The following is a 57,671-nucleotide window of genomic DNA, read 5'->3' on the forward strand; positions in this document are numbered from 1 at the left end:
CTGGCAGTTTCTCACCCGCATGGTTGTGGCTAACTTCCTAGTCGTGCCCGGTGTGATGCTGTTGTTCATCATCATCACCGGCATCGGCGCGCCGTACTCGACGGCGCTGATCCTGTTCGCCTGCGCCGCCGGGGCCCCGCTGCTGATCAAGCTAACGCAGGAAAGCGATAACGACATCGCTGCCGGCGCGACCATACAGATGGTACTCATGGTCTCCACCGTCGGCTTTTTGCCTTTCCTGTTGCCCCGCCTTATCGACGGCATCGAGGTCGACGTGTGGCAGATCGCCCAGCCGCTACTTCTGCAGATGATCCTCCCGCTGGCGCTCGGCATGGTCTGCCACGTTGGCGTCGAAAAGCTCGCGGCGACCGTGCAGCCCTGGGTGGCGAAGATTTCTAACCTGGCGCTCTACGGGCTGCTCATCTTCACCATCATTGGCTACCTGCCCGAGATGGCGGACGTTGACCTGTGGATCGCGATCATCATCGGTGTCGTCGTGCTTCTGATCGCCTTCTACATGGGATACGGTACTGGCCAGGGCAACACGAACCACGCTCAGCTCGGTGCATTGGGCACCGCGCAGCGCAACACTGCCGCAGCAATGATCACGGCGCAGAGTTTCGACGACCCGCTGGTGTTTGTCACCATCGCGCTGCTCAACACGTTGATGATGTTTGTGCTGCTCAAGCTCGCTACTCGCTTGGGCAACGACTCCGCCATTGCGTTCTTAGAACCCCTTGAAGCGGACATGCCCGGCGGCATCACCCGCCCCTATGCCCAAAACTAGCCACGTAAAGGTCGATACTATGGGGTGGCATAACACAATCCAACATTCTCATTCTCTGCATGGACCAGTGAGACATGCGCATGGAACTTCCCGACGACGTCGAGCTTCCCGCACTGCAGTCGCTGATGGACAAAGGCGTCACCCTCGATCAACACTATTGCACGGTTCCGCAGTGCACACCGTCTCGTACCGCGATGTGGACCGGCCAGCACGCGAAAACGCTGGGCACGTGGGACAACACGGACTTCGCCTGGATCAAGCCACTGACACCGGACACCCCCACGCTCGGGCACATGATGCGCGAACAGGGCTATTACACCGCGTTCAAGGGCAAGTGGCACCTCTCGGACACCGGCTTTGGCACCTCGGAGGTGCTCGAGAAGTTCAGCTTCTCCGACTACCAGCTCTGGGGTGACAACTGGGGCCGCCCGCTCGAGGGCCAGGTCAAGGACGGCACGGTTGCGGTGGAGACAGTCGATTGGCTGCGATACAAAGCACCGAAGGACCAGCCCTGGCTGCTGATCTCATCCATGGTCAACCCCCACGACATTATGTACTACCTGGCGGATCAGGACGAGCTGGGCCACGAAAATGGCGTGATGCGCCCGAAGCTGCACGGTTTGCCCTCCATGGCGGAGCTCGAGCGCTGGTGGGACCCTGCCCTTCCGGAATCGGTCGACGACGACATGGCGCAGCAACCGCTAGGCCCGCACAACTACAAGGAGTTCGCGCAGCTCAACTACACCGACGTGTCGAAGGGTCGCGCCGATATTTGGAAGCAGCGTCGCAACTACCTGATTAACTGCATGCGCCTTGTCGATGCGGAGTTCGGCAAGATCCTCGACGAGCTCACCGCCCAGGGCCTGTGGGACAACACGGTGGTCATCTTCACGTCCGACCACGGCGAGATGAACGGCGCCCACGGCATGACGCAGAAGGGTGGCATCCACTTCGACGAGGCGACCGTGGTGAATATGACAGCCGTGGTCCCCGGCGGGGCGCAGGGCGTCGAGAGCACCGCTGTCGGTTCGCACATCGATCTCGTGCCCACCGCCCTCGCTTTTGCCGGGCTTGACGACGCCACCCGTACTAAACGCTACCCCGCTCTACCGGGCCGCAACCTCTCCGCAGTGCTGACCAACCCAACCTCGACGGTACCGCCGCGCGGCAGCGCCAGCGAGCCCGGTGACGGTGCGCTGTTGATGTGGGAAGGATTGCACCAACTCGACCCGGCGTGGGCCGTGACCGGCGCACTCGGCGAGTTGGTGGACCTGCCGCTGGACACAGAGTTGCGCGAGGAAACGATGCGCGAGGCGGGTGAGAAGTTCGGCGCGCCCGACTTCACGCGCCGATCCTTCTTCCGCGCGGTCGTCGATGGGCGCTACAAACTGGTGCGTTGGTTCTCACCGGAAGAGTACTGCACCCCGTCCACGGTCGAAGAGCTCTACGCCACCTCGGATGTGTCCCTGCACGATCTGGTGGAGGACCCTAATGAGCTGGAAAACCTGGGCAACCCGGAGCACCCTCGCTACGACGTAGAGCTAGTCGCCACGCTGTTGGCCAAGCTCAACGCACTGATCGAACGTGAGCTTGGCGACGACACGTGCCCGATGGACCTCGACATGTTCGGCACCCGCGACGTGACCTACTAGCGCGGCGCGCTACTCGCAGCGAACGATGGGCTGCGGGTCGTAGACCGTGGTGGAGGTGTTGCGACTGATCTCATTGCCGCTGAGGTCACGCACAATCCGGGTATCGGAGGTGGTAAAGCCCTGCACCCCGCCCGAGGGAATGCAGTCACCACTGGTGACGGTCACGGGCTTCGGCGAGGTGTAGGCCCAGCGCCCTCCATTGATGGACTCCACCTCGACGGTTTTCACACCCATCAGACTCACGGTGACCTCCCCACCGCCGACCTTGGAGGTGATCTTCACCGGATAAGGCGAGTCGTTTCGGAACTGCAGGTCGATCGCGCCCTCGAAGACGGTTGCCTCGCGGCCCGTGGGGTAGCGGGAGATGTAGTAGGAGTGCGGCGTGGAGGCCACGTCGGTCATTCCCGCAAAGTAGGCCGCGTTGTACAAGGTGGTGGCGAACTGGGAGATACCACCGCCGACGGCGGTGCCGGGCCGGCCGTTTTCGATGATCCCGGACGAAACGTAGCCCTGCGCGGTGCCGCGCGGGCCGGTGTAGCCGTTGAGCGAGAACGTCTCGCCTGGGTTGACAATCGCTCCTTCGACCGCGCGTGCCACCACCGCGATGTTGGTGCCCGAGGCCGAGCTGTAGCCGCTGGTGGTAAAGGAGCCGACGACCTGGTCGAAGGTGGCATTGTTGGCCTCTTCAGTGGTGAAGTCGGCCGGGCGGGCCTTATATTGCGCGTCCCAGGTGCGCTCGGCGGAACCGATCAACCGCTCGTCGAAACCGTCCATCGCGGCCTCCCAGTCGATGATGGAGCCGTCGACGGACGGTTCCACCCCGCCGCCGGGCAGCACGCGCGCGTTTTTCATCTGCGTCTCGGTCGCAGCGAGCTGCTCGACCAAGATGCCCTGGGCGTTTTCCACGTTCACCTCGGGGGCGATTTTGCCGTCGACGTTAGGGAATTGGACGACCTCGCCGATGCGCTCTTGGGCAATGACACCGTCGATGCCGTCGCGACCGTGCAGTGTCAACGCTCCGGACAGCGCCGCCTTAACCGGCCCGTCTAAGGCTTCCTTGATGGCCTGGTCGCCGATAGCGGGTTCGATTTCGCGCGGCTCGACCTCTACACCGTCAGGGTTGAGCCAGCCGGTGGTGACACGTTCGAACAGCTCGGTTTTGTCAACCTCCTGGCCCGGCACCGGTTCGGTCACTTTCGCCTCGCCGCCTTCGATGGCGATCGCGCCGTCGGCGGGGTCGAGGTGCAACTCGCCGGCCACGCGCTCAAGCTGCGGGGTGAGAGCGGCCTCGTTCACGGTCGACACAATGTCGACTTCGCGGGTGCGAAACAACCCGGCGAGGCGAGTGAACGGGTTCGCGGACTCTTCGCCCGCGCTTGCTACGGTCGCCTCCCAGTCGATGCCGAGGCCGGACTCGGCGGGCACGAGCTGCGAGCTTTGCGATGCCGCCTTCACCGTCACCGGGTTGCTCGCCGTCTCGCCGAGCTCTGCTTCGAGCTTCGCGGTGGCCTCGTCGTGGCTCATGCCGCCGATCTCGACACCGCCGACGGCGGTGCCACGCGGCACGTTCCCGCGGTTCATTGCGAGGTCGGCGAGGTAGATCGCGAGCAGCACCGCGAGCACGCCGAGAAGCACACCGAGGAGAATCTTCCCGGTGCCGACCCCGCGCCCACCGCGGGCACCTGTTGCATTTACCGTAGTCACTTCTACAAGATTACCTTAGCCTGGATTCACCGATGTGACTCGAATCTAAGCGGCGTGGGAAAAAGAGAAATGCCCTTCTGAACTGGGATAATACGACTTATCTAAGGTCCGTAATCCCTGTCAAGAAAGAGCATCTCTCAGGTGCAAGTATCTCACACTCCCGCGGCACTCTCTATTTCCTTTGATGATCCCACCCTCGTGTCGGCCGCCGGCCTGGCCCCGACCATGCGCCTGGCCGACAACGCTGGCCTGTCGACCCTGGCACAGCACCAGCTGACTGTGGCAGGTGACAAGGGTGCCAACGCCGGGGCGAAGATCACCACCCTGGTCGCCGGCATGGTCGCAGGGGCCGACTCGATCAACGACATGGACCTGCTGCGCCACGGCGGGATGAGCCGACTGTTCGACCGAATCTACGCACCCTCGACCCTGGGATCCTTCCTCCGGGCCTTCACCTTCGGACATGTCCGTCAGTTGGATGCCGTGGCCTCCCGGTTCCTGATCAACCTGGCAGTGCAGGCACCAGCCCTGGTACCCGCCCCGGCTGCCACCAGCGGGTATGTCTTCGTCGATGTTGACGACACCATCATCGAAGTCCACGGCCACCAGAAACAAGGCGCCGGCTTCGGCTACTCCGGTATCCGTGGGCTCAATGCGCTGCTGGCCACGGTCACCACGAGGACTTCCGCCCCGGTGGTCGTGGCCCAGCGCCTGCGCCGCGGGTCCTGTGGCTCCCCGCGTGGGGCGGGCCGGTTGATTGCTGATGCGATCACCACCACCCGGCGGTTACCGGGACTCCAGCACCAGAAGATCCTGGTGCGGGCTGATTCCGCCTTCTACGGCTCCCCCAGCATCCACGCAGCACTCACAGCCGGTGCGGATGTGTCGGTTACCGCGCGGATGACGAGGAATATCCGCCAGGCGATCACCACGATCCCGGATACGTCCTGGGAGACAATTGAGTACACCGACGCACTCTTCGACGAGGACACCCAGACCTGGATCTCCTCAGCAGAAGTCGCGGAAGTCCCCTTCACCGCGTTTGCGTCGAAGCCGGAGGTCGATCAGGTTCCCGGGCGGCTGGTGGTCCGCCGGATCCCGGAACTCAACCCCAAGAAGAATGTGGATCAGCCGGGACTATTTGATCTGCACCGCTTCCACGCGGTGTTCACCACCGCTGACCCCGCACTGCTCGATACCGTGGCCGCGGACAAGACCCACCGGCAGCACGCAATCATTGAACAGGTCAACGCGGATCTGAAGAACAGCGCCCTGGCGCATATGCCGTCAGGGAAGTTCACCGCGAACGCGGCGTGGCTGGTGTGTGCGGTCATGGCCTTCAACCTCACCCGCACCGCCGGGGTCGTTGCTGCGGGGGCGCTGGCCAGGGCTACGACAGCGACGATCCGGCATCAGATCATCGCGGTGGCGGCCCGGGTGGTGCGTCGGTCCCGGCGACTGGTGCTGCACCTGCCGGAGGGCTGGAGGTGGCAAGCCCAGTGGCGGAGACTGTTCGATCACGGTCACTCGCCGCCGGTGGTTGTTTCTTCCTGACCACCTGCGCCGGATTCCTTCGGCCCGAGCTGAACTACCAATTCGTGGAACGACCAGACGACGACGTGATCTGGGGATCACCCCTGCCCGAAATCCTTGGTGGTGCCCGCAGCCGAAATCAACCGATCACCGAAGGACCATCGGCGGATCCAGGCTTAGAGCCCGACGTCGATTAACTGCTGCTGCGTGCGCACCGCGGCGGCGTCGATGCGCTCAGGCGCGATTGTGCCGTCCGTGGCGGCCGAGGTAACCAGGTCGATAATTACCACGAGGTCCTCCCCCGATGACCACAGTGCCTGATCCGCCCCGGCTGCGATCGCATCGCGCACCGCCTCCGGGGTGGGGCGGTAGTCCGTGATGCCGCGCATCCCAGACAGGTCATCGGTGACGATCACCCCGTCGAAGGGCTCGCCGCCCGGGTAGTCGCCCTCGCGCAGGATGCGGTAGGCCTCCGGGTTCAAGGAGCTGGGCACGTCGCCGCCGCCAAGACCCGGCACGATCATGTGGCCCATCATCACCGACGCCGTCGGACGGGAAGGCAGCACCTCTGCGTAAGGCTGCATGTCCGAGCCCTCCAGCACATCGAGGGGAGGTGTCGTGGCCAGCGTCAGGTGCGTGTCCCCCGTGGCGCGGCCGTGGCCGGGGAAGTGTTTGAAGGTGGGGGTCACGCCGGCGTCGATAAGCCCTTGCGAGAACAACCCGCCGACGCGCGCCACGTCGCCCGGCTCCGCGCCGAAGGAGCGATCGCCGATGATGTCGAGGCCGGTGACGTCGAGGTCAAGCAGCGGGGCGTAGTCGACGTTGACGCCGCGCTCGCGCAGCGAGCGGCCGATGTCGTAACCGGAGCCCTGGATCACTTCGTCCGGTTGCCCGGCCAGCGCGCGCGGCGGCATCCACTGCCCGAAGACTTGCGTGTGGCGCTGCACACGCCCGCCCTCGAAATCCACGGCCACGGAAAACGGCCGGTCGTACTCGGCACGCAAGGCGTTGATGTCGCGACCTGGCTCGACAAGCAGCGCCGGGTCCGCCCACGACGGGATAAATAACCCGCCGACGCCCTGATCGAGGGCGAAACGGGCCTGGTCGTAATTGGCTACACCGACGACTATCAGCGAGGCGACCTTCGCGCGCAGGTCGTCCGGGACGCGCTGCGCGGCGCTCGGCGGGGGCGGCGGGGCCGTGCTGGTCTCCGTCTGCGTGGAGGTCACCGTCAGTGTCGTCTCCACCACCTCCGGGGCCGGGGGCGGGGCGCAGGCCGTCAGCGCGATCACCAGCGCCGTTGAGGCCGCAGTGATGCGTGCTCGGCTCATGCGCGGCCTCCTTTCCTCCCGTGACGCGCACTTACTCTACCTGCCGCGCTCTGGCTGCTAAGATGTGTCACCATGTCTAGTGACGTTGCCTTTGACGCCGCCGGGGTCGCCTCCGCTCCCCGCCGCGCCGCCACCAGTGTGCTTGCCAGCGCCGTGGTGGGTATCGTGCTCGGCGCCATCGGCGTGATCGGCATCGCCGCGTTCTCGGGGCAGTCGACCGTCCCGGCGGGTAACGCTGTCACCGCCGACCAGGCCGTGCTGGGTGGTCCGGAGTACGGCTCTCGCCAGTAGGCGCTCCGCGTGCGCGCCCACCTGCAACACCCGCTCGCCGCCCACCTGCTCGGTTGGTTGGCGCTGACGCTCATCTCGTTCGCCCAGCCGCCGGGGCAAGTCGCGGCCGACACCAAGTTCAACCTCACCCACAACCCCGGCGCGTTCCTCGCGGCGGCGACGCGCGCGTGGACGGACCAGTTCACTCTCGGCCAGATCCAGAACCAGGCCTACGGCTACCTATTTCCGCAGGGCCCGTTCTTCCTGCTGCCGTTGCCGGACTGGGTGGTGCAGCGGCTGTGGTGGGCGCTTTTGCTGTGCATCGCGTATTCCGGCACCCTTGCCGTGGCGCGTCGCATGGGCGTGCCAGGGGTTATCCCGGCGCTGCTCTACGCGCTGAGCCCGCGGATCTTGACTACGCTGACGGCAATTTCCTCCGAGGCGTGGCCGGTGGCGTTGGTGCCGTGGACGATTCTGCCGCTGCTCAACCGGCGCCCGCAGGTCGCGCCCGCGCTGGTGGCGGTGGCCCTGATGGGCGCGGTCAACGCAACCGCCACCATCGCGGCGTGCCTGCCGGCATTCGTGCTGCTTGTGTGGCGCCGTGACTTCTCGCGCGCGGCGTTCTACCTCGCGGGCTGCGTCCTGGTCAGCGCCTGGTGGCTCGGGCCGCTGCTGGTGTTGGGGCGCTACTCCCCGCCGTTTACGGAGTTCATCGAGTCGGCCTTCGTCACCTCACACTGGCTCAACCTGGCCGAGGTGCTGCGCGGCACGACGAGCTGGGCGCCGTTTGTGGATACCGAGCGCACTGCCGGGTTCCTGCTGGTCTCCGAGCCGGTCTTCATCCTGGCGACCATGGCCGTCGCCGCGCTCGGCCTGGCCGGTCTCGCGCGCGCGGACATGCCCTGGCGCGGCTTCCTGGTGGTCCTGTTCTCGCTCGGTGTGCTCATCTTGGGCACCGCGCACTTTTTGCCCTCGCTTTACGACGGCCCCCTGGCGCCACTGCGCAACCTGCACAAGTTTGACCCGCTAGTGCGCCTACCGCTGGTGCTGGGCGTAGGTTGGGTTGCCTCTAAGGTGCGCACCCCCGGCATCGTCGCGGTGTCGCTGGTGGTTGCCACCGCCGTGGCCCCGGCGTGGTCGCTGCGGCTGCTGCCGACGGGCACGTGGTCGGAGGTCTCCCCGGACTGGGTTGCCGCGGGCCAGTGGCTTAACCAAAACGCAGCCGGGACCCGCACCGTGGTGATCCCGCCGGCGTCGTTCGCGCGGCAGACGTGGGGGTGGACGCGCGACGAACCGATCCAGGCCGTCACCCGCGCCCCGTTTGCCGTGCGCGACGCGATCCCCCTGGTGGACCCGGAGGCAATCCGCGGCCTCGACGGCCAGATGGAGGCCCTGGATACCGACGCGCTGCGCTCCATCGGCGTCGGCGCGGTGGTCGTGCGCGGCGATCTCGACTCCGGCGCGCGCACCGAGTGGCCGGGTGAGCCGGACGCGACGTTCGGCGAGCTGGAGATCCACCTCATCTCCCCCGAGCGCGGCATGATGGCGACCTCGGATGCGCCCGTGCGTGTCGACGGCGGCGGGGAGGTGCTGGCCCTTCTCTGGCAGCAATACGGCTACTTCCCCGCCGTGTTGGTGGATTCGAGCGCGCAGATAGTCACCGACACCCCGGCCGCGGCAGTGCGCAACTACGGCACCCTCGACTCGCCCGTGTCGGCGCACCTCGCCTCTCCCGAGGAGGGCGCGGACGTGCGCAACCGCCTGCCCGACTACCCGTCCGCCGGCACGCGCGTGGGCGTGGACATGTCGGGCGGCACTGCCTCGGCATCGAGCTCGGCGGCCGACGCCACCGTGTTCGGCGGGGCGAACCCGTCGCGCTCGCTCACGGCCGCCTTCGACGGCCTGGAGGACACCGCCTGGTGGCCCGCGCCGGGTGATCTCGGCTGGATTAGCTCGACGGTCTCCGGCGGGCGCGTCACCATCACCGCCACCGACTCCACCGTGGTGCGCGTGGTATCCGGCTCCGGGACCCGGGACCTGACGTTGGAAGCGGGCGAGCCGCGCACGGTTAGCGTGCCCGGCGACACCGTGCGCATCGAGCTGACCGAGCCGGTCGGGATCGCCGAGCTGGACACCGGGGTGCGCCGCATTGTCGACGTCCCCGGCACCGCCGACACCTACTTTTTCCAGCGCCTGCTGCCCCACACCGACGTGCTGCAGCGCCGGTTCACCACCGCCACCGACGCGACGTGGCGTTTAAGCGCACCCGCCACCATCGACGGCGAGGAGGTTGACGGCGAGGTGTTCCTCCCCGCCGGGGCGCACGAGCTAGTCACCGACGCCGAGACCATCACCATCACGCGCGGCGAGGTGCCCACGGCTCGCGCGGAGGCTTTCGGGGGCGTGGTGGGGGCGTCGACAAGCGAGCAGCTCATCCTCACCGCGCGCGGCTTCAACGAGGGGCTGCGCGCACGCGTCGGCGGTGTCGAGGTCGAGCCCGTGCGTATCGACGCCGGCATGCAGGCGTTTCGCGTGCCAGCGGGCGTGAGCGGGGCGTTTGAGATGCGCTTCGCCGGCGACGCGCTGTACCGGTGGAGCCTTCTGATCGGCGCCGTGGTGTCCCTGCTCACCGTGGCGTTCTGCCTGTGGGTGCGGTGGCCGCGCCTCTCGCGCTTCAACCCGCGTGATGCGTCGACGCCGGTATCGCCGCTGCTCACCGCTTTGGCGGTGGGCCTTGTGCCCGGCGCGGTGGCGGTGGGGCTGGCGTGGGCGGTGCGCCGCTTTACCGCCATCCCGGCGTGGGGCCTAAGCGCCGGCGCCGCCGGGTTCATGGGGCTGTGGCTGGCACGCGCGCCGTGGCCGGGGGAAAACTACGCTGGTTCCTCGGTGCTCGTGCTCGTTGCCGGGTGCGTGGCGGTGGCGGCGCTGGCGTTTCCCGACGACGAGCGCTGACCCTAAACCCGGACGCCTAGGAATGCACAGGTTCCGCCGAAACTCGGGGCACATCGGTGGTGTCCGGGTTTCGGCGGTAGCGGGAGTTGACCCAGCGCGCGCCCGGCACCTCCACCCACTCGTAGGAAACGTACGACACTGCCACGCTCACCGCGACCGTAAACGCCAGCACGGCGACGAAGTGCCCGCCGAAGATCGGCACCCCAAGCAGCGGGAAGGCGAACGCCAGGACCCAGACGTGCCACAAAAAGATCGAGTACGACCACCTCCCGAGCCGCCGCATAGCGCTCGAGGCCAAGAGGCCGTCCTCGCGCGGCGACAGCACGAACGGCGCGACCACCAGAGCGGCGAACGCGGCGCCCAGGATCACGCGCGCGTTGAACTCCGCCGGCGACGGGTGCTGCAACCCAACAGGGCCGACAACGCCCGCGAACCACGCCACGGGCAGCGCCAACAGCGCAAACGGCAGGCGGGGGCCGCGGTAGCCGACGCCGAGGCGTTCCAGCTCAGCCAGGATGAGGCCGACGGCGAACCACAGAACGTAGGAGGGCGGCCAGATCTGCATGTTCACCACCGTGACGCCCGCGATCGCCCACGGCCACGCCAGGGACAGGGGTATGGCGAGGGCGAGGGTGAGCGTGCGAAGGGGCGCCGATAAGCGGAGGTAAAGCGGAAGAACCAGGTAGAAGGCCACTTCGACGCAGAGCGACCACATCTGGGTCAGCCCGGCGACTAGGCCGTCGGGGACGTAGATCTGCACCATGAACACCTGCGCCACAACCTGCCGCAGTGAGATGTGCGTCAGCTCCGGCAGAGTCGCCATAACCACCGCGACGCAGGCGAGATAGGCGGGGGCGAGCCTCGCTAGACGACGCCGGTAGTACCCCGGGCGCTGCCCCCCGCGCGCCAGGAGGAACGCGGAGAGCGCGTAGAACACCGCGACGAAGTAATCGAAGCGCTCCAGCACGGGGTGGTACGTCGCGGTCTGGAACGCGACGTGCGTGACGACGATGCCGAGGGCGGCGACGGCGCGCAGGCCCTCCAATTCGGGAAGTAGAGTGTTAGCGATATGAACAGTGTAAGAGTTAGGCGGACGCTAGCGAAGTGCCTCGTGGTGCTCGTCGCTGGGTTCGTGCTGAACTTGATCTCGCCGGTGGTGATCGCGCAGCAGCGCACGATCCACCCCGGGGAGAGCACCGTGATCACGTACGACGGTCCCGCGGAGCTGGTCACAACGCTGTCGACGGAGAAGGGCCCGAAGTCCGGCCACGTGGTGATCAACGCCGTGACCACGCTCGACGGGACCGAGTTGGCTGATTCCTACACCGTCCACGCCAGCACCGCCCTGCCTGTCGACGGGCGCGTGGGCCTGACCCACGTGTTCCCCTACCGGCCGGAGCGGATCACCTACCCCTACTCGGACCCGTTCGCGCCAGAAACCTTCGATACCCCGGCGCGACTGGACTACCTCGGGCCGGGCAGCGTCGACGGCCTGGACACGTACAAGTACCGCGCGAACATCACCGCGCCGGGCTACGAGGCGCAGCGGACCATCGACTTGCAGATGAGGACCGGCGAGGTCCTCGACGAGACGTGGTCGGTCAACCAGGGCCCAGTCGAGGGGCTGTTCCGCATGTCGGAGCAGTCGCGGGCGCAGGCGCGCGAGCACGCGGCGGGGCAGGTCCGCGTGCTGCGTGCGCTGCAGGTGCTGGCGTGGGTGACGCGGTTCGCGGCCATCGCCGCGCTGGCGTGGGCGGCGGTGACGGTTGCGCGCCGCTAGCGCCCTCGGCGCCTGGGCCGCCGTGCTCGTCGTGGCCGTGACCTGGCCTTTTATGGTCCCGGGCCCCGCGTTCGCGTTGCGCGACATGGTGGTGCTTCCCGACATGGCGCTCACCCACGCCTCGCTCGGCTTCGGCGACTTGCCCGCGCGCAACGTGCCGCAGGACGCGGTGTTGGCGCTTGTGCCGGCGCCGGTGCTGGTCGTGCGGCTCATCGTCATCGGCGCCGCCTGCGCCGCGGCCTACGCGGGTTACCGCATCGGCGCTTCCCCGTTTGGCCGGGCGGCGGCGATGACGGTCGCGGTGTGGAACCCGTTTGTCATCGAGCGTCTTCTCCAGGGCCAGTGGTCGCTGGCTGTTGCGGCGTGGCTGATGCCCCTGATCGCGTGCACGGGCTCGATTGTGGCGATGTGGGTTGCCTCGCTGACCCCGACGGGCGCGCTGGCGGCGGTGAGTCTGGCCACGCGCCGGCGCCACGTCATCGCCGCGGTGCTGATGTGCGCGCCGTGGGTCGTCGCCGGGTTCGTCGCCGCGGGGTCGGGCACCGCCACCGCGTCTTCGGCGGCCGCGTTCGCCCCGCGCGCCGAGAAGTGGGTGGGCACCCTCGGCGCGCTGCTTGGCCTCGGCGGGATCTGGAACGCCGAGGCGGTCCCGCCCTCGCGCTCTGCGGGCTTCGCTGTCTTTGGCGTCGTGCTGTTCGTCCTGCTTTCCTGCGCGTGGCGCGAGGTACCGCGCCGTCTGCTCGTCCTCGCCGCGGTGGGGTTCGGCGTCGCAATCGCGTCGTGGCTGGGAGTTGTGGGGCTCGTCGTCGAGTGGCTGCCGGGCGCGGGCTTGCTTCGCGACGGCCAGAAGTGGGTGATCCTGGCCATCCCCGCGTACGTCTACGCCGCCGGGGCGCTCCGGCCGAGGCTCGCCGCGGCGGCCTGCGTGCTGGCGCTGCTGTCGGTGCCTAACGCACCTGTGGACGTCGCAAAGCTGGCCCCGGTGCAGGTCAGCGTGCCCAACATCGACGACCGCGGCCGAGACGTGTTCTTCGTCGACCGCCCCGCTCTGCTGGCGCGCCAGGACGGCATCCCCGTGGTCGATCCCGCCACCAAGGCAATGAACGTGGTGGAGTCCGGCGAGCTGCGTATCGACGGCCACGTTATCGACGCGCCGTCGTCACGCTGGGCGCAAGCGCAGGAGGCGCGCGACGACCCGGGTGCGCTGGCTGCTCTCGGGATCGGCGTCGTGGTCTACCCGGATGGGCGCGTGGTGGAGACGGGTGCGCCGGCGGCGCCGCGCCCGGCGCTTGGGTTGGCGCTGCTAGCGCTGTGGGGCGCGGTGCCGCTGCTGGCGCTTGTGCCGCGGCGCGGAAAGCTTTTGCCAGGAGTAGCGTAGGTCTAGATGCAGTTCAACCCAGAAGGAGTGCAATAAACATTCAATGTCGTCGTGTTTTCCCAAGGCGAGCCTCGTTATCGCACTGTGGGCTGTTGTTGGGGTGGCGACACTCATCTCCATACTGCTCGGCACTTCCGCGCTGGGCACGTTGAGCCTGATCGGCCCGTGGGCCACGATCGCGTTCGTTGTCACCATCGTGAACATGAGGGATTCCCGGCAGCAGGAGCTCTTGGACTCGTAGTGAGTGCTGCGGACTTCGCGTGTGTTTTTTGGGGTGCTTGTTGGGGAAGATCTCAGCGTCGATCTGGGGCCCGTGATGCCTCGATTTCGCGCTGACATTTTCTCCTAGGCGTTCAGGGGGAAGATCTCAGAGCGAAGTTGATCTCAAAAATACCTCGAAACACGCTGACATCTTCACCTTGACGTGCCGGGAAGATCTCAGCCGCTATGGGAAACCCCGGAACACGTCGATTTCTCGCTGACATCTTAATCCTCACGTTGATCGAGGAGCTCAGCGCAAATCTGGCCTCCAGAACGCCTCATTTTCACGCTGACATCTTCGCTCACGCGTCAGCGAAGATCTCAACACAAAATCGCGCCCAAAAACGCCTCGTAAACAGGCTGACATCTTCTCCTGGGCGCACGGGGTGTTAGGGACGTGCTTTTAGTAGCGCGGTTCTGACGATCGGATAGCGCGGGTATGAGCTTCGGATAGCAGCATCTGGTGGTCTGTGGTGATCTCAGGTCTACACGCAGTAATTCGGCTGCGTGTGGACCTCGAAGAGGAGACACCGTGACTGACTACCGATTGGTGATGTCACTATTGATCCAGAATCTGTCCTACCGACAGATCGAAGCCCTGGCGGGATGCTCACACACCACCATCGCCAAAGCGAAGAGAATCTGCCGGGACCAGGGCTTTACCTCCACCTCCCAGGTGGAAGACCTCACCGCGGAAGAACTCGACGCCTTGTTCACCGACGGGCGCAAGGCGCCCTCGGATGAGTTCGTCGCCTTCGACGTGGCCGCGATGGTCACCAAACGCTCGGGCAAGAAGAAGCTCCCGCTGCGCGTGTTGTGGGCCGGCTACCTCGACACGGACGGCGTCCCTGGCCAGCGGCACTACAGCTATCAGCGGTTCTGCCAGATCATCGGCGAGTACGTCGATGTCAACGACCTGACCATGCGGATCACCCACGTTCCCGGTCACACGATGCAGGTCGACTGGGCGGGCACGAAGATGGCCGTCTTTGACCCCATCACCGGGCGCAAGACCAAGGTGTCGGTATTCGTGGCCTCGTTGCCGTACTCCGGGATGGTCTTCGCCCGCGGTTATCTCGATGAGAAGTCCCCGAACTGGTTGGACGCCCACCAGCAGGCCTTCGAGTTCTTCGGCGGTATCCCGCAGGTCGTCATCCCGGACAACGCCTCCACCGCATCCAACCAGATCGCTCGTGGGGACCGGGCCCGGGACGTCAACCGCGCCTACCGGGATTTCCTCGAGCACCACCGCACCGCTGCGGTACCGACCCGTCCCGTAAAACCACAGGACAAAGGCAATGTCGAAGCCGGGGTCAAGGTCGTGACCAACTGGGTGATCGGCCGGCTCGCGGGCCAGCGATTCGCCAGCCTGGATGACCTCAATACTGCTGTGGCCGACCAGGTCACCGCGATCAACACCAGAACACCGTTCCGCGGACAGCAGATCAGCCGCAAGGATCTGTTCGATGAGTATGAGCGGCCGGAACTGCTTGGGCTGCCGGAGTCCCGCTGGCAGCCGGTGACCTGGCGGAAATCCAAGGTCAACCGTGATTACCACATCGAAATCGCCACGGTGAAGTACTCGGTGCCCCACACCTTCGCCGGACGCCACGTTGATGTGAAGATCACCGGCGACCGTCTGACGGTCATGTGCGACGGGGACATCATCGCCACCCATACCGTCTCCCCGCGCCAGCATGTCTACGTCACCGACCCCGATCATGTCCCCGATCAGCATCAGCAGTCCTCGGACCTGTGGTCCAGGGCGTATTTCCTGCGTCAGGCCCACAAGGTCGGTCCCCACACCGTCGCCGCGATCACCAGCGTGCTCGATGCCCGCCCGATCGAAGCCCAGGGGTATCGCACCTGCCTGAACATCCTCGCCCTGGGCAAGGGCGACAACAAGGCACTGCTGGAACAGGCCTGCCGGCAACTGGTTGACGCTGATTCCCCGCGGGCGGTCAGCTACACCGCGGTCAAGCAACGCCTGGCGGCCTTGCGGGCCCAGGTCCACGCCCGGCCCACCACCACAGATGCTCCGCCGCCGCCGGCCCCACGCATCGACCCGGCCCCGGGCTCACGGGACACCCGCGGTGCGCACCTGGCTGGCCCTGAGCACTTCAGCCTCGACGCTCTACTGGGAAAGACGGATCCTGCCCACGATGAAGGAGGTCAGGCGTGATGGATCGACACCTCACCGACGCCGACATGACGTTGTTCACCCAGCTGCGGATGACCGCCTTCGGGAAAACCGTCATCGACCTGGCCAACGACCCCGCCTGCGATGAGTGGACGTTCTCGCAGAAGATCTTCCACGCCCTGGATAAGGAGATCACGGCCAGGGAGCAACGTCGGACCCAGAAACTACTCAAGGCATCCAGATCGCCAAACCCTGATGCCTGCGTAGAAGAAATCCGCTACCTTCCCGACCGCAACCTCAATCGTGAGCTAATTGCACGGCTGTCCAGCTGTCAATGGATCGATCAGACCCACAACCTGGTCATCCTGGGGAAATCCAGTGTCGGCAAGACCTACCTCGCGTTGGCGCTGCTCAACGCCGCCTGCCGGAAGTTCTACACCGCCCGGTTCTTCAGACTCGATGATCTGGCCAACCAGCTCGCGGTCATGGACCCCGCGTCGCAGAAACGGCTGGACTTCCTCACCGACCTGCACAACTGCGACCTGCTGGTCATCGATGACTTCCTGACCACGCCCATCAACCAGCACACCGCCGCGGAGCTGCTCAACATCCTCGCGGCCCGGGACGGCCGTGGCTCGACCCTGGTCACCTCCCAGTTCGAGCCGCAGGACTGGTACAAATCCCTGCATGACGCGGTGATCGCCGAATCGATCCTCAACCGGATTGTGGCAGGCGCCGAGATCCTCCCACTCGACGGGCCGAACATGCGCCGACACCTCGCCGACGCGCAATAGCCCCGCCGGCACCCGGACCAAGCACCGCTATCCGGTGCTCATCCGGGTGCTATCGGATCGTCAGAACGCTGCTACTGGAAGCACGTCCCAAACACACGGGGAAGATTTCAGAGCAAATCTGATGCCCAGAACGTCCAGCAAAGACGGTGACATCTTCCCCAGCACGCAGACACGTACTCCGCAGCGGCAGAGTCCCAAAGCCCCAAAACCCCCGAAAGACACATTGATTTAACCTTGGGTTAAATCATTTGCGCGGCCCAACCCAACCCCAAAACAACTAGTGTGACAAACGTCACACATCGCCCAGATGCAGTAAAGAAAACCCGCTGACCAGCACTGTTAACTCATTTACTGGGCCACAACCCATAAATGACGAAGACCAATCAACGGGACGGTTGACCCCAAAACCGAAATGACTTATGGTTAACACCAGATGAACAAAAGGTTACACACATGGTGTAGCCCATCGAGACAGAAAGGGTGACAGTAAGCAATGAGCACCGCAATTGCAGAGCAGGTGATCTCGCGACTCCGTCCGGAGCACGCCGAATCCCCTCTCGAAAACAAGTCAGCAAACAAGTCAACAGTCAACACCATCAACCGAGAGGGCACGGCCCGCACCGCAGACCGTGACACCTACGAATCCCCCTCAATCGGACCGCGTGTCCTACGCGGTTTCGCTACTACAGATCCAAGGAGCATAACCATGACTAACAACATCGACTTCAGCATCATCCGCGAGCGCGCCCTGCGCAACATTCGCGAAGACCTCGTCACCGAGTGGGCAAACACCTACCCGGCAGAGGACATCCAGGAGACCTTCGACGCCGTCAAGGCCGAGCACAAGAATAACGCAGTCATCGAAGACTTCGTCCCCGTCCTCGTCGAGGCAGAAATGAAGGAGCGTCTGCGAACCCGCGACCTGGACATCCCCGCGTAAGCGAGTCCATCGTGGCCGCGGTTGACTTCAGCATCATGAGGCGCCGCGCGTTGGAAAACATCCGACACGACCTGATGGTTGCGTGGAGCGGCACTTACCCTGCCGCTCAAGTCAGCACCACGTTCGAAGCTGTGTTACGGCTGCACAACGCTCGAGCAACAGTGCCGGACTTCATCCCCATCCTCGTCGAAGCCGAGATGCTGCACCTTCTGCGCAGCGACCAACTACTAGACGATTCCGACCGGCTGAACTAGCCACGCACGTCAAGCGCCCGCCCCCACAGATCACGGGGACGGGCGCTTGACGTGCGCCAGCACCTCCGCGAACCGGCGGCCCGTCTCCTCCCACGAGAAGCGTTGCGCCCATTCGAGAGCGCCGGCGCCTAATCGGTCGCGCTCGGGGGCGTCGTCAAGCAAATGCTCAATGATCTCCCGGAACTGCTGCCGCGAGCCGGCGAGGCGGCCCGTGACCCCGTCGACGATGGAGTCGCTTAGGCCCCCGGCCTCGACGTAGCCGACGGTGGGCACGCCGTGCTGCGCGGCCTCGATGACCGCGATCCCCCAGCCCTCTTTCACACTCGGCATCAGGTGCAGCGACGCGCGCGAGAGCACGGCGTGCTTGTACTCGTCGCTGACGTGTCCGTGGAAGATCACGCGCCCCTCGAGCCCCGCAGCGTAGGTGCGCAGCTCGTCCTCCCACCAGCCGGAACCAAGCACGTCGAGCACCACGCCGTCGAGCTCGCGCACGACGTCGATCGCCTGCTCAATGCGCTTGTGCGGCACTAGCCGCGACAGGGTGGCCAGGTGCGTTAGCCCGTCATCAGGCAGGTAGGGCACGACCTGCGGCACCGGATCGACCCCGTTGTGCACCACCGCGATGTCGGCGTCGCGCACGCCCAGGGCGATGAGGTCCTCGCGCGAGGCGTCGGACACGGTGACGTACTGCGCGCCGCGGTAAACGCGCGGGGCGACGCGGCGCTCCAGAAACGACCCGAGCCGCCCAATAAAAGGCCCCGCGACTGGCCATTGCCGCAGGTGACTGTGGTGGGTGAGCAGCACCGTCTCCGCCCGCGAGTACAACCGCGCGAAAAACGGGATGCCGTTTTGAGTATCCACAATCACGTCCGGGCGGTGCCGCCACGCCGCCAGCGGCGCGAGCAGGTAAACGCCGTACTTGCCGCCGGAGCGCTCGATGCGCACCCCGTTTTTGACGCTGCGGCGCGGCGCGTCAGTGTACGCGGCCGTGCGCAGCACCACGTCGTGGCCCTGGCGCGCGAGATACTCACCGACGCGCTCGATGTAGGCTTCCGATCCACCCCCCTGAGGGTGGGACATGTCGCGCCAACACAGCAGCAGTATCTTCATACGTGTGTACCGTACCCGCCGCCTCGCCACCTGGAACCGCTCAGTGCGCCTTCTCCGCTCCTTTGTGTACGAGCAGTTCCGGCCAGCCATTTTCTACGGCGGCCTCGCCCGCGACACCGCGCTGCTTATCGACGCCCTCTCCAACGACCTGACCCACTCACCGCTGAAGGCCAAGAACGTCCTCGACGTCGGGGGCGGCCCGGGCTACTTCGCCGCGGAGTTCGCCCGCGTCGGCGCGCACTACGTCGGCCTTGAGCCGGACGTGTCCGAGATGTCGGCGGCGGGCCTCAGCGGCTACGGCGCGGTGCGCGGCGACGGCGCCGCACTGCCCTTTGCCGACGCATCTTTCGACGTGGTGTATTCCTCCAACGTCGCCGAACACATCCCGAACTGGCGCGACATGGCCGATGAGATGATCCGGGTGTGCGCCCCGGGCGGGCTGGTCGTGCTCAGCTACACCGTGTGGCTCGGCCCGTTCGGCGGCCACGAGACCGGCCTGTGGCCGCATTATGTGGGCGGCGAGTACGCGAGGCGTCGTTACGCGCGCAAACATGGCCGCCAGCCGAAGAACGTCTGGGGCATGTCGCTTTTCGACGTCTCCGCGACCGACGGCCTGAGGTGGGCGCGCGAGCAAAACCTTGAGTTCGTGGCGTTCCCGCGCTATCACCCGTCGTGGGCGTGGTGGGTGGCGCGGGTGCCACTGCTGCGCGAGTTCGCGACCTCCAACCTGGTGGTGGCGCTGCGCGTGCCACCCGAAATCGACCGGTGAACTACTTCGCGGCCTTGACGCGGTCGGAGAGCTTGTCCAGCTGGTCGAAGATTTCGCTCGGGACCCGCTCGCCGAGGCGCTCGAAGTAGCGGCGCGAATCCTCGATGTCGCCGGACCACAGCTTCGGGTCGGCGTGGAGGGCTTCCTCCACATCGGCGAGCGGGGTGTCCAGGCCGGTCAGGTCGAGGTCCTCGGCGCGGGCGGTATGGCCCACGACGGTTTCGTCGGCGCCAACCTTGCCCTCGATGCGGTCGATGATCCACTTCAGCACGCGGGAGTTCTCGCCGAAGCCCGGCCACAGGAAGCGACCGTCGTCGCCGCGGCGGAACCAGTTGACCAGGAAGATCTCCGGCATGCGATCTCCGCCGCGGTTGCCCATGTCGATCCAGTGCTGGAAGTAGTCGCCCACCGCGTAACCCATGAACGGCAGCATGGCCATCGGGTCGTGGCGCAGGCTACCGACCTTCGCCTCGGAGGAGGCGGCGGTCTGCCCGGAGGAGAGCATCGCACCGATCATGGTGCCGTGCTCCCAGTCGAGCGCCTGGGTCACCAGCGGCACGGTGTCGGGGCGGCGGCCACCGAAGAGAATGGCATCGATCTTCACACCGTTCGGGTCGTTGAACTCCGGCGCGGCGGTCGGGCACTGCTCGATCGGCACGCAGTAGCGCGAGTTCGGGTGGGCGGCGTCCTGGCCGGAATCCGGGGTCCAGTCGGCACCGCGCCAGTCGATCAGGTGCGCGGGCTCTTCACCGTCCATGCCCTCCCACCAAATATCGCCGTCGTCGGTGAGCGCGACGTTGGTGAACAGGGTGTTGCCCGGCTCCATGGTGCGCATCGCGATCGGGTTGGAGGCGTAGTTGGTGCCCGGCGCGACGCCGAAGAATCCGTTCTCCGGGTTCACCGCGTACAGGCCGTCCTCCTTGAGGTGCATCCAGGCGATATCGTCGCCGACGACCTCGGCGCTCCAACCCTCGAGCGTCGGGGTGATCATCGCGAGGTTGGTCTTGCCGCAAGCCGAGGGGAATGCGCCGGCGATGTGGTAGGTCTTGCCCTCCGGCGAGGTCAGCTTGAGGATGAGCATGTGCTCCGCCATCCAGCCTTCCTCCTTGGCCATAACGGAAGCGATGCGCAGCGCGTAACACTTCTTCGCCAGAATTGCGTTACCGCCGTAGCCGGAGCCGAAGGACCAGATCTCCTTGGTCTCCGGGAACTGGGAAATGTATTTCGTGGAGTTGCAGGGCCACGCCACGTCCCGCTCACCCTCGGCCAGCGGGGCGCCGACGGAGTGGAGGCAGTGCACGAAGTTGTCGCCCTCGATCTTGTCCAGCGCTTCCTGGCCCATGCGGGTCATGATGCGCATGGACAGGACAACGTACTCCGAGTCCGTGAGCTGCACGCCCAGCTTCGGGTCGGGGTCGGTGATGGGGCCCATGCAGAACGGCACGACGTACATGGTGCGCCCCTTCATGGAGCCGCGGAAGTGCTCGCGCATCTCGTCTTTGAGGGCCTCGGGCTTCATCCAATTGTTGGTGGGGCCGGCGTCCGCCTCAGCCTCGGTGGCGATAAAGGTGCGCGACTCGACTCGTGCGACGTCGGACGGGTTGGAGCGCGCCAGGTAGGAGTTCGGGCGCTTTTCCTCGTTGAGCTTGATCAAGGTGCCCTTCTCAACCAGGTCGGCAGCAAAGGCGTCCCACTCCTCTTGGGAACCGTCTACGAAGACCACGCGCTCCGGCTGGAATAGATCCACAGCCTCGTTAACCCAAGCGATGAGGTGTTCGTTGTCGGTGGGCGCTTCCTGCGCCATCCCCTTGATTGCGGTGGTCATGTACTCTCCTGTGCCTTCGTTGTCGTCGGGTTGTCGTGGAGTTTGATCAGCGTGATGCACTTTCACTCGCTCTCCCCGGAAACGTTTCCGCGAAGAACTTTCTTGTAGGCTACTAGCCTATCGAAAACCAGCGTCTACGGGCACTAACGCTACAATTCGCGCCGACATTCCACCGCCGCCCAGTGACCCATAACACGCAAAACCCGCGCCGACATGCCCGTTTGCCACCCCCGTTTTAGGGCGCCCAAAACCCCCGCCCACCCCGCAAAACGGCGCACATCCTGCACAAACGCCACGCGCTACCCAGTCAAACATTTCGACACTCGTCGGTTGACCGATTCCCTACCCCGTTCGGGGGTGGAGAGGTGGCGGGGGGACGGGCGTCGATAAGCAGTGGCGAGAAACTTGCATTTGCGCATGTCATGTGCACAATTGACGTGATGAATAATTCTGATTTTTCCCAAACCGAACGCTCAGGCACGGGTGAACTTCCAGCCGGGCGCCCGCCCCAAACCGAGTTCACCACCGGGCTCGATTACCCGCGCCTCGGTTCCGTCACCTTCCGCCGCGGCACGCTCACCGACAACCAGGAAGCCCTCTTCGACGAGCACTGGCCTCGGCTGGGCCGCCTGCTTGACGACGCCCCCCTCAACGTCGACGAATGGTTCGGCCGCACCGGGCACCCGACGATCGTGGAAATCGGCTCCGGCACCGGCACCTCCACCGCCGCGATGGCGCCGCTTGAGGCGGACACCAACATCGTCGCCGTCGAGCTGTACAAGCCGGGGCTGGCGAAGCTGCTCGGCGCGGTCGTGCGCAATGACATCGACAACGTGCGCATGATCCGCGGCGACGGCGTTGAGGTCCTGGCCCGCATGTTCGAGCCGGAATCGCTCGACGGCGTGCGCATCTTCTTCCCCGACCCGTGGCCGAAGGCGCGCCACCACAAGCGCCGCATCATCCAATCGGGCACACTGAACTTAATCGCGACCCGGCTGAAACCTTCCGGGGTGTTGCACGTGGCCACCGACCACGCCGATTACGCTGAATGGATCGACGAGCTGGTGGACGTCGAGCCAATGCTGGAGTTTAAGGGGTGGCCCTGGCCCGAAGCGCCGCTTCTGACCGACCGCCAAGTGATTACCAAGTTCGAGGGCAAGGGCCTGGACAAGGACCATGTCATCCGCGAGTACCTCTGGGTAAAGAAATAGAACCGGGAAGCAGGACGAGAATGCACGACCTCCACGAGATGACCCACCCGTACACCCCGGGCGCGCAGGCCGGCCCCGACAGCTTCCTGCTGGTCTGGGATGCGCCGAACCTTGACATGGGCCTCGGCGCCATCCTCGGCGGGCGCCCCACCGCCGCCTACCGCCCCCGCTTCGACGCGATCGGCCGCTGGCTCATCTCGCGTGCGGAAGACGCCACAGCCGAAACCGGCGAGCGCGTCGAGCCCGAAGCGACCGTGTTCACCAACATCGCAGCCCAGGGCGCCGACGTCGTGCGGCCCTGGGTCGAGGCGCTGCGCAACGTCGGCTTCGCCGTGTTTGCCAAGCCGAAGAGCGGCGACGACTCTGACGTGGACCAAGACATGCTGGCCCACATTGAGCGCCGCCGCGACGAAGGTGTGCTGCGCGGGCTCGTCGTCGCCTCGGCGGATGGCCAGAACTTCATGTCCACCATCGAGGACCTGCTCAGCGAGGGCGTCCCGGTGACCGTCCTCGGCTTCCACGAGCACGCCTCGTGGGCGGTGATCAACGAGGAGATCGACTTCGTCGACCTCGAGGACATCCCGGGAGTCTTCCGCGAGCCGCTGCCGCGCGTCAACCTGGACCAGCTCCCGGAAGAGGGTGCCTGGCTGCAGCCCTTCCGCCCGCTCACGGCGCTGCTGCACAGCTCGCGCGGCGAGCGTACAGAGCGCAGCAACGCGCACTCGGCCCAGGCGTAAGGAGAAGCACGCGTGTTTTACAACTGGGGCGCTTTCGCGTACCGCCACCGCAAGATCATCCCCGTGGTGATCATCGCGATCATCATCGCGATGCAGGTGCTCTTCGGCTCAAAGCTCGCCGACCGCCTCTCGCAGGAGGGCTGGGAGGACCCGGGCGCCGACTCCACCGCCGCCGCTGTGATCGAGCAGGACACCTTCGGCCGCGACAACTCCGGTGACGTCATCCTCCTGGTGACCTCGCCTAACGGGGTCGCCGAAGGTGAGGTGTTCGACGCCGCGAACCGCCAGATCGAGGCGCTGCGGGACCAGTTCCCGGAGGAAATCGAAAGCATAAGCAGCTACTTCGCCACCCCCAACCCGCAGCAGATCACCGAGGACGGCACCAAGGCGTTCGCAGCGATCGGGCTTGCCGGCGACGGGGAGCAAACCCTGCGCGACTTCCGGACCATTCAACCGGCACTTGAAGCCATTGAGCTTCCCGGCGGCGCGGAGATCGAGATCGCCGGAGCCACCGCGGTCGCCGACGCCCTGGACAAGGGCATGGCCGACGACATCGCCCGCGCCGAGAAGATCGGCCTGATCTTCGTCGCGCTGATCCTCCTGTGGGTCTTCGGCAGCGTCGTCGCCGCGGCGATGCCGCTGATCGTGGGCGTGCTCTCCATCGCCGGGTCGCTGTCGCTTCTGGCTATCCTGGCGCAGTTCCAGCAGGTCAACGTGTTCTCCCAGTCGGTGATCACGCTGCTGGGCCTCGGCCTGGCGATCGACTACGGACTGTTTATGGTCTCGCGCTTCCGCGAGGAGCTGGACAAGGGCCTCGACGTCGACGAGGCGGTCGCGGTCACCACAGCCACCGCCGGCAAAACGGTGTTCTTCTCCGCGCTCATGGTCGGCGTTGCGCTTTCGGGCCTGCTTATGTTCCCGCAGGCGTTTTTGAAGTCGGTCGCCTACGGCGCGATCGCCGCGGTGGTGCTCGCCGCGGTCATCTCCGTCACCGTGCTGCCCTCCCTGTTCGGTCTCCTCGGCCGGCGCATCGACCTGTGGTCGGTGCGCAAAACCGCGCGCGTGGGCCGGCGCATCGAAGACACCGTCTGGTACCGCATCCCGCGGTGGTCAATGCGCCACGCTAAGGGCGTTGTCGTGAGCACCACGGCGCTGCTGATCCTGCTCACCGTGCCGGTGGTCGGCATCACCTTCGGCGGCATCAACGAAACCTACCTGCCTCCGAGCCAGGAAACCCGCCAGGCCCAGGACGATTTCAACACCTCCTTCCCCGCCTTCCGCACCGACCCCGTCAAGCTCGTGGTCACCGGTGCGGATAACCAGCAACTTGTCGACGTCGTCATGCAGGCGCGCCAGATCACCGGCCTGGCAAAACCGCTTGCTCCCTCGCACCCGACGCAGGACGGGACGACGATCCTGTCGGCGCCGCTTGAGGACCGCAACGGTGGGGCGGACGTCGTCAAGCAAATGCGCGCGATTGAAGCCCCGGAGGGCGTTGAGCTGTACGTCTCGGGCACACCCGCGATGGAGGTCGAGTCCATCGAGGCGCTGCTCGCGCGCCTGCCGTGGATGGCGCTTTATATGGTCGCCGCGACGTTTATCCTCATGGCGCTGCTGTTCGGCTCGATGATCCTGCCGGCGAAGGCCGTGATCATGAACCTGCTCGGCATCGGCGCGACCCTGGGCTTCCTCACCCTCGTCTTCGTCGACGGCGTCGGCGCGGGGCTGCTCGACTTCACCCCGGGGCCGTTGATGAGCCCGGTGCTGGTGCTCATCATTGCCATCCTCTACGGCCTGTCCACCGACTACGAGGTCTTCCTGCTCTCGCGCATGGTCGAGGCCCGCCACAACAACGCCTCGACCGACGGCGCGATCGCCTACGGCACAGCGCGCACCGGCGGGATCATCACCGCCGCGGCTGCCATCATGATCGTCGTCGCCGCCGCATTTGCCATGAGCGAGATCGTGATGATGAAGTACATCGCCTTCGGCATGATCTTCTCCCTCGCGCTCGACGCCACCGTGATCCGCCTGCTCCTCGTGCCCGCCGTGATGCACCTGCTGCGCGAGGACAACTGGTGGGCCCCGCGCTGGGTCAAGCGCGTCTACGCACGGATCGGCGAACACTCCGAGCACGTCCCCGCCGGCGCGAACGCCCTTTCCCCGGCCCCCGCGCCCCTCGCGCTTCAGGCCGCGCACACCGAGCTGCACGACGGCGACATCGCAGTCGCCGACACCGTGGTAGACAACCAGCCCGCGCGCGGCGGCAGGTCCGTCGAGGACAACCGCGAGCTCATCCCGTTCCAGGAGCTGATGAAGCGGCTTAACGACGAACACGGCGACGGTCGCTAACCCGTGCGCTCGCAAGTGTGGCGGTGGGTCAGGTGGCTGACCCCGCTCGCGGTGCTCGTGCTCCTCGCGCTGGTGTTCCGCGACGAGCTTTCGTTTATCGGCGAGGCTACCCGCGCGCTTGCCGACGCCCCACTCGCCCCCGTCGCCGCCGCCATCGCGTGCGCGCTACTGTCGATCGTGTGCATGGCCGCCGTCATGCAGTTGCTGATCAACGTGGAGCGGCCCGTCGCACACCTCCCCCAGGCCAGCGCCATCACTTTAGCCTCAAACGCCTGGTCCACCTCCATCCCGGGAGGCCCGGCTGTCTCGGCGTGGCTGACGTTTCGGGTGCAGCGCTCCTGGGGCGCGAGCGCGGGTGTGTGCGGCTGGTTCTTCGTCGTCTCTGGGGCCCTGTCCACGGTCTGGCTCGTCCTCATCGGCATCGCCGCGGTGATTTTCCTCGGGGCCTCTCTCTCGCTGGCGGCGCTAGGAGTCTCACTCGCCGTCGCGGTCGGTACGACGCTGGCCCTCTACTGGGCAACCCGCAACTCCGAGCTTCTAAAAAAGTGGGTGCGCTACGTTCCCGAGCGCGTGCGCGGCAAGCTCATCTCCGTGATCGACGAGGTCTCGCGCATCCGCATGTCCGCCGGGCGCTTCGCTCTGACCGCCCTGCTCTCTCTGCTCAACCGCCTTTTCGACCTCGCGGTGCTGTACTTCTCCGTCTGGGCCACCAGCGGGGAGGTACCGCTGAGCAACCCCGGACTGAACCAAACCACGCTGGCAGGGGTCACCCTCGCATTCGTCATGACCAAACTCGCCGGCGCCGCCCAGGTCACCCCCGGCGGAGTGGGCACCGTCGAAGCAATCGCCGCGGGCACCCTGGTGGCCGGCGGGCTCCCGCTTGTCGACGCCACCGCAGCCACACTCATCTACCGCGGAGTATCCTTCGCCCTGATCACCGCGATCGGGTGGGTGGTTTACCTCGCCACCTACGCCGGGCGCGGGTTCATGATCGGCGCACCGCAGCCCGACGCGGCGCCCCGCGTAAGCTCGTGAGCATGATTCGCAAGAGCTACGCCATCGCAGCAGATTTCGTCGCCATCGCCGCCTTCGCACTCCTGGCCCGCGCCGCCCACCAGACGGAGGAGATGAAGTTCAACTTCGCAAGTTGGCTGGAGACCTTCCTCCCCTTCGCCGTCGGCGTCGCCCTCGCCTGGCTGATCACCCGCGAAAACCGCGGCTGGCTGATCTGGCTGATCACCCTCGTCGTCGGCCTGATCATCTGGGGCTTCTACCGCGATAAGCTCCCCCACTGGTCCTTCGTCATCGTGGCGTCGTCCATGTCGGCGCTGCTCATGCTGGGCTGGCGCGGCGTCGTCGCCCTCGCGCAGAAGCGCCGGTAGGTGTTAGCCCCATTTTTCAGCGCAGCCGATAACGGTGAGGTTCCACACCGCGCTCGCCCCAATGAAACCCAAAGCGGGGCACCAACGGGCGGTAGCCGCCGTCAGTGCCCCGCTTTCGAGGGTCGTAACCTGGCTTACTTGAAGCTGGAGCCCCACGCGTATAGCGGGTCACCCGAGGACAGGCCGGATAGGAACCACACGACGTAGTTGAGAGCTTCGCCGACGATGTCAAGTGCGCTAGAAATCATGATTACCCTTTCGTTTTTCTTTACAGAGGGCTGATTGCGTGCTTCTTGGGTAGGTCAAATACCTGTTTCGAAGCAAGCTGGCGCAACGCCCGTCGGAGAGCAAGTCTAGTCTCCGACGGCTGGATCATGGAATCGATGAACCCGCGTTCGGCGGCGACGTAGGGAGAAGTCATGGTTTCGTCGTAGAAATCCATGAACATCTTCTTCATTGCGGCGCGCTGCGCGGGGTCCTCCACGGCGGCGAGCTGCTTGCCCTGGATCATCACTACCGCGGCCGCGGAACCCATCACCGCGATCTGTGCGGTGGGCCAGGCCAGGTTGATGTCGCCGGTGAGGTTCTTCGACCCCATCACCGCGTAGGCGCCGCCGTAGGCCTTGCGCACGATCAGCGCGACCTTGGGCACGGTGGACCCGGCCACGGCGAAGCCAAACTTGGCGCCGCGGTGGATCAGACCCACCTTCTCCTGCTCCACACCTGGCAGGTAGCCGGGGGTGTCCACCACGAACACGAGCGGAATGTTGTAAGCGTCGCAGATGTGGATAAACCGCGCACCCTTGTCCGCGGCGTCGGCGTCGATGCAGCCGGCGTAGTGCATGGGGTTGTTCGCCACGAAACCGACCGTGCGGCCGTCGATACGCCCGAACGCGCAGATCAGGTTCTCGGCGTAGTTGGCCTGGATCTCCACGACGTCCTCGTCATCGCCGAGCTGGACCAGCAGGTCCATCATGTCGTAGCCGGCGTTGGTGTCGTCCGGCATGAAGGTGTCGAGGTCGGAGTCGTCGAGCTCGTCGTCGGCCGGCGCCCACGCCACCGGGGCCTCGTCGAAAGTTGAGGTGGGCAACAGCGCCAGCAGCTCGCGGACGTAGTCGAAGGCCTCCTCCTCGCTGCCAACGACCGCGGAGACGTTGCCGTTGAGCTCCTGCTGGGAGGCTCCGCCGAGCTCGGCAGAGCTGATGTTTTCCCCCGTGACCTCGCGGATCACGGCGGGGCCCGTGACGTACATCTCGGCCTGGCCCTCGACAGCGACGACGAAGTCGGTGGTCACCGGCGCGTACACGGCGCCCCCGGCGGACTTGCCCAGCATGATCGAGATCTGCGGGGAGCGACCACTCAGCGGGAACTGGCGCCGCGCGATCTCCGAGTACATCGCCAGCGACGTCACCGCGTCCTGGATGCGCGCACCGCCGGAGTCTTGGATACCGATCACCGGGCAGCCGATCTTGATGGCCATGTCCATGATCTCGGTGACTTTGCGTCCGAAGGTGACGCCGACGGAACCGCCGTAGACCGTTTTGTCGTGGGCGTAAATGGCCACGGGGCGGCCGTCGATACGCCCGTAGCCGGTGACCACACCGTCGGAGTAGACGGCGTCCGGGTCGCCGGGGGTGCGGGCGAGCGCGCCGACTTCGACGAAGGTGCCTTCGTCTAAAAGCGCGTTGATGCGCTGGCGCGGCGTGGTTTGGCCAGCGTCGTCGCGCCTCTTGCGTGATTTCTCCGAGCCCGGGTCCTGCGCCTTGTCCAGGCGCGAACGCAGGTCGGCGAGCTTAGCGGCGGTTGACATTATCAATCCAATCGTTCATGTGCTTGCCGACGATCCCCACCGCCGGCTCGTCGACTACCGCGAGGTGGTCACCGGGTAGATGCACGATTTCCAGGTCGTCGACGATGCCCCCCCAGCCACCGTCCTCGTCAATGTGGGCGTAGGCCGGCTCGAGGATGATCGCGCCCTCGTGCATCCGCTCCGCGCGGAACAGCAGCACCGGCACCTTCACCCCAGCCCAGCGGGCGAAGTCGAGGTTGCCCAGGATCTGGTTGTCCACGAACGATGCCCGCTGGTGCTCCAGCACACCGGCAGCCAACCCGTGGGCGGAGGCGTCGGTGGTGGCGAGGAACTCGCCGAGCATGTTCAACACGGCGTCTTCACCCGCGCTGTCGAGCAGGTCGTAGGGCACCGGGAAGTCGAGCCCGTAGGTGTCCTTGGCAAACTGCGCGTAGCGCTCCCAGCGCTTGCGCGTTTCCTCTTTCGTCTTCGGCGCGGGATTGGACGGCCGCGTGGTGTCCAGCAGCGCGATGAAGGCGACCTTGTCGTCGCCGAGCTGGTGGGCGACCTCATAGGCCAAAGCACCGCCGAAGGACCAGCCGGCGAGGACGACCGGGCGGCCGTCGGAAAGCCGCTCGATGTCCTCGACGTAGGCCGCGGCGCGCTCCTCTAACGTGCCCTCGAGGCGCTCAATGCCGTAGACGGGCACGTCCCTGGCCAGCCGGCGCGACAAGGGCTCGTAGACCGAGCTCGATCCCCCGGCCGGGTGGAAGACGAACACGCTTGGCTTATCGACGCCCTGACCACGCTCCCGGAACACCCGCACGTTGCCATCCACGGGCGTCTCTAAGCCCTCGCGCACCTTGTTCGCCAGCGTCTCGAGCGCGTCCGCGCCGCTGACCTCGGCTGCCGTGACCTCGATGCCGGAGCGCTCGGACAGGTGCGCGGCAATCTCGGCGGCGACGGCGTCGTCGATTGCCGGCAGCGGGGAGGTCACACCGGCAGCAGCTGCGCCGGCGTACTTCGCCCAGGCGCCGAACACCATGCGCTCGGAGGCGTCGCGCGGAGCAACGCCCACCCCAGTTGTCCCGGCGGCCTCGGCCTTGGCCACCTCGGAAGCGACGTCGCGGGTCGGCGAGTTGTCGGGGCGCGGCTGCGGGGCGTCGCTGTTGCCGGCGACGGCCTGCTCGACGATGCGGACCACGTCGGCCACGGAGGCGTCGCGAAGCGTCTGCACCTGCAGCGGCGGGATCTGGAAGTCGTTTTCGACGCGGTTTTTAATGCGCATGCCCATGAGCGAATCCAACCCGAGGTCGATCAGCGGCAGCTCGTCGGGCAGGTCATCGGCGTCGTAGCCCATCGTCTCGGAGACGATCGCGCGCAGGCGCTGCGCCACCGTTTCACCCGAGCTCGGGTCCCAGCGCACGGCGTCGACCTCCTCGACGCTGCGCAGCGGTGCTGCCTCGGCGGGCTCGGCGACCTCGGCCACACCCTGCGGCGAGCGCGGGCCCGCCAGATCGAGCGTGGTAGCGAAGCCTTCTACGAGCAGCGTGTCACCGCTGTAGACGGAAACGCTGGTGCCGCCGAGGGAGTGCGCCGCGATCGTGGTCAGCTCGCCGTGCGCGGGCAGGACCCCGTGCTCCTGGGTGGCCACAACGCTCGCGCCCGGGCTGACCTGCTCGGCCACGGCCTCGATGAGCTGGTGCGGGCTGTAGACCTGGTCGGCCTGCACCGCGTATGCCACCTTGCCGTCGGGCAGTGCGACCTTGGTGCCCAACAGCGACGCGCTGCCGGACAGCGGGCGCGCGGAGGTCCACAGGCGGTTGCGCTTCATCGTCGTCGCGGGTGCGGCAAGAAGCGGACCCGGACCGTAGAAGCCGGTGAAGTCGACGGGCACGCCCTGGACGTAGAGCTTGGCCGCTAGATCACGCAGCGACTCAACCTCATCGACCTTGCGTTTGGTGGAGAACAGAAGCTGAACGTCCGGCTTGCCCGCGCTAAACGCGGTGTTCATCATGCCCATCACGGCCACCGGGTTCGGGGCGATTTCAACAAACGTGGTGTGCCCGGCGCGCAGGGCCGCTTCCGTGGCGTCCTGGAAGAAGACGGGTTGGCGGGTCATGCGCAGGAAGTACTCGTCGTTGTGCACCGTCTCGCCGGCGGCGTACACCACGCCGCGGTCCACGGAGGAGTACAGGGGCACGCGCAGCGGCTGGCCGGTCAGGCCGGCGAGCTCGCCGGCGAGATCGCCCATAATGGGATCAAGCATGCTGGTGTGTCCCGCGCCCTTGACCTGCAGTTTGCGGGCGAACTTCTCCTCGGCCTCAAGTGCACCAACCAGCACGTCGACCGCCTTTGCGGGCCCGCCCACAGTGGTCATGCCGGGTCCGGCATAGACCGCGGGCTCCACGCCCTCGGCCTCGGGGTGGGTGCGCACGGACTCGGCAAGCTCCTCGCGCCCGAGCTCGACGACGGCCATCGCACCCTCGGCATCGGTGCCGGCGATCTGCTCCACGCCCTCGTTCATCAAACGGGCACGGTGGCACGCGATGCGCACGGCCTCTTCACCCGTTAACCCGCCCGCGCCATAGGCCGCGGCCATCTCGCCCATTGACATGCCCATCGTGGCGGCCGGGGTGATACCAAAGCTGGCCAAAAGGTCCGTCTGCGCGACCTGGATCGCGGTGATCGCCACCTGGCCGGTTTCGGTGTCGTAGGTCTTTTCGTCGTCGGTGATCAGGTCCATCAGGGACCAGCCGGACTCGAACGTGACCACCTGGTCGAGCTGCTCCAGACGGCGGCGGAACAGCGGGGAGATCTCCACGAGCTTCTTCGCCATCAGCCTGTGCTGCGAGCCGAATCCGGAGTAGACGAACACCGGGCCGACGGGCGCCGGGGAATCGGCCACAGCGATGCCCGGCCCGGTCTTGCCCTCCGCCACCTGGCGCAGCCGCTTGACGGCTTCTGCGATGCTCGCCGCCTGCACGACCGCGGCGGAGCGAGCGTGGTTGCGCTTTGCCAGCGAGCGCGCCACGGGCACGAGGTCCGCGTCCTTGCGGCCCTCGAGGTAGTCCGCCACGGTCGCGGCGGCGTCTTTGCGGCGCGACGGCAGATGGCCGGACACCGGCAGTGCGACAGCGGGGCTGTCGCTGTGGGTGCCGACAAGCTCAGCTGGCGTCGAAACAGGTTCCGAGGAGTAATCGGCGGGGTCGAAGTCACTCACCACAACGTGGGCGTTTGTACCGCCGAAGCCGAAGCCGGACACGCCCGCGATGCGGCGGCCCGAGTAGCGCGGCCACTCGCGCGGGTCCTGGACCACCTCGATGTGGGCGGCGTCGAAATCGACGTACTCGTTCGGGGCGGTGTAGTTCACCGACGCCGGGATGGTGTCGTGCTTGAGTGCTTCGACCACCTTGATCAGGGCGGCTGCGCCCGCGGCGGACTCGGAGTGGCCGATGTTCGATTTCGCGGAGCCGAGCAGCAGCGGGGCGGCGTTCGTGCGCTTTTGCCCGAGCACGGCTCCGAGAGCGGTGGCCTCAATCGGGTCGCCGAGGATTGTGCCGGTGCCGTGCGCCTCGACGAGATCGACCGTGGCCGGGTCGATGCCCGCATCCGCGTACGCGCGGCGCAGGACATCGACCTGGGCCTCCGGGTTCGGTGCGGTCAGCCCGTTGGAGTGCCCGTCGGAGTTGGTGGCCGAGCCCTTGATCACACCGTAGATCGTGTCGCCGTCGTTCATCGCGTCGTCGACGCGCTTGAGCACGAGGAAACCGGCGGCCTCCGAGCGGACGATGCCGTCGGCGTCGGCGGAAAACGCGTGGATGCGCTCGGTCGGGGAAATCACCCCGAGCTCGGAGAACATCAACGAGGCGTGCGGGCTGGCCATGATGTTGACGCCGCCGGCGAGCGCCACGTCGCACTCCCCGTCGCGCAACGCGCGCACCGCGTGGTGGGTGGACACCAGCGATGCCGAGCAGGCCGTGTCCACGCTGACGGAAGGTCCGCGGAAATCAAACGCGTAGGAGATGCGGTTCGGAATAATCGCTGAGGACGCCCCGGTCAGGCCGTAAGGGTGCGCCGTGGTGGGATCCGACGACATGAGCAGGCCGTAATCGTTGTTCGAGGAACCAACGAACACCCCGACGGGGGCACCCCGCAGGGAGCTGGCGGGAATGTGCGCGTCCTCGAGCGCCTCGAACGCCAGCTCCAGCATGATGCGCTGCTGCGGGTCCATGTTCTCGGCCTCGAGCGGGCTGAGACCGAACATTTCGTTGTCGAAGGACGCGATGTCGCTCAAATACCCGCCGGCGGTGCTTTCGTCCTCGAGCTTGGTGCGCATGAGGGGGTCGGCCAGGTACTCCGACCAGCGCCCCTCGGGCAGGGGTCCGGTGGTCACCTGGCCGTCGATAAGCAGCTGCCAAAACTCGCTGACGCTGTCCGCGCCGGGGAAGCGGCCCGCGGTGCCGACGATGGCGATGTCGCGGGTGCCCGGTGAATGATCCGCGCGATTGCGAGCGGCCTGATACTGCGGAGCGTCCGGGGTCTTCTGCGCGGTCAGCGCGGCGGCCAACGAAGCGATCGTCGGGTACTGGTAAGCGATCGTCGGATCGATCCGCGTGCCAAGCAGATTCTCCAGCTCACCCGACATGATCACAGCGTCGCGCGAGGACAAGCCGAACGTTTGCAGGGGCTTGGCCGGGTCGATGTCGGCGATGTCGGCTCCCGTGGTCTGGGCAACCCACTCGCGCAACCAGGTGATCAGCTCAGTTTCGTTCATAAGCATTGAGCCTATCGCTCCTCGCTTCTTTCTATCGGTTGAGGTACTTCTGCATGTTCACGCGGCGGGCAATCTTGCCGGAGGACGAGCGCGCAATCCCATTCGGGGCGTAAAACTCCACCACATCGGGCGACACACCGTGCTTGGTGGTCACCGCGGCGCGAATGGAGTCTTCCGCAGCGAGGTCGCCTTCGGGTGAGGCGCCGTCGGCGCGCTCGACGAACAGCACCAGGCGCTCAACGTCCTCGCCCGGAACCGCGAAGGCCGCGACCGAGTCTGCCCGGACGTGGTCGGTGGCCTCCATCACGGTGGCTTCGATGTCCTGCGGGTAGTGGTTGCGCCCGGCAATGACCACCAGCTCCTTGAGTCGGCCGGTGATGTAGACCTCGCCGTCGTAGACGGTGCCCAGGTCACCGGTGGCAAGCCACGAATCGCGCGGCAGGCCCTCGCGCAGGGTCTCGTTGATGGAGTTGTCGAAGGCTTCCTTGGTTTCTTCCTCGCGGTCGAGATAGCCCCCTGCAACGTTGGCGCCGTGGATCCAGATCTCGCCGATGGTGCCGTCCTCGAGCTCGTTGCGGGTTTCCGGGTCGACGATCGCGAAGTCCATCCAGCGCACCGGGTGGCCGGTCGAGGCCATGGCCAGGCCGTCTTCGGTTTCCACGGCGCGGCCCAGGGCGAGCTGCTCGCGGTCGAACCTGGTAAACCGCGGCTCGTCGGCGAGCGTGACAATCAGCGTCGCCTCGGCCAGGCCGTAGCCTGGGCGAAGCGAGTCGCGGCGCATGCCGGCAGGCTCGAAGGCCGCCATGAACGTGTCCACACCGGCCTGGGTGACGGACTCGGAGCCGATGATCAGCCCCTCGACGCCGGACAGGTCAATGTCGTCCGATTCGGTAACCGGGGCGTAGCGTGCGGCGACGTCGAGGGCGAAGTTCGGGATGACCGAGTAGACGTGCATGTCGTCCGGCTCGTCCGCGCGGCGTGCCAGCTGTTTGATGAAGCGCTTCGGCTGCTGGATGAAGTCACGCGGCGCCATTAGTTCAACCTCGTTGCCCAGCACGACGAGCAGCATCGACACGATAATGCCCATGTCGTGGTGCAGCGGCAGCCAGATCGCGGCGCGCAGCGGCTGCTGGAGCTTACCGGCGGTGTAAATCTGGATCACGTTGGTGACAATTGATTCATTGGTCAGCACCACGCCCGCCGGCATGCGGGTCGACCCAGAGGTGTACTGCAAAAACGAAGTATCCAGCGCGGTATCGGTGCCCTCCGCCGTCTCCAGCGGCTCCCACGACTCGGCGAGCGAGTCCGGCAACGAATCCACCAAGAGGATACGGGGGCGTTCGGCGGCCGGCAGGTCCGCAAAAAAGGCCCGCACGGCAGGCGCGCCCGCCTTATTGGTCAGGACGGTTTTCGCAGCCGAATCCGCGAGCACGGCTTTGAGGTGCTCTCCGTGTCCCGGCTCGTTCGGGTCGTAGAGCGGGATCGGGACCTGGCTGGCATACATCGCCCCCATGAAGCCGAACAGGTACTCCGGGGAATTCGACGCGAGGATGGCGACGCGGTCGCCGGGCTCGCCGACCTGCATGAGCCGCGCGGCGACGGCCTTGATGCGGGTGTTGACTTCGCGGCGGGAGTATTCGACAACCGTGCCCTCTGCGCTCTCGGAGTAATCCCAGTAACGGATGTTGGTGTCATCGATGTTGCCCATCTGGGCACCCATGAAGTACAGCATCTCGGTCAAAGCCGGGATGGTGAAGTTTTGGGGGAGGACGATGTTTCCGTCCTCGTCGATGAAGCGCTGGATGATGACTCCGAGATCCATGGGACTCCTTCGCGTGAGTTTTCGGCGGGGCAGGGTTGATAACCCCATTACTATATAGTTTCGTTATCCAAATTGTTACCTGGTGCGCAACTCCTCGTCGATCACGCCACGCGCCCAATCTACCGTCCATTGCGGAGCCGTAGTGCCGTCGATCACATTGGGGTTGGACGCGTACATCGCATGCGTGCCGTTAGCCAGCATCAAGTCGCCCGCGCGGGCAATCAAAGTGCCGATATCCTGGGGCGCGTCGCAGATGGAGTCATCGGGCGCGCAGATTTGAAACGCCCTGTCAGAGACCTCGCCGAAGCCGCCCTCCCGGGCCCCCGTCATGGTCGCCCCGGGGGTGACGGCGTTGACCACCCCCTGCAGCGGCTTCAGCGCGATCTCGGCGCCGACCCCCGGAAGCTCGCCGCCAGGGTTGACGCCCACACCGTTTTCCCGGCGCCCGTCGGCGATCATCACCGCGCCGAGCAGCTTCTCCGGCGGCACCGGGTGGTTACGCGTGCCGATCTGGTTAGCAATGTCGCCGGCGATCACCGCGCCCTGGGAGAACCCGGCGATGATGAACTTCGTGCTGGGGCAGGTGGTGTTGACGAACTCGAGCTCGCCGTTGGTGCGCGCCGTGCCTTCCTCGCGGGACTGGTCGTAGGTCATCTCCTGGCGGCCCTGTTCCGACTGGATGTTGCGGAACTGCGCGGTGTACGGGGTCGTCCACACGCGCACCTGCCCGATGTCGTAGGCCTCCTGGAGAGGTCGGCTGATCGAGAGCATGAAGCTGTAGGGGTTCGCCTGCGGGTTGAACGGGTCGTCGTCAGGCGAGCTCTCCCACGTGCCCGGAATCGAGACGAACTGCACCGCTGGGCACCATGCGGGTTCCGAGGTCGGCTCCGGCGACTCGTCGGTCGGCAACGCAATCGGCGGCTCCGGCAAGGTCGGCCCCTCACCGGAGCGCCACTGGGCGATGCCCATCGCGATGAGGATCACGACGACGATGACGGAGACGACGATTAACAGCTTGCGCACAAATGCTCCTTAAAAGAGGCGGCTAGCGTCAGCTAGCACAGGTGCTCGTGCGCGGAGTCGTCGATAAGCGTAGAGACGGCGTCGGGGGCGAGCTCGGTGCGACGCTGCTCGATGAGCTGCCCGGCAACCGCGTCACGAATGATGGTACTTCCGTCGCAGACACTAACCCCAGTGGCTGTGAGTTGGGCTTCAACCCCTTGGACGTTGATGCCCTGGTTCCTGAGCGCTTCCAGGTAGGCGTCTTCCTCAGGGGTGAACGCCGGGCCCTGCTCGGGCACTGACTCAACTTCCTGGGCGGGCGCGTCTGCACCCGGGGCCGGCGCGGCGGGGCGCGGGGCAGCAGAGGTGGTCGTCGTCGACGTGGTCGCCGTCGTTTCGGTGGACTCGGTCGTCGTCGCAGGCATGCTTGACGACGTCTGCGCCGACGTCACCTCCGAGCTGTCCACGGTGCTGGACCCGCACGCGGTAAGGGCACAAGCCGCCGCGATCGCGGCGGCTGCAAGAAGATGTTTCATGCCCTAGCGCATCCGCTCATTAACGACGCCGTTGATCTCAGAGATCGTCCCGTTCTGGAAGTCGATGGTGCGCCCGCCGGCGGGGATGTCGCGCTGGTCGGAGACAGGCCAGCCAAAGCGGCCCTGCTCCCAGCCGTTTGCGCCCCACCGGTCGAAAATCGCGCCGTAGTAGATCACGTGTGCGCCGGTTTCCGGCGACCAGTAGAAGTTGCCGTTCTGGAACTCCTGGTAGACGCCGCCGTTGATCTTCCTCTCGTTGCTCCTCGGGTACCCGAGCGGGGAGGCGGCGGTGTTCATCTCGCCGTACTTCGCGCCGATCGCACCGTGGAGAATGTTGTGGCTGCCATCCGGGTTCCGGGTGAGGTAGCCATTTTGGAACTTCTGCACGTAGCCCTCGCCGATTTGCTGGGACTCCGCGACCGGGTAGCCCAGGTCACCGCGCTCGTAGCCGTTCTCGCCCCACGCGTTAAACATGTCGCCAGGGATGGCGTACGCGCCGGTGGACGGGGTCCAGTAGATCGAGCCGTTCTGGAAGTGGACGTAGCGCCCCACCCCGTCCGGGGTGATCATCTCGCCGGTCTTGGGGAAGCCGAGCCAGCCCTGCGGGCCACCGAGGCTGTTGTACTTGGCCAGGATAGCGCCGAAAAGCGCGTGCGCCCCGGTGTCCGGAGTCCAGTACGCGGTACCGCCGCGGAAGTCCTCGGCCTTACCGCCGGCGATGTCGTACTCGTTGTTGACGCACGAGCCGATGACGCCGGACTTGGTGGCCTCGGCGATCGCGCCGATGGGCGCGCAGTCTGCGCCGCGATCGTCCTTGGACAACCCGAGCGAATCCGCGATGTACGGCCACGCCTGGACCATCTCGAACTGCCAATACTCCCAAGAGTGAACGCCCGAGGGACGGAAGTGGACGATCGGCTTGACTGAGGTGCGCGCCGCGTAGTCAAGGAAGGTCTGCGTGGACATGCGCGAGATCACCTCGAGGCCGACGCCCGCCAAGTTCGCCGGGCCGTTGGCCACGGAATCCGGCTGGCCGTAGTCGTCACGGCCGTTGCCCGCCGAGACATAGACCGTCATGTCCTTGAGGTTCTCGATGCCCAGCTTGGGATCGTGGTCGATCCAGTCCTGGGAGCCGGGAGGGCCCCACATGGCCAGGGAGTCGTACCCGCCGGCATCCATCTGTGCCGCCTGAATGGCCTGGGGCATGCCCGCCGTGGTGGTGTCCAGGTAGCCGGAGAAGGAGCCGACGAAGTCGAACAGGTGGGGGTTGCGCTCCGCGAGGTTCATCGCGGCGGTGCCGCCCATGGAGAGGCCGACCACGGCTCGCTTGCCGTTGGAGCGGAACTCGTTGTCGAGGATCGGAACGAGTTCCTTCGTCAGGAAGGTCTCCCACTTGTAGTTCTTGCCGTTGTTCGGGCGCTGCCAGTCGGAGTAGAAGGAGGATTCGCCGCCGACAGGAAGGACGACGTTGACGTTCTTATCGGCGTAGAACTGCTCGATGTTCGTCTCGATGGTCCATCCGTTTTCGTCGTCACGCGCGCGCAGCCCGTCGAGCGCCCAAACCTCGGGGAACGTCGCCTCCGGGTTGGAGTGCCAGTCGCGGGCGAGCAGGATCTGCACCTGCATGAGCTGCTCCGGCATCGCCGCCGACTTGATAAAGACGGCGACGCGGCGGTTGGTCAGCCACTCGATGCGGTCGACCGACACCCCGGCGGGAAGGCCCGGGATCTGCGGATTCCTGTCCACCTCGATGGGGGTGCGCTGCGGCGGGTCGGACGGGCGGATGTTGTCGGAGAATCCCGAGCTCGACAGCCCCGGCAGGCTGTTTTGGGCGACAGCGGGAGCCGCGGATGCGCCGACCACCAGCGCGGTGGGGATTGCGGCCGCGATGAGCCAGTTGCGGCTCTGAGTGAGACGCGGGGAACGAAGTTCACGCATGAATATCCTGCCTTTTCCTGTTTGTGGGTCCGTGAAAGGTACGTCATGCGCCCGTTCCGGGGGTTCCCCTCCCCCGGTACGCATGCACAACGAGTTAATCGGTCGCACCGGTGTACTTGTTACGGTACTCGAAAGCTTAAGTTTTACTTGAGAGTTTATACGTGTGACACGCCGCAACCAATGTGACTAAAGCGCATGTTTGCGAGAGATGAGGTTGAGCATCCACTGTCGAGGCACAAGCCGCGACACCGGAAACGCCAGCCACGCTGCCGATCCGCACGCATAGAACGGCTTCGGCTTATCCGCCTCAACTACCTGAGCAATTTGCTTGGCGACGCGCTCGGCACTGATCCCGGAGCGCTCATTGGTGTCAAGCTTGTGCAGCATCCTGGCAAATTCCTGGGCAAACGGCCCGCCCTCGTCGACGTACTTCGTGCGCCGCGCGGACAGGCCCGTGGCGATGGAGCCGGGCTCGACGACGCTAAACCACACCCCGAACGGCGAGTACTCGCGCCGCGCCGCAAGCGCGAAACCCTTGATCGCGGCCTTGGAGGCGACGTAGCTGGAACGGTACGCCAGCGGGAAGCTGCCCAGCATCGAACCGACCATAACCACTCGACCGCGCCCGGCGTCGCGCATTGCGGGCGCGAGGCGCTGGGTAAGGTCCACGTGCCCGATCACGTTGACTTGGAACAATCGCTCGAGCGCTTCGCGCGGCAGCTCCTCGAACGGCCCCGACTGCGACTCCCCCGCGTTGTTGGCCACAACCTCGGGCGTGCCCACAGCGAGGATCTCTTCCGCGCAGCGCTCGATCGAGTCAGGGTCTTGCAGGTCAAGGCCGAGGTAGGTCACCCCGGCAATCGCGTCGGAGACCGACTCCGGATTCCGGGTTGTGCCAATGACGTGGTAGTCAGCGCAAAGCCGCTGCGCTGTGGCGCGGCCGATTCCTGAGGTGGCACCGGTGACTACAGCGAGCGGCTTCATGGCGTGATCTGGGTCCTTCTTACCAGGCGTTCATGACATCGAGGACGCGAGGCTTCGTCGCCTCGAGCTGGCTGCCGAACTGCACCCAGTTGTGCACACCGGTCGGGGTGTAGACCTCGGTGAAGTTGATGCCGGAGGCGCGGGCTTTCAGCCCCCACAGGCGGGTGGTGAAGTTCGAGTACGCCTCCAGCGCAACGCCCGAGGCGATGTGCTGCGGCAGGTAACCCGCGTCACCCGGGCCCGGCACGGCCGCGCCCGCGGAAACGTAGACGTCCGAGTTACGCAGGCCATCCATGTTCAGGAACGGGTCGTTCTCAAAGCGCTCCGGGCTCAGGATCGAGCCGTACATCGCGTTGATGTTGAAGCCGCCACCGTCGAGAAGCGCCAGGCGCAGGGCGGTCTGGCCACCCGGGATCGTTGTGGCGAGGTAACCCGAGAAGGACAGGACCTGGCGGAACTGATCCGGGTGCTTCGCCGCCAGGTTCATCGCGGCTGTGCCACCCATGGACAGGCCGAGGATGGAGTTGTTGTTGGGCGCGACCCCGAAGTGCTGCTGCAGATAGCCGGGCAGCTCGGAAGTGAGGAAGGTCTCCCACTTGTACACGACCGGGTTGTTGAAGTCGTACGTCGCCGGGGCCCTCCAGTCGGCGTAGAAGGAGGACTTGCCGCCGACGGGCATCACCAGGGTGATGTTGGAGTCGACGTAGGTCTGCGCGGCGTTGACGTCGCTCAACCATGCGTTCGTGTAATCCGTCGCGCGCAGTCCGTCGAGCAGGTAAAGACCGGCGTTGCCGCCGCGTGCTGCCGGCTGAATCTGGACCGGGATGTTGCGACCCATCGAGTCCGACCAAACGTCGCAGCGCTGGACCCAGTAATTGACCGGGTCCCACTCGCAGGCGCCGGTCGCGTCGGCGCGCAGCCAGTCCCGGTTCGCCGCGTGGGCTTTCGGGGCAGCGACAATCATTGACGCTGCCATCGTCGCAATGACGAGGAGCGCCATCATGGCGCGCTTCACGGAAATGCTCGCGTACACAGAAGCCCCCTAAGGCGTTGACACTAAATAGTGACGTTGACGTTATCAAGTTGTTGCGTTTGACGCCAATAGTAAAGCTGCCATGCCCTCTCATCGAGGGGTAGGCCACGCGATTTGTGGGCCGTGCAGGCCAACGTCTTCCCCGGCCTTTATCCTACTCAGCGTTCCCTCATCGAGATAGGTCGCGGGGTCGTCGTCAAGCTGCAGGCTCCTCCCCCCGCTTAAGGCGAAGGCGATGTTCTTCGCAAACCTGCGCGGGCTCATCGGCTCGCGGGAGGTCGCCAGCAGCTCCTGGATCTCGGGTGTGCGCAGCGCCGCGCGCGCCTGAAGCACGCCTTGCTTATCGACGCCCTCCGGCAGCGCATCAACATCCACAGCGGTGTCCGCGATCTGCCATGTAAACGGCAACCACTTGTCGTGACCGATACGCCCCTCCGGGTCGCGGGGCATGCGTGCGGCCAGCGGCGTGGCCAGGCCCACGGTGTCGAGCACGCGCGTGTCCAGGCCCGAGTTCATGCTGGTCATGCCGAGGTTGAGCAGGTAGAGGCTCAGCGGCAGGTTGTTCAGATCGGTTTGCGCCTGCGTGCGCGGGCGGGGGTACCAGAAGAAGGTTGCCGGCTCCTCGTCGGTTTGCCCAATTTCCATCTGCGCCGCGTTGAGTCGGTGTGACTCCTCGAGGGCCTGCGGCCAGTTCGACATCAGCTCCCAGGCAAGGAAGTCCTCGGCGTACTTGGGCGCGTCGCCAGGCTCGTGTTTCGTGGCCCAGGCCCAAAATCCCCGTTCGTCCACAATCCAGGTCCCGTCTGGGGCGAGCGAGTCCGGGTCGTACGGGTGCGACTTTGCCACGATTGCGCCCGCCCACAGCGCCACAACCAGCACCGCAGCGCCGATGCGGCGCGTCAGCGGCACCACCATCACGGGCAGGAGCAGCGCAAACAGCGGCAGCAGCAGCATGCGCCCGTGCATGAAGTCGCCGCCGACGCGCAGAACGTAGAGGACGTGGACCACGCCGCACCCGACGGTGAGCAGAACGATCGTGCGCTCACGGCCGTGGGCGCCGCGCATCAACACGATGCCGATCGCCAGCACAGCGGCAATGACCAGCCACAGAGCGTACGGACCGACGAAATCCCACAGGTAGACAAACCCCTGCCCCCAGGCGGAGTCAGACGCCGACTTGGCCACCGCGGTGTGCGGGGTAAGAAGGCCGTAGTAGCCCATCCGGAAAATTTGGTAGGCCGCCGGAAGCGGAATCGCCACCAACAAAATCCTCCACCACTTGCCTGGACTCGCGGCCAAAAGCACGATGCCCGTCACACCGCCGTAGAGTGCTAGTTCGGGCCTGACCAGCCACGACAGCCCGCACCAGAAGGCAAGGAAGTAGCCCACCTGCGTGGACTGCACCCCGCCGACCGGGCGCGCCCACCGGACCAACAACGCCCACCACACCGCGAACCAGAAGATGGACAGCCCCCACTCCAGCCCGGAGGTGGCAAAGTCGCGCGCCGGGGGCAGGGCGAGGTAGATGATGACGCCAAAAGGCAGCACCGTATCCGCCCAGAAGCGGCCCGTTGCCCAGGTCGCTACTGCGCAGGCGGCGACGGTGAAGGCGAGTGCGAGCCACATAGCGACGGCTTCCAACCGCGCGCCCGTTAACCAGGCGGCGGCGCTGATCGCGTACTGCCACAGCGTCGACGTGTTCGCTTCCACCCGCTCGCCGACGTTGAAGACGGGGCCGTTGCCAACGAGGATGTTGCGCACGGTGCGCAGCACGATCAGGCCGTCGTCGCTGATCCAACGTCGCGTCCATCCGCCCCAGAACGCGAAAACACCCGCCACCACGGTGGACGCGATAAGTGAGAGGCGGACGTTGTGAGTCATTGCTGAAAGTCTAGTGGGTCTTTGGCCATGGAAAGTGAATGCTGCGGCCTTGGGCGTGGCAGAAGATATCACGGCCAGGGTTGGTGGGTTGGTGTGATGTTTCGGGGGGTGAGATGTCACGGTGGACGGTGTCGGTTAATCCGTGACCCGCTGTTTTGCTCCTGGGTGTTGGTCGAGTGTGACACTTCGGCGGTTGAGATGTCACAGTCAACGCCCTGGGGCGATGGGTGACCTGCGGTTTTGCGGCCGGCCGCTGGCTGACCGTGACATTCCGAAGCCCGAGATGTCACAGTCAACGGCGTTGGCCGATCGGCGACCTGCGGTTTTGCACCCCGTAACCCGCTGACCGTGACATTCCACAGCCCGAGATGTCACAGTCAACGCCATACGCCAATCCGTGACCTGCGGTTTTGCGCCCCATAACCCGCTGACCGTGACATTCCACAGCCCGAGATGTCACGGTCAACGCCGTTGGCTGTTAAGCAACCCCGGGAGCAACTACCCCAGAGCAGGGATGACGTAAACGGCCATCACAATGCAGAGGATCCACGCCAGGGCGAGCAGCTGGAGCACGCGGTCTTCCAGCGCGATCTCATCCGGGGCGCCGCCGTGGCCGGAGTCGACCTTCGCGGCGTAGCGCAGGATCGCGATGACGAACGGCACCATCGAAATCTGGTACCAGATCGACGCGGCGCCGTTGATCGCGTTGGCGAGTTGGAAACCCCACAGCGCGTACGACATCACCACGGCGGTCGCGGACAGAGTCCACACAAACCGCAGGTAGGTCGGCGTGTAGCCTTCAAGTGCCTTGCGGATCTTCACGCCAGTCTCCTGCGCGAGCAGCATCTCCGCGTAGCGCTTGCCGGAGGCCATGAACAGCGAACCGAAGGCGGCGACCAGCAGGAACCACTGCGACAGGTCAATCCCTGCCGCGACGCCGCCGGCCATGGTGCGCAGCATGAAGCCGGAGGACACCAGCGCGATGTCGATCACGGGGATGTGTTTCCAGCCGAAGCAGTAGCCAAGCTGCAGCACGATATAAATGCCAATCACCCACGCCAGGGCGGGGTCGGTGGCGAGGAAGGACAGTCCGATCGCCGCGACGATGAGCACGACAGCCATCGAGTACGCGAGGTTGATCGGCAGCATGCCCGAGGCGATCGGGCGGAACCGCTTGGTGGGGTGCTCGCGGTCGGAATCGACGTCGCGCGCGTCGTTGACCAGGTAGATCGCGGAGGCGCCAAAGCAGAACACCACGAACGCGATGAGGACGTCGATAAGCGAGCGCGAGGTCAAGCCGTCGAGGCCAGCGGCGAGCGGGGCCGCGAGGACCAGGACGTTTTTGACCCACTGCTTGGGCCGCAGGCCCTTGATCATCGCGTCGGCGAGGTTCTTCGGCGGCGTCTTTTGGCGCGCGATGTCGACGCCCTCGGTGTGGGGTTCGGACTTCAGAAACGGCTCTTCATGGCCAGGCGTCGGGTTGACAGTGCTCACCGTGTCTCCTTCTCCAGGCCAATGGCCACTTTCGCTACCCTGGCCCCGATGAGGGACCCGATCAAGGTGTCTGTCGGGTAATGCACGCCAAGCACCATACGCGAAAGCATCATGATCGGAATGCCGACATACGGCACCTTCGAGCCAGAAATGTCCGCCAGGTGCACCATCGCGGCGGCCGTCGAGGTGGAGTGCGAGGACGGGAAGCTGAGCCGCGATGGGGTGGACACCCCGATTGTGATGCGCGGATCGCTCGGCCGCGCGCGGCGCACGATGCGCTTGAGCACCACCGATACCGCGTGCGCGGTGAAGGTGCCCGCGGCCATCGCTGCCCACTTACGGCGGTTTCGCTTATCGACGCCCGCCCCAACGCCGGCCGTAGCCAGCCAGCCCAGATCGTGCTCGCCGAAATGGCTCAACGCCCGTGCCCCAGCGGCGACGCGGTCGCTGAGCAGCGCCTTTTGAACGGCGACGAGGATGTCAGCCTCACGCTTGCTCATCGAAAATCCTCCCCCAGTTGTCGTGGCTGGTCAGCTCAGCTTTGGCGGCGGTGTACTCGCGCTGTAGCTCGGGCCAACGCTGCTTGATCTCGGCGTGGAGTTGCCTCGTCTGCGCGGTGAGGGCGTCGGCAAGCTGCTTGTCGCGCTTGCGGAAGGCGACACCCGTGCCGCCCGCCGTGGACACCGTGGCCGAGTCGACGCGCGAGAGGGTGAACCAGCGCGCCTCCTCCGCAGTGAGGTTGAGCTGCGGCGCCTCCCAGTGCGCGCGGTCTTCCTCCTTGCGCAGGTGGAGCAGCGATTTTGCGGCCCATGGCAGCTTCTTGATCTTGGCCAAGCGCCCGCCGATGTTGCTGGTGGGGACGCCCGGCGCGCCGGTCGCGGGCGGAAGCTGCGCCGCCGAGGGGATCACCTGCGCGTCGGCGAAGTCCTTGCGGACGTTCTGGATGCGCGGCAGCGAGCTCTCCAGGATGTCGAAAAGCTGGTCGGGGCCCTTGAGGAAGTCCTTCATAGCCTCAATCTGGATGGCCATAGTGGAGTACTCCATGCACATCACGTGCTTGTACGTGGACTTGAGCATGTTGCGCAGGATCGCCCGCGGGTCGTCGGGGCCGTACATCGCGGCCACGATCAGGCGGTTTCGCAGGTGGAAGTACGCCTGCCAGTCAATCGCGTCGTCCTTGTCCGCCCAGGCCATGTGCCAGATCGCGGCGCCCGGCCACGTCACCGTGGGGAAACCGGCTTGCTTGGCGCGCAGGGCGTACTCGGTGTCGTCCCACTTGATAAACAGTGGCAGCGGCAGGCCCATCTTCTCCGCGACGACGCGCGGGAACAGGTTCATCCACCAACCGTTGTAGTCCACGTCGATGCGGCGGTGGAGCGCGCGCGAGTCGTACTTCTTCGGGTCGAGGTGGTCGGCCTCCGAGCCGATGTAGCCCAACGGGTAGCGCGCGAAGTCGTGGTCGTAGACAGCGTGCTCGGCTGCGCCCCACATGAAGGTGGCGCGGTCGACGGCCTCCCCTGTCGTGCGCAACTGGGCGCGGTCCTGCAGGTTGAGCATCTGCCCGCCGACCAGGATCGGGCTTACCGCGTAGCGCGCCGCCTGCACGGCGCGCAGGATGGAGTCCGGCTCGATGGCGATGTCGTCGTCCATGTACAGGATGAACGGGGCATCGGTGCTGTTCAGGGCCTCGTACATGATGCGCGAGTAGCCGCCAGAGCCGCCCAGGTTGCCCTGCGGGAAAATCCTCAAGCGCCCGCCGAGAGCCTCCTCGGCTTCCGCGAAGTCCGGCTCGTCGGCCGGGTGCTGGTTGCCCTGATCCGGCATGAGCACGTCCGTGATCGCCTCGAGCACAACCGGGTCCTCGGCCAGGGCATGCAGCGCGTTGACCGCGTCGCGCGGGCGGTTGAACGTGGGAATACCCACCGCGACGCGCTTGTCCTCCGGGCCGGTGGTGGAGCCGTCGTCGAGCAACTGCGGCTCGGGCAGCTGATCCGCGCACCACCCGGCGTTGGAGATGGTGGCGTCCGTCTCCGCCGTGACGTCGAACCACAGCCAGCCGCCGTCCTCGAAGTTGCGCAGCTCGAGCGGGATCTCCACGTGCTCGTCGGCGGCCTCAACGTTGATGACGCTGATGCGCACCCCGTCTTCTTTAGAGCGGTAGACGGAGATGGTCGCCGCGCCCTCGACGTCCATAGCCAGGATGACGCGGCCCAGCTGCGACCAGCGACGCCAGTACGCGGCGGGGAACGCGTTGAAGTACGTCTGCAAGCTCACCTCAGCGCCTTCGGGCACGCGCAGTGTGGTGCGATCGGGCCAGGCCACGCGGGCGAAGTTGCGCTCGCCTTCGAGCAGGTAGAGCGAGCGCACGTCGTGCGGCTCGCCCTTGCGGGGCATCAGGATGCGCTGGAGGACGTCGACTGCCAGTGTGGCGCTCACGAATCTCTCTTTCAGCTTCGGTGATTGTTTTCGACCTAAACACTAGCGCCCCACCCCGACACGCCCGCGCCTTGACGCGGCCTAGACAGCTAGCTATCGGACGGCTGCCAGGCTACTTTCGTACCGGATTGGCGTTTGACGACGCCCCCACGTGGCTGATCTGCGGCAACAGCGTCGTGTTCCTCTGCTGTGTCTTCTACGTGTACAAGGCGGTCACGGTCTGGCCGCAGCGCCTACCCTAGGGGCATGAACAACCCCGCATCGAACTTCGTCATCGGCGGTGCGCTCCTCCTCGTCGCCGTGGTCTCCTTCGTGTTCCTCGACGGCCCCACCGCGGTTTTCGCGGGTATCGCCGGGGCGATCGGCGGCGCGATCTTTCTCATCATGGGAGCCCAAGGCCCGAAAACCCCCGAGTACCCGCCGCTTGACGACGCCCTTTCCAACAACCCGAACTTCGACACCAGCTTCGACACCAACTTCGACACCGACAGCTGGGCGCGCTTCGACCGCGAATACGGCCTGGGCGACGACTACCCCGACGGGCCCCGGCGGAATACTTAGGCAGCACGGGCGCGCCGGCTTCCGCGTCAACCCGGACACCGCGAACATGCTGCGGTTTTAGGCTGAGCACCCGCACCTTGAGGCGTCCGGTTTTAGGGTGAAGGGGTGCGCCCCCTAGTGCCCGCGCGGTTGGTCGATCGGCGCGCCTTCCTCGAAGTGGGGGCGCAGGTGGTTGTCGAACAGGGAGAGCGCCGCGCCGATGGCCATGTGCATGTCGAGGTACTGGTAGGTGCCCAGGCGCCCGCCAAAGAGCACGCCGCGCTCGCGGGATTCTGCGGCGGCGAGGCGTCGATAAGCGAGCAGCTTTTCGCGGTCCTCTGGGGTGTTGATCGGGTAGTACACCTCGTCGTCGGCGCCGGCGAAACGCGAGTACTCCTTCACAATGACCGTCTTGTCCTCGGTGTAGTCGCGCTCGGGGTGGAAGTGGCGGAACTCGTGGATGCGGGTGTACGGCACGTCGGCGTCGTTGTAGTTCATCACCGGGGTGCCCTGGAAGTCGCCGGTGTCCAGCACCTCCTGCTCGAAGTCGAGGGTGCGCCACCCGAGCCGGCCCTCCGAGTATTCGAAGTAGCGGTCCAGTGGGCCGGTGTAGATGACCGGGATGCCCTCAAAGGACGAACGTACGTCGAAGAAGTCGGTGTTGAGGCGGACGTCGATAAGCTCGTGCTCAGCCATGCGCTCGAGCCAGGCGGCGTAGCCGTCGACGGGCAGGCCCTCGTAGGTGTCGTTGAAGTAGCGGTTGTTGAAGGTGTAGCGCACGGGCAGCCGCGAGATGATCTCGGGCGGCAGCTCGGTGGGGTCGGTCTGCCACTGCTTGGCGGTGTAGTGCTTGACAAATGCCTCGTAGAGCGGCTTGCCGATCAGTGCGATGCCGCGTTCCTCCAAGTTCGTAGCGGCCTCGGGGTCCTTGCCCTCGCGCTGGGCCTCGATGAGCGCGCGCGCCTCGTCCGGCGAGTAGTACTTGCCGAAGAACTGATTGATCAGGCCCAGTCCCATCGGGAACTGGTACGCCGTGCCGTCGTGCATGGCGAAGACGCGGTGCTGGTAGTCGGTGAACTCGGTGAAGCGGTTGACGTAGTCCCACACGCGCTTGTTGGAGGTGTGGAACAGGTGGGCTCCGTATTTATGCACCTCGATGCCGGTGTCCGGGTCCTTTTCCGAGTAGGCGTTGCCGCCGATGTGGCCGCGCTTTTCCAGCACGAGCACGCGCTTGCCCAACTCGCTCGCGGCTTGTTCTGCGACGGTGAGGCCGAAGAACCCGGATCCAACAACGATGAGGTCGTAAGTCATGGCGCCCATTTTCGCACATTCGCGTATCTACGCCTCACGTCCCGACACACCCATAAAGTCTCAATACTTCCTTTAGACTTCTTTCTCCCCTAGAATGCACTTTGATTAACTTTATCCCCTTACGTAACAGGAGCCTTACCGTGCAACAACGTCGACGTCTCACCCGGCCCGCGCCGGGGAAGAACCCGGTCCTGGCCGCCCTGACGACCCTGACAACCCTGGCGCTCGTCGCCGCGGCCGCGTTTGGCGGCAGCAACATTGTCAACGTCCAATCCCTCGGACCTGGCGGCGGCGTTTCTGTCGACCTCGCCAGCGAATCCCTCGCTGCCGGCGACAACGTCACCGTCGACGACGCGGCCGTGATGACGCAGGGCGGTGAGCAGGTCGAGCACCGCGTGGTCAAGGAGTTCACCCGCGAAAAGCCCTTCTCCGTTGTCGGCCTGACCTGGGAAGACGAGCGCGACATCGTCGCCTACGTCCGCGCCCAGCGCGCCGACGGCACCTGGTCCGAGTGGTACCAGATGGATACGGCCGCCATCGACGCCGGCGATACCACGTCCGGCACCAAGCACGGCACCGACCCCATCTACGTCGAGCCCACCACCCGCATCCAGGTCTCCACCGCGAACGTCGATTTGCTCGAGGACGGCCGCACCGAGTCCGAGGCGGCGACCACCGCCAACGATATCGAGGCAGTCTTCATCGACGGTGGCGAAGGCACCGTCGGCGGCGACATCGCCCCGGTGGCCGAGTCCTATGCCGCCGGCATGCCCAAGGTCGTTTCCCGCGCCGCGTGGGGTGCCCAGGGGTCACGCCAGAACCCGTACTACACCGAGCCGACCAAGGCGATCACCATCCACCACACCGCCGGTTCCAACAACTACACCGCGGCGCAAGCACCCGGCATCGTGCGCAGCATCCAGGCCTACCACCAGGGCCAGGGCTGGGGCGACATCGGCTACAACGCCTTGGTGGATAAGTACGGCAACATCTACGAAGGCCGCGCCGGCGGTCTCGACCGCGGGCCCATGGGCGCCCACGTCGGTTCCTTCAACAGCAACACCTGGGGAATTTCCATGCTGGGCAACTACGAGACCGCACAGCCCAGCGCCGCAGGCGTGAAGGCGATGGGCGACATCATCGGCTGGAAGTCCGCGCAGTCGAAGATTAACCCGCTGGGTTCGACCCAGCTCACAGCCTCCGGAAACTTCACGGGAAGCAAGTACGCCGCCGGCCAGACCGCGACTTTCCCCACGATTAACGCGCACCGCGACTTCCACTACAACACGTGCCCGGGGCAGTACCTCTACGCTCAGATGGGCGCGATCCGCACCGCGGCCGCCGCCAAGGCAACGCAGATCACCTCGGGCCAGGTTGTCGCTCCTTCCTCACCGAGCGCCAAGAGTGAGACCACGACCAGCGCGAACAACGTCACCACGACGGTAACCAACCGGGTCAACGGTGCGTTGTCCAACATCTCCCTGTCCAAGCTCGCCGAGGGCGACCCCACCGCAATCGCCACGGCGGCGGGCACGGTTGCCGGCGTTGTCATCCTTTACATGCTCCAGTCTGGGATGCTGTCCGACGGCGTGGAGAAGGTCGCGGATGTTGAGCTCGTTCCGGGTCTGACGCTGTCCGCCCTGACCCCGCAGATTGGCAAGATCCTGCAGTTCGTCGGCGGCGATCAGGCGGCCGACACGTGGAAACAGTTCGAGCCGATCCTCGGCACCCTGCAGGGCGCGGCCACCGGTATTGGCGGCAACAACTTCGCCTTCTACTCCAACGGCATCGCCGTGCAGAACAACCAGGGCGACATCTACACCCTCGTCGGCGAGCTCGCCGACGCGTGGCTGCAACAAGGCCTCGACGCTGGCCCGCTTGGCTTGCCGACGTCGAACCAGTACAACCCGACCGAAGATGAAGTCAAGGTCGATTTTGAAGGCGGTTCAATCTCCTTCAACCCGATGACCAGGGATGTCAACATCGACGTCAGCTCGCTGCGCTAACGCTTAACCCAACCCGTACGAGCGCTCAACAGCGTTCTCCCACGCCGCAACGAGCCGGTCCCGATCGGGGCCGGCCATTGTGCTGTGCCACGTCGTTGTGTCACCCAGGGTCAGCGGCGCGGTGATAAGCCCCGCCCCGATTCCGGCCGCCGACGCCGCGCCCATCACAGTGGTCTCAATGTTGTCCGGCCGGGAGACACGGGAATTGAGCAGGTCCGCCTGCATCTGCATGAGCAGCCGGTTATCGGTCATGCCGCCGTCGACACGCAGCTCCGCGATGCGCGTGCGCGCATCTTTCTGCATGGCGCGCACGACCTCGCACGTCTGAAAACACGTCGCCTCCAGCGCGGCGCGAGCTACGTGTCGACGATCAGTAAACCGCGTCAACCCCGTTATCACCCCACGCGCGTCCGGCCGCCAGCGCGGCGCGAACAGGCCCGAGAACGCCGGGACGATGACAACGCCGGCGCTGTCGTCCACCTGCGCCGCGAGCGTCTCGCTCTCCGCCGCGTTGCGCAGCATCCCGAGTTGATCGCGCAGCCACTGGATCAGGGAACCCCCGACCGCCACCGAGCCCTCCAGCGCGTACACCGGATCCTGGCCCTGCATGTGGTACGCCACCGTCGTCAGCATCCCGTGCCCGCTCCACTGCGGGGTCGCGCCCGTGTTGAGCAACATGAACAGGCCTGTCCCGTAGGTCATCTTCGCGTCGCCCTCATCCAGGCAGCCCTGCCCAAACAGCGCCGCCTGCTGGTCCCCCAGCACCCCGGTGATGGGCACGCCCGAGAGCGGGCCGCGGCGCCGCACCACCCCGAACTCGCCTATCGACGCCCGAATCTCCGGCAACATCACCCTCGGAACACCCACCTCGGCGCACAGCTGCTCATCCCAGTCCAGCGTCTCCAGATCCATCAGCAGGGTGCGACTCGCGTTGGTCGCGTCGGTGACGTGCGTGGCCTCGTGCCCCTCGTCACCGCGCGCCCCGCCCGTTAAGTTCCAGATCAGCCACGTGTCGATCGTCCCGGCAAGCAGCTCACCCTTCTCGGCGCGCTGCCGGGCGCCCGGCACATTGTCCAAGATCCACGCCTACTTCGGCCCCGCCGGATACGAGTTGTTCAGCAGGCCGGTCTTCTTCTGGAACCGCGCCGGATCCCCGTCGTGGTTAGTGCGCGTGTCCTGCCACACGATCGCGTTGTATATCGGCTTGCCCGTGCTCTTCTCCCAGATCACGGCCGTTTCCCGCTGATTTGTCACCCCGAGTGCGGCGATGTCCTCGTCGGTGATGTCCTTGCTCGCCATCGCCTCGACCACGGCCCGGCGCGTGTTGCGCCAGATCTCCATGGGGTCGTGCTCGACCCACCCCTGCCTGGGCATGATCTGCTTGTGCTCGAACTGCGCTTGTGCCACGACCTCGCCTTCGGTCTTTGTCAAGATGAAGCGCGTCGTCGTGGTGCCCTGGTCAATCGCGGCGATGTATGGCATGCGGACAGTGTAGTTTTGATGCCTTTGCGCGGGTTCTGTGCGTTGGTTTTGTGTGGCTGGTTTGTGTGCTTGTTTCTGTGCTGACGTCTAGCAGCTAGACCTCAACGAAACCGCCCCCGCAAAACCCCAGGTCGCGGAGCGCCGCAACCCGCGCAACCGCGCTGACGTCTAGCTACTAAACCTCAACGAAACCGAGTTATCCACACCCCACCAGTTATCCACAGCCCCGCACCCGCCGCGCCGGGAATGTCCCCCACGCGTGGCAGAATCCGACGCATGGACTCGGGGGAGGAAACGGCATTCATCAAAAGCGTCGCCGCACGCTGCCGCACGTCGGTGGTCACCGGCCCTGCGGCGCTGCGGCTGCACGGAATCAAGACGTACAGGTGGGTCACCATCGTTGACCTCGCACTGCGCGGCACCGCCCGCGCTTTCGACACCACCACACCGAGCGCCGGCCGCACCTACCGCAGCGGCATTCTCCGCCCGGAGGACATCACGACGGTCGACGGCATCGCCGTCGTCACCGGCATCCGAGCCCTCTTCGACACCTACCGCTATCACCTGCGCACCGACGCCCTCGTCGCCATCGAATCCGCCCGCCACCTGCATAAACTCAGCGCCGAGAACCTCCTCGACCGCGCCCGCCAGCTCCCCCGCGCCAAGGGTCTGCGCGGTTTCCGGGAGCTCATCGGATACTCGGCCGGCACGTCGCAGTCCCCGCTGGAAACTCTCGGCCGCGACGGCATCCTGCGCGCCATCGCCAGCGGCACCCTCACCGGCGTGACAAACCTCGAGTTCCAGGCCGAGCGCACCATCCTCACTGCCCGCGGCGAGCCTCGCCGCGCGCTTGTCGACGCCACCATCAACGCATTCCTCGGCATCGAGTTCGACGGGAAGGTGAAGCTGTCGGGAATCTACGGTGACCCGCACAGGGTCATCGAAGAGGAACGGATGAGGGAGAAGCAGCTCCAAAACCTGGGAATGGTGATCTGCCGCTTCGGGTGGGGGGAGGTGGAAAACGGAAGCTACATCGCGGTGCTACAAAATCTTCTGCGGCGGTACCCCGGGACGCGGCCCGCCTAGAACCATTGCTCGAGAACTTTCGCCACGCCGTCCTCGTCGTTGCTCACGGTCACAGTGTCGGCGACGTCGAGCACGACCGGGTTCGCGTTGCCCATGGCCACGCCGAGTCCGGACCACGCCAGCATCTCGCAGTCGTTGGGCATGTCGCCGAACGCCACCACGTCCTCGGCGCTCACTCCGTAGTGCGAGGCGAGGGCGGAGACGCCGGTGGCTTTGGTCACCCCCGGGCTGGAGATTTCTATCAACCCTTCGTCCATGGAATAGGTGATGTGCGCCTCGGAAGTGTCGATGACCGGGGCGATGAGGTCGAACATTTCGGCAGAGTGCATCTCGGCGCACCGGACCAGCAGCTTCGCCGCAGGAACCGAGACGAGTTCTGAGACGGGGGCGACGCCGAAGCGGGGGTCCCACGCATCCGGGTTGTAGTCGGGGGTGACTAGGAACACCTCGTCTTCCGGGTCGAGCGCCGACTGCCCGACGCGTTCGACTCCGTAGCCCCAGCGCATGCCCAGCGGGCGGAATACCGCATCGACGTCGGTGACGACTTGGGCCATCAGCTCGGAGTCGAGCTCGAAGGCGCGCAGCACCTCGTCGCGGGCGGGGTCGTACGTCACAGCGCCGTTCGCGCAGACGCAGACCGGGGAAATGGGGAGCTGGTCCAGCACCGGCATGAGCCAGCGGTGCGGGCGCCCCGTGGCCAGTCCGAAGTGCGCGCCCGAACGCACGGCGCGCATGACCACGTCACGCAATCTGGGGGTGACGCGTCCGGCGCTGGTGAGGAAGGTTCCGTCGATGTCGCTGATGATGAGCCGTGGCGTCACGTCTGATCCGGCCTACTTTCCGTGCTTTCGGTCGGCGCGCTCGGCTCTCTCCCGCCGGTACATTTCCTTGGCTTCTTCCAGGGTAGGGGCGGCGCCGCCCATAGAGGCCGGGATCCACCGTTCGCCGTCGGGGAAGGGGCCGAAGCGCTCCGCGTACTCCGCGCGGTTGAGCTCGAGGAGCTCTCCCAGCGCCTGCTTCAGGCGAGCCGTCACTTCTTCCGGGGTTCCCTCGAGGGAGACCGGCTCCCCGTACCGGATGATCACGGGAATTTTGGCGCGCCCGAGGTGGCGGGGCAGGTCCTTCGTCCAGATGCGCTGGGAGCCCCAGATGGCGCACGGGATCAGGGGTGCGCCGGCGCGCTGGGCGATGCGCGCCGCGCCCGTCTTGAAGTCGGAGAGCTCGAAGGAGCGGGAGATGGTGCCCTCGGGGAAGATGCCGACGAGTGCGCCTCTGTTTTGAATCCAGTCCACCGCCGAGTCGATGCTGTCGGCCCCCGCCGCGCGGTCCACGGGCACGTGGCGCATCCCGCGCATGAGCGGGCCGATGACGGGTGCGGAGAACACCTCCTTTTTCGCCATGAAGCGCACGAGGCGCTTGCCCGCGACGTGCGGGCCCACGGCGCTGAAAATGAAGTCGAACCAGCCGGTGTGGTTCGCGGCGATGAGCGCCCCGCCGGTAGCGGGGATGTTGTCCAAGCCGCGGACCAGCGTGAACGTGCCCTGGGCGCGGAATACTTTCTTGATCGCGCTTTCTATCCACTGATAGAAATAGTCCTTGCGCTCCTCCTCGTGGGGCGGCGGAGGCGAGTAGTCGTCGGGGACCTCGAACAGGCCCTGAATTGTCGTCACTGCTGGACCTCCAGGATGTCTTTGCCCACCCACGGGCGCAGCGCCTCCGGCACAACGACGGAGCCGTCCGCCCGCTGGTTGTTTTCTAGGATGGCGACAAGCCAGCGCGTCGTGGCCAAAGTTCCGTTGAGCGTTGCCGCGATCTGGGTTTTTCCTTCCGCGTCGCGGTAGCGCGTGGCCAGGCGCCGGGCCTGGAAGGTGGTGCAGTTCGACGTCGAGGTCAGTTCGCGGTAGGTGCCTTGCGACGGCACCCACGCCTCGGTGTCGAACTTGCGGGCCGCCGAAGAACCGAGGTCGCCTGCGGCGACGTCGATAATGCGGTAAGGCACCTCGACGGCGGAGAGCATGTCGCGCTCAAGCTGGAGCAACTTGCGGTGCATCTCCTCGGCGTCCTCGGGCGCGCAGTAGACGAACATTTCCAGCTTGTCGAACTGGTGCACGCGCAAGATGCCCTTTGTGTCCTTGCCGTAGGAGCCCGCTTCTCGACGAAAGCACGATGACCAGCCGGCGTAGAGCAACGGCCCGTCGGATAGGTCTATGATTTCGCCGGAATGGTAGCCGGCCAGCGCCACCTCGGAAGTGCCCACGAGGTACATGTCGTCGCGCTCGAGGTAGTAGATCTCCTCGTCGTGCGCGTCGAGGAACCCGGTGCCCGCCATGATGTCCGGGCGGACCAGCACGGGCGGGATGACCACCGTGAAGCCGGCCTCGCGCGCCTTCTGGGCGGCGAGCATGAGCATGCCGAGCTGGAGCCACGCGCCGTCACCGACGAGGTAGTAGAAGCGGGCACCGCCGACCTTCGTACCCCGCTTCATGTCGATGATGCCCAGCGCTTCACCCAGGTCGAGGTGGTCGCGCACCTCGAAGTCGAACTCGGGGATCTCACCGACGTGCTCGATAACGACGAAGTCCTCCTCGCCGCCGGCGGGCGCGCCTTCGACGACGTTGGCGATGCGCAGCTGCAGCTTCGCCACCGCCTCCTCGGCTTCATCCTGGGCCGCCTCCGCCTCCTTGACGCGGGCTTTAAGCTCGTTGGATCCCTCGAGCAGCGCCGGGCGGTCCTCGGGGGCGGCCTGGCCGATCTTCTTGCCGAAGGCCTTCTGCTCGCTGCGCAGCTCGTCCGCCGCCTGAATAGAGGAGCGGCGACGTTCGTCCGCCTCAAGCAGCTGATCCACCAGCTGGGGGTCTTCACCACGGGCCCGCTGAGACTCGCGCACGACATCGGCATTTTCACGCAGGAATTTGAGATCAATCACACTGAGCCATCCTACCTTGGGCACTCCAACCCGTGCGCCCGCGAAGCTCTTTTGCGCGGTAAGGCACAATAGGCCACATGGTCTCGACAACATCAGCAACGCGCAGCGTTCTCGTCGCCGTGGTGGCGGGCGCCGTGGCGGCAGGGTCCTACTCGTTCGTTTCCGAGTCGGACGCGGCCTCCTCCGCCGCGTCAACCCCGTCCGCTTCGACGACGGCGGCGTCACCCAGCACGCCCAACTCAACCTCGAGCGTCGCCTCCTTCACCACCGCCGACCAGGGCGCCTGCCTGACCTGGGACGTGGCCGAGGACGGCTCGATCTCGGGTTTCGAGCAGGCCCCGTGCGAGCAGGAGCACCGCTTCGAGGTGTCCGCGCGAGAGGACCTCGCGGCTTTCCCCTCCTCCGAGTTCGGGCCCAACGCGGAAATTCCCAGCCAAACGCGCCAGGCCCAGCTGCGCGAGGAGCTGTGCGGGGCCTCGACGCTGAATTACCTGGCCGGCGTGTACGACCCGAACGGTCGCTACTCCATCGCGTCCATTCTCCCGCCGGCCGAGGCGTGGGAGCGCGGAGACCGCACGATGTTGTGCGGACTGCAGGTCACCGACGCATCCGGCACCCCGACTTTGACAACGGGGCGTGCCGCCGAGCAGGACCAGGCCCGCGTTCTCGATGCCGGCCAGTGCGCCGTAACCGACGCGTCGAGTACGCTTCGCGCAGTCGACTGCGCCGAGCCCCACCATTTGGAGGTCACCTCGGTGGTCTCTATGGCGGAGGTCTTTCCCGACCACACCCCCAGCGTCGAGGAGCAGGACAAGTACCTCGGCGACGTCTGCACCACCGCCGCCCAGGAGTACCTCGGCGGCGAGGAAAACCTCTATCAGGTCGCGCTGCAGCCGTTCTGGACCGCCCTCTCGGCGGCCGCCTGGGAGGGAGGCAGCAGGAGCGTCAACTGTGGTCTCGTCTACGCCAACAACGGGCAGTTCGCCACGCTGACCGGGTCGGCGACGGCGGGCCGCGACGGGTTGCGTATCGACGGCAACCCCCCGCCCGAGCGACCCGAGCGCCGCCCGCTGCGCCAAAACCCGGAATCGAACGCGCCCGTCGCATCCGCAAACCAGGAACCCGGCGCACAGTAAAGCGCAGTAGAGCCATGCTAGCTAGCTACGACGAGTTCGAGGAGATGATCAACGACGCCCTCGACCTCATCCCCGAGCCCTTCGCCCGCGCCATGACCAACCTGGTCATCCTGGCGCGCGGCTTCAACCCGGAGGAGCCGACCATGCTCGGCTTATTCGAGGGCGTGCCGTTGACGCAGCAGCACTCCAACCACTCCGGGTTCCTGCCGGACACCATCTTTGTGTACAAGGACGCCCACGAGGCGGTGTGCTCGAGCGTCGACGAGCTGCGCGAGCAGGTGAAAGTCACCGTGTTTCACGAGGTCGGCCACTACTTCGGGATGGAGGAAG

The 57,671-nt window shown here is 65.9% G+C and carries 44 protein-coding genes and 1 pseudogene (2 of these 45 running past the window's edge); 23 read left to right on the top strand and 22 right to left on the bottom strand.

The window, feature by feature from the left end:
- Both RIU96_RS01120 and RIU96_RS01125 read left to right on the top strand, forming a co-directional pair.
- Positions 1–787: the 3' portion of a bile acid:sodium symporter family protein gene (locus RIU96_RS01120; protein ID WP_144317748.1), read on the top strand. 116 nt of this gene lie to the left of the window's left edge; only the last 787 of its 903 coding nucleotides appear in the window; its start codon lies beyond the left edge, outside the window; it ends in the stop codon at positions 785–787.
- A gap of 80 nt (positions 788–867) precedes the next feature.
- Complete coding sequence (locus tag RIU96_RS01125; protein WP_311205044.1) at positions 868–2,439, top strand: sulfatase-like hydrolase/transferase; 1,572 nt, start codon at positions 868–870, stop codon at positions 2,437–2,439.
- Positions 2,440–2,448: 9 nt separating this feature from the next.
- Here RIU96_RS01125 and RIU96_RS01130 read toward each other — a convergent pair whose 3' ends face one another.
- Positions 2,449–4,020, bottom strand: a complete 1,572-nt coding sequence (locus tag RIU96_RS01130; protein ID WP_375544066.1) for a VanW family protein — start codon at positions 4,018–4,020, stop codon at positions 2,449–2,451.
- 264 nt (positions 4,021–4,284) lie between these two features.
- On the opposite strand from RIU96_RS01130, the gene RIU96_RS01135 reads away from it, so the two are divergent.
- Positions 4,285–5,697, top strand: a complete 1,413-nt coding sequence (locus tag RIU96_RS01135; protein WP_144689020.1) for an IS1380-like element ISCef7 family transposase — start codon at positions 4,285–4,287, stop codon at positions 5,695–5,697.
- Between the two features lie 155 nt (positions 5,698–5,852).
- On the opposite strand, the gene RIU96_RS01140 is transcribed toward RIU96_RS01135, so the two are convergent.
- Entirely contained in the window at positions 5,853–7,007 is a 1,155-nt protein-coding gene (locus RIU96_RS01140) for a glycoside hydrolase family 3 N-terminal domain-containing protein (protein WP_311205045.1), read from the bottom strand.
- Positions 7,008–7,079: 72 nt separating this feature from the next.
- Between RIU96_RS01140 and RIU96_RS01145 the strand changes: the two genes are divergently transcribed.
- Together RIU96_RS01145 and RIU96_RS01150 are read left to right on the top strand one after the other, a co-directional pair.
- Positions 7,080–7,298 (top strand): DUF2613 domain-containing protein, encoded by a 219-nt coding sequence (locus RIU96_RS01145; RefSeq protein ID WP_259788029.1) that lies wholly within the window; start codon positions 7,080–7,082, stop codon positions 7,296–7,298.
- 9 nt (positions 7,299–7,307) lie between these two features.
- Positions 7,308–10,229, top strand: coding sequence for an alpha-(1->3)-arabinofuranosyltransferase domain-containing protein (locus RIU96_RS01150; protein WP_311205046.1), 2,922 nt, complete (start codon positions 7,308–7,310; stop codon positions 10,227–10,229).
- Positions 10,230–10,245: 16 nt separating this feature from the next.
- Here the strand turns inward: RIU96_RS01150 and RIU96_RS01155 are convergent, their stop codons facing one another.
- Positions 10,246–11,274: an acyltransferase family protein gene (locus RIU96_RS01155; protein WP_259790656.1), complete on the bottom strand. Its 1,029-nt coding sequence runs from the start codon at positions 11,272–11,274 to the stop codon at positions 10,246–10,248.
- 24 nt (positions 11,275–11,298) lie between these two features.
- On the opposite strand from RIU96_RS01155, the gene RIU96_RS01160 reads away from it, so the two are divergent.
- The 7 genes from RIU96_RS01160 to RIU96_RS01190 all read left to right on the top strand — a co-directional run bounded on the left by RIU96_RS01160 (position 11,299) and on the right by RIU96_RS01190 (position 17,776).
- Positions 11,299–12,009 carry a hypothetical protein gene (locus RIU96_RS01160; protein ID WP_144780117.1) on the top strand — a complete coding sequence of 237 codons (711 nt, stop codon included), beginning with the start codon at positions 11,299–11,301 and terminating at the stop codon, positions 12,007–12,009.
- Complete coding sequence (locus tag RIU96_RS01165) at positions 11,996–13,387, top strand: MmpA family trehalose lipid delivery protein (protein WP_136649032.1); 1,392 nt, start codon at positions 11,996–11,998, stop codon at positions 13,385–13,387. The genes RIU96_RS01160 and RIU96_RS01165 overlap by 14 nt, the downstream gene beginning before the upstream one ends.
- Positions 13,388–13,487: 100 nt before the next feature.
- Positions 13,488–13,628 carry a hypothetical protein gene (locus RIU96_RS01170; protein ID WP_186309884.1) on the top strand — a complete coding sequence of 47 codons (141 nt, stop codon included), beginning with the start codon at positions 13,488–13,490 and terminating at the stop codon, positions 13,626–13,628.
- A gap of 552 nt (positions 13,629–14,180) precedes the next feature.
- Positions 14,181–15,830 carry an IS21 family transposase gene (gene istA, locus RIU96_RS01175; protein WP_201740601.1) on the top strand — a complete coding sequence of 550 codons (1,650 nt, stop codon included), beginning with the start codon at positions 14,181–14,183 and terminating at the stop codon, positions 15,828–15,830.
- Positions 15,830–16,582, top strand: coding sequence for an ATP-binding protein (locus RIU96_RS01180; RefSeq protein WP_201740600.1), 753 nt, complete (start codon positions 15,830–15,832; stop codon positions 16,580–16,582). The genes istA and RIU96_RS01180 overlap by 1 nt, the downstream gene beginning before the upstream one ends.
- A 706-nt stretch (positions 16,583–17,288) precedes the next feature.
- The gene (locus RIU96_RS01185; protein WP_136649033.1) at positions 17,289–17,522 is read left to right on the top strand and encodes a three-helix bundle dimerization domain-containing protein; all 234 of its coding nucleotides are present in this window, start codon (positions 17,289–17,291) and stop codon (positions 17,520–17,522) included.
- 11 nt (positions 17,523–17,533) lie between these two features.
- The gene (locus tag RIU96_RS01190; protein ID WP_311205047.1) at positions 17,534–17,776 is read left to right on the top strand and encodes a three-helix bundle dimerization domain-containing protein; all 243 of its coding nucleotides are present in this window, start codon (positions 17,534–17,536) and stop codon (positions 17,774–17,776) included.
- 30 nt (positions 17,777–17,806) lie between these two features.
- On the opposite strand, the gene RIU96_RS01195 is transcribed toward RIU96_RS01190, so the two are convergent.
- Positions 17,807–18,886, bottom strand: a complete 1,080-nt coding sequence (locus RIU96_RS01195; protein WP_311205048.1) for a glycosyltransferase family 4 protein — start codon at positions 18,884–18,886, stop codon at positions 17,807–17,809.
- A 4-nt stretch (positions 18,887–18,890) separates the two neighbouring features.
- On the opposite strand from RIU96_RS01195, the gene RIU96_RS01200 reads away from it, so the two are divergent.
- Complete coding sequence (locus tag RIU96_RS01200; RefSeq protein ID WP_136649036.1) at positions 18,891–19,655, top strand: class I SAM-dependent methyltransferase; 765 nt, start codon at positions 18,891–18,893, stop codon at positions 19,653–19,655.
- A gap of 1 nt (position 19,656) precedes the next feature.
- Here the strand turns inward: RIU96_RS01200 and RIU96_RS01205 are convergent, their stop codons facing one another.
- Positions 19,657–21,480, bottom strand: a complete 1,824-nt coding sequence (locus tag RIU96_RS01205) for a phosphoenolpyruvate carboxykinase (GTP) (RefSeq protein WP_136649037.1) — start codon at positions 21,478–21,480, stop codon at positions 19,657–19,659.
- Positions 21,481–21,920: 440 nt separating this feature from the next.
- On the opposite strand from RIU96_RS01205, the gene trmB reads away from it, so the two are divergent.
- From trmB to RIU96_RS01230, 5 genes are read left to right on the top strand one after another with little or no spacing between them, the layout of a single operon-like run.
- Entirely contained in the window at positions 21,921–22,691 is a 771-nt protein-coding gene (gene trmB, locus RIU96_RS01210; RefSeq protein WP_136649038.1) for a tRNA (guanosine(46)-N7)-methyltransferase TrmB, read from the top strand.
- Between the two features lie 20 nt (positions 22,692–22,711).
- On the top strand, positions 22,712–23,428 hold the full coding sequence (locus tag RIU96_RS01215; protein WP_136649039.1) for an NYN domain-containing protein: 717 nt from the start codon (positions 22,712–22,714) through the stop codon (positions 23,426–23,428).
- Between the two features lie 12 nt (positions 23,429–23,440).
- Positions 23,441–25,780 carry an MMPL family transporter gene (locus tag RIU96_RS01220; protein WP_136649040.1) on the top strand — a complete coding sequence of 780 codons (2,340 nt, stop codon included), beginning with the start codon at positions 23,441–23,443 and terminating at the stop codon, positions 25,778–25,780.
- A 3-nt stretch (positions 25,781–25,783) separates the two neighbouring features.
- The gene (locus RIU96_RS01225) at positions 25,784–26,815 is read left to right on the top strand and encodes a lysylphosphatidylglycerol synthase transmembrane domain-containing protein (protein ID WP_311205049.1); all 1,032 of its coding nucleotides are present in this window, start codon (positions 25,784–25,786) and stop codon (positions 26,813–26,815) included.
- A gap of 2 nt (positions 26,816–26,817) precedes the next feature.
- On the top strand, positions 26,818–27,162 hold the full coding sequence (locus RIU96_RS01230) for a DUF3054 domain-containing protein (RefSeq protein WP_301717190.1): 345 nt from the start codon (positions 26,818–26,820) through the stop codon (positions 27,160–27,162).
- 268 nt (positions 27,163–27,430) lie between these two features.
- On the opposite strand, the gene RIU96_RS01235 is transcribed toward RIU96_RS01230, so the two are convergent.
- From RIU96_RS01235 to RIU96_RS01290, 12 genes are all read right to left on the bottom strand, one after another.
- Entirely contained in the window at positions 27,431–28,972 is a 1,542-nt protein-coding gene (locus RIU96_RS01235) for an acyl-CoA carboxylase subunit beta (protein WP_136649042.1), read from the bottom strand.
- On the bottom strand, positions 28,956–33,728 hold the full coding sequence (gene pks13, locus RIU96_RS01240) for a polyketide synthase Pks13 (RefSeq protein ID WP_259788039.1): 4,773 nt from the start codon (positions 33,726–33,728) through the stop codon (positions 28,956–28,958). Before pks13 ends, RIU96_RS01235 begins: the two co-directional genes overlap by 17 nt.
- Before the next feature lie 31 nt (positions 33,729–33,759).
- Positions 33,760–35,550, bottom strand: a complete 1,791-nt coding sequence (locus RIU96_RS01245) for a FadD32-like long-chain-fatty-acid--AMP ligase (RefSeq protein ID WP_144689822.1) — start codon at positions 35,548–35,550, stop codon at positions 33,760–33,762.
- A gap of 75 nt (positions 35,551–35,625) precedes the next feature.
- Positions 35,626–36,573, bottom strand: a complete 948-nt coding sequence (locus tag RIU96_RS01250) for a cutinase family protein (RefSeq protein WP_144773463.1) — start codon at positions 36,571–36,573, stop codon at positions 35,626–35,628.
- A gap of 32 nt (positions 36,574–36,605) precedes the next feature.
- Complete coding sequence (locus tag RIU96_RS01255) at positions 36,606–37,088, bottom strand: hypothetical protein (protein ID WP_136649046.1); 483 nt, start codon at positions 37,086–37,088, stop codon at positions 36,606–36,608.
- Positions 37,089–37,091: 3 nt separating this feature from the next.
- The gene (locus RIU96_RS01260) at positions 37,092–39,026 is read right to left on the bottom strand and encodes an alpha/beta hydrolase-fold protein (protein ID WP_144689818.1); all 1,935 of its coding nucleotides are present in this window, start codon (positions 39,024–39,026) and stop codon (positions 37,092–37,094) included.
- A 186-nt stretch (positions 39,027–39,212) separates the two neighbouring features.
- On the bottom strand, positions 39,213–40,010 hold the full coding sequence (locus RIU96_RS01265) for an SDR family oxidoreductase (RefSeq protein WP_144317731.1): 798 nt from the start codon (positions 40,008–40,010) through the stop codon (positions 39,213–39,215).
- Between the two features lie 19 nt (positions 40,011–40,029).
- Entirely contained in the window at positions 40,030–41,013 is a 984-nt protein-coding gene (locus RIU96_RS01270; protein WP_144689894.1) for an alpha/beta hydrolase, read from the bottom strand.
- 120 nt (positions 41,014–41,133) lie between these two features.
- Positions 41,134–42,924: an arabinofuranosyltransferase AftB family protein gene (locus tag RIU96_RS01275; protein WP_144779883.1), complete on the bottom strand. Its 1,791-nt coding sequence runs from the start codon at positions 42,922–42,924 to the stop codon at positions 41,134–41,136.
- Positions 42,925–43,422: 498 nt separating this feature from the next.
- Positions 43,423–44,418, bottom strand: coding sequence for a decaprenyl-phosphate phosphoribosyltransferase (locus RIU96_RS01280; protein ID WP_144689815.1), 996 nt, complete (start codon positions 44,416–44,418; stop codon positions 43,423–43,425).
- Positions 44,415–44,918 (bottom strand): phosphatase PAP2 family protein, encoded by a 504-nt coding sequence (locus tag RIU96_RS01285; RefSeq protein ID WP_144317728.1) that lies wholly within the window; start codon positions 44,916–44,918, stop codon positions 44,415–44,417. The genes RIU96_RS01280 and RIU96_RS01285 overlap by 4 nt, the downstream gene beginning before the upstream one ends.
- Positions 44,905–46,854, bottom strand: coding sequence for a glycosyltransferase (locus RIU96_RS01290; RefSeq protein ID WP_311205050.1), 1,950 nt, complete (start codon positions 46,852–46,854; stop codon positions 44,905–44,907). Before RIU96_RS01290 ends, RIU96_RS01285 begins: the two co-directional genes overlap by 14 nt.
- Before the next feature lie 246 nt (positions 46,855–47,100).
- Between RIU96_RS01290 and RIU96_RS01295 the strand changes: the two genes are divergently transcribed.
- Positions 47,101–47,415 carry a hypothetical protein gene (locus RIU96_RS01295; RefSeq protein WP_144740306.1) on the top strand — a complete coding sequence of 105 codons (315 nt, stop codon included), beginning with the start codon at positions 47,101–47,103 and terminating at the stop codon, positions 47,413–47,415.
- 114 nt (positions 47,416–47,529) lie between these two features.
- Here RIU96_RS01295 and glf read toward each other — a convergent pair whose 3' ends face one another.
- Complete coding sequence (gene glf, locus RIU96_RS01300; protein WP_311205051.1) at positions 47,530–48,705, bottom strand: UDP-galactopyranose mutase; 1,176 nt, start codon at positions 48,703–48,705, stop codon at positions 47,530–47,532.
- Positions 48,706–48,845: 140 nt separating this feature from the next.
- Here glf and RIU96_RS01305 point away from each other — a divergent pair, with 140 nt between their 5' ends.
- Positions 48,846–50,711, top strand: a complete 1,866-nt coding sequence (locus RIU96_RS01305; RefSeq protein ID WP_311205052.1) for an N-acetylmuramoyl-L-alanine amidase — start codon at positions 48,846–48,848, stop codon at positions 50,709–50,711.
- Positions 50,712–50,714: 3 nt separating this feature from the next.
- Here the strand turns inward: RIU96_RS01305 and glpK are convergent.
- Positions 50,715–52,193: pseudogene (gene glpK / locus RIU96_RS01310) on the bottom strand (glycerol kinase GlpK).
- 276 nt (positions 52,194–52,469) lie between these two features.
- Between glpK and RIU96_RS01315 the strand changes: the two are divergent.
- The gene (locus RIU96_RS01315) at positions 52,470–53,279 is read left to right on the top strand and encodes a hypothetical protein (protein ID WP_311205053.1); all 810 of its coding nucleotides are present in this window, start codon (positions 52,470–52,472) and stop codon (positions 53,277–53,279) included.
- Here RIU96_RS01315 and RIU96_RS01320 read toward each other — a convergent pair.
- The 3 genes from RIU96_RS01320 to serS are packed head-to-tail and all read right to left on the bottom strand — an operon-like array spanning position 53,276 to position 56,205.
- Positions 53,276–54,100 carry a Cof-type HAD-IIB family hydrolase gene (locus RIU96_RS01320; RefSeq protein ID WP_181730062.1) on the bottom strand — a complete coding sequence of 275 codons (825 nt, stop codon included), beginning with the start codon at positions 54,098–54,100 and terminating at the stop codon, positions 53,276–53,278. The two genes, RIU96_RS01315 and RIU96_RS01320, sit on opposite strands and share 4 nt — an antisense overlap.
- Before the next feature lie 12 nt (positions 54,101–54,112).
- Positions 54,113–54,949 (bottom strand): lysophospholipid acyltransferase family protein, encoded by an 837-nt coding sequence (locus RIU96_RS01325; protein ID WP_006840407.1) that lies wholly within the window; start codon positions 54,947–54,949, stop codon positions 54,113–54,115.
- Positions 54,946–56,205, bottom strand: a complete 1,260-nt coding sequence (serS, locus tag RIU96_RS01330) for a serine--tRNA ligase (protein WP_311205054.1) — start codon at positions 56,203–56,205, stop codon at positions 54,946–54,948. Before serS ends, RIU96_RS01325 begins: the two co-directional genes overlap by 4 nt.
- 77 nt (positions 56,206–56,282) lie before the next feature.
- On the opposite strand from serS, the gene RIU96_RS01335 reads away from it, so the two are divergent.
- The gene (locus tag RIU96_RS01335) at positions 56,283–57,341 is read left to right on the top strand and encodes a septum formation family protein (protein ID WP_040422809.1); all 1,059 of its coding nucleotides are present in this window, start codon (positions 56,283–56,285) and stop codon (positions 57,339–57,341) included.
- A 14-nt stretch (positions 57,342–57,355) separates the two neighbouring features.
- Positions 57,356–57,671: the 5' portion of a metallopeptidase family protein gene (locus RIU96_RS01340; protein WP_006840403.1), read on the top strand. 29 nt of this gene lie beyond the right edge of the window; the window shows 316 of its 345 coding nt (coding positions 1–316); its start codon is at positions 57,356–57,358; the stop codon falls past the right edge of the window.

It is taken from the genome of Corynebacterium sp. Z-1 (genome assembly GCF_031844665.1).
GTDB lineage: Bacteria > Actinomycetota > Actinomycetes > Mycobacteriales > Mycobacteriaceae > Corynebacterium > Corynebacterium sanguinis.

Excerpts from the sequence above, each read along its gene's own strand:
- RIU96_RS01335 (WP_040422809.1), top strand. The coding sequence starts at position 56,283 with ATGGTCTCGACAACATCAGCAACGCGCAGCGTTCTCGTCGCCGTGGTG.
- RIU96_RS01265 (WP_144317731.1), bottom strand. The coding sequence starts at position 40,010 with ATGAAGCCGCTCGCTGTAGTCACCGGTGCCACCTCAGGAATCGGCCGC.
- RIU96_RS01180 (WP_201740600.1), top strand. The coding sequence starts at position 15,830 with ATGGATCGACACCTCACCGACGCCGACATGACGTTGTTCACCCAGCTG.
- RIU96_RS01235 (WP_136649042.1), bottom strand. The coding sequence starts at position 28,972 with ATGTCAACCGCCGCTAAGCTCGCCGACCTGCGTTCGCGCCTGGACAAG.
- pks13 (WP_259788039.1), bottom strand. The coding sequence starts at position 33,728 with ATGAACGAAACTGAGCTGATCACCTGGTTGCGCGAGTGGGTTGCCCAG.
- RIU96_RS01315 (WP_311205053.1), top strand. The coding sequence starts at position 52,470 with ATGGACTCGGGGGAGGAAACGGCATTCATCAAAAGCGTCGCCGCACGC.
- RIU96_RS01245 (WP_144689822.1), bottom strand. The coding sequence starts at position 35,550 with ATGGATCTCGGAGTCATCATCCAGCGCTTCATCGACGAGGACGGAAAC.
- RIU96_RS01205 (WP_136649037.1), bottom strand. The coding sequence starts at position 21,480 with ATGACCACCGCAATCAAGGGGATGGCGCAGGAAGCGCCCACCGACAAC.
- RIU96_RS01145 (WP_259788029.1), top strand. The coding sequence starts at position 7,080 with ATGTCTAGTGACGTTGCCTTTGACGCCGCCGGGGTCGCCTCCGCTCCC.
- RIU96_RS01255 (WP_136649046.1), bottom strand. The coding sequence starts at position 37,088 with ATGAAACATCTTCTTGCAGCCGCCGCGATCGCGGCGGCTTGTGCCCTT.
- trmB (WP_136649038.1), top strand. The coding sequence starts at position 21,921 with ATGAATAATTCTGATTTTTCCCAAACCGAACGCTCAGGCACGGGTGAA.
- RIU96_RS01130 (WP_375544066.1), bottom strand. The coding sequence starts at position 4,020 with ATGAACCGCGGGAACGTGCCGCGTGGCACCGCCGTCGGCGGTGTCGAG.
- RIU96_RS01295 (WP_144740306.1), top strand. The coding sequence starts at position 47,101 with ATGAACAACCCCGCATCGAACTTCGTCATCGGCGGTGCGCTCCTCCTC.
- RIU96_RS01195 (WP_311205048.1), bottom strand. The coding sequence starts at position 18,886 with ATGAAGATACTGCTGCTGTGTTGGCGCGACATGTCCCACCCTCAGGGG.
- RIU96_RS01230 (WP_301717190.1), top strand. The coding sequence starts at position 26,818 with ATGATTCGCAAGAGCTACGCCATCGCAGCAGATTTCGTCGCCATCGCC.
- glf (WP_311205051.1), bottom strand. The coding sequence starts at position 48,705 with ATGACTTACGACCTCATCGTTGTTGGATCCGGGTTCTTCGGCCTCACC.
- RIU96_RS01260 (WP_144689818.1), bottom strand. The coding sequence starts at position 39,026 with ATGCGTGAACTTCGTTCCCCGCGTCTCACTCAGAGCCGCAACTGGCTC.
- RIU96_RS01160 (WP_144780117.1), top strand. The coding sequence starts at position 11,299 with ATGAACAGTGTAAGAGTTAGGCGGACGCTAGCGAAGTGCCTCGTGGTG.
- RIU96_RS01275 (WP_144779883.1), bottom strand. The coding sequence starts at position 42,924 with ATGACTCACAACGTCCGCCTCTCACTTATCGCGTCCACCGTGGTGGCG.
- RIU96_RS01125 (WP_311205044.1), top strand. The coding sequence starts at position 868 with ATGGAACTTCCCGACGACGTCGAGCTTCCCGCACTGCAGTCGCTGATG.
- RIU96_RS01140 (WP_311205045.1), bottom strand. The coding sequence starts at position 7,007 with ATGAGCCGAGCACGCATCACTGCGGCCTCAACGGCGCTGGTGATCGCG.
- RIU96_RS01215 (WP_136649039.1), top strand. The coding sequence starts at position 22,712 with ATGCACGACCTCCACGAGATGACCCACCCGTACACCCCGGGCGCGCAG.
- RIU96_RS01285 (WP_144317728.1), bottom strand. The coding sequence starts at position 44,918 with ATGAGCAAGCGTGAGGCTGACATCCTCGTCGCCGTTCAAAAGGCGCTG.
- RIU96_RS01270 (WP_144689894.1), bottom strand. The coding sequence starts at position 41,013 with ATGATGGCGCTCCTCGTCATTGCGACGATGGCAGCGTCAATGATTGTC.
- RIU96_RS01185 (WP_136649033.1), top strand. The coding sequence starts at position 17,289 with ATGACTAACAACATCGACTTCAGCATCATCCGCGAGCGCGCCCTGCGC.